Annotated in this window: 46 protein-coding genes and 7 pseudogenes (1 of these 53 running past the window's edge); 20 read left to right on the forward strand and 33 right to left on the reverse strand. The window is 69.8% G+C overall.

The window, feature by feature from the left end; genetic code table 11:
* On the reverse strand, positions 1–448 hold the 5' portion of the coding sequence (locus ACSHXC_RS41420) for a condensation domain-containing protein (protein WP_438297351.1). 1,640 nt of this gene lie to the left of the window's left edge; the window shows 448 of its 2,088 coding nt (coding positions 1–448); it begins with the start codon at positions 446–448; the stop codon falls past the left edge of the window.
* Between the two features lie 271 nt (positions 449–719).
* On the opposite strand from ACSHXC_RS41420, the pseudogene ACSHXC_RS41425 reads away from it, so the two are divergent.
* From ACSHXC_RS41425 to ACSHXC_RS41440, 4 genes and pseudogenes are all read left to right on the forward strand, one after another.
* Positions 720–1,019: pseudogene (locus ACSHXC_RS41425) on the forward strand (hypothetical protein); the annotation flags it as partial.
* Positions 1,020–1,126: 107 nt separating this feature from the next.
* Positions 1,127–1,579 (forward strand): nuclear transport factor 2 family protein, encoded by a 453-nt coding sequence (locus ACSHXC_RS41430; protein ID WP_438297352.1) that lies wholly within the window; start codon positions 1,127–1,129, stop codon positions 1,577–1,579.
* 158 nt (positions 1,580–1,737) lie between these two features.
* Entirely contained in the window at positions 1,738–2,565 is an 828-nt protein-coding gene (locus tag ACSHXC_RS41435; protein ID WP_438297354.1) for a thioesterase II family protein, read from the forward strand.
* Positions 2,562–3,551 (forward strand): AfsR/SARP family transcriptional regulator, encoded by a 990-nt coding sequence (locus ACSHXC_RS41440; protein ID WP_438297355.1) that lies wholly within the window; start codon positions 2,562–2,564, stop codon positions 3,549–3,551. Before ACSHXC_RS41435 ends, ACSHXC_RS41440 begins: the two co-directional genes overlap by 4 nt.
* 222 nt (positions 3,552–3,773) lie before the next feature.
* Here the strand turns inward: ACSHXC_RS41440 and ACSHXC_RS41445 are convergent, their stop codons facing one another.
* Complete coding sequence (locus tag ACSHXC_RS41445; RefSeq protein WP_438297357.1) at positions 3,774–4,418, reverse strand: ScbR family autoregulator-binding transcription factor; 645 nt, start codon at positions 4,416–4,418, stop codon at positions 3,774–3,776.
* A 50-nt stretch (positions 4,419–4,468) separates the two neighbouring features.
* Positions 4,469–5,302 (reverse strand): AfsR/SARP family transcriptional regulator, encoded by an 834-nt coding sequence (locus ACSHXC_RS41450; protein WP_438297359.1) that lies wholly within the window; start codon positions 5,300–5,302, stop codon positions 4,469–4,471.
* Positions 5,303–5,946: 644 nt separating this feature from the next.
* On the opposite strand from ACSHXC_RS41450, the gene ACSHXC_RS41455 reads away from it, so the two are divergent.
* Entirely contained in the window at positions 5,947–6,669 is a 723-nt protein-coding gene (locus tag ACSHXC_RS41455; protein ID WP_438297361.1) for a ScbR family autoregulator-binding transcription factor, read from the forward strand.
* A gap of 51 nt (positions 6,670–6,720) precedes the next feature.
* Here the strand turns inward: ACSHXC_RS41455 and ACSHXC_RS41460 are convergent, their stop codons facing one another.
* The 3 genes from ACSHXC_RS41460 to ACSHXC_RS41470 all read right to left on the reverse strand — a co-directional run bounded on the left by ACSHXC_RS41460 (position 6,721) and on the right by ACSHXC_RS41470 (position 9,777).
* Positions 6,721–7,341: a ScbR family autoregulator-binding transcription factor gene (locus tag ACSHXC_RS41460; protein ID WP_438297362.1), complete on the reverse strand. Its 621-nt coding sequence runs from the start codon at positions 7,339–7,341 to the stop codon at positions 6,721–6,723.
* 410 nt (positions 7,342–7,751) lie between these two features.
* A complete protein-coding gene (locus ACSHXC_RS41465) occupies positions 7,752–8,984 on the reverse strand; it encodes a cytochrome P450 family protein (RefSeq protein ID WP_438297364.1) in 1,233 nt (410 codons plus the stop codon).
* Between the two features lie 100 nt (positions 8,985–9,084).
* Positions 9,085–9,777: a ScbR family autoregulator-binding transcription factor gene (locus ACSHXC_RS41470; protein WP_438297366.1), complete on the reverse strand. Its 693-nt coding sequence runs from the start codon at positions 9,775–9,777 to the stop codon at positions 9,085–9,087.
* Positions 9,778–10,214: 437 nt separating this feature from the next.
* Here ACSHXC_RS41470 and ACSHXC_RS41475 point away from each other — a divergent pair, with 437 nt between their 5' ends.
* Positions 10,215–12,131 (forward strand): acyl-CoA dehydrogenase family protein, encoded by a 1,917-nt coding sequence (locus ACSHXC_RS41475; protein ID WP_438297368.1) that lies wholly within the window; start codon positions 10,215–10,217, stop codon positions 12,129–12,131.
* A gap of 24 nt (positions 12,132–12,155) precedes the next feature.
* Here ACSHXC_RS41475 and ACSHXC_RS41480 read toward each other — a convergent pair whose 3' ends face one another.
* Positions 12,156–12,884 (reverse strand): GtrA family protein, encoded by a 729-nt coding sequence (locus ACSHXC_RS41480; RefSeq protein ID WP_438297370.1) that lies wholly within the window; start codon positions 12,882–12,884, stop codon positions 12,156–12,158.
* A 264-nt stretch (positions 12,885–13,148) separates the two neighbouring features.
* Between ACSHXC_RS41480 and ACSHXC_RS41485 the strand changes: the two genes are divergently transcribed.
* The 4 genes from ACSHXC_RS41485 (at position 13,149) to ACSHXC_RS41500 (ending at position 17,685) form a co-directional block, all read left to right on the forward strand.
* A complete protein-coding gene (locus ACSHXC_RS41485; protein WP_438297372.1) occupies positions 13,149–13,859 on the forward strand; it encodes a TetR family transcriptional regulator in 711 nt (236 codons plus the stop codon).
* Positions 13,860–14,774: 915 nt separating this feature from the next.
* Complete coding sequence (locus ACSHXC_RS41490; RefSeq protein ID WP_438297374.1) at positions 14,775–15,776, forward strand: bifunctional DNA primase/polymerase; 1,002 nt, start codon at positions 14,775–14,777, stop codon at positions 15,774–15,776.
* 59 nt (positions 15,777–15,835) lie between these two features.
* Complete coding sequence (locus ACSHXC_RS41495) at positions 15,836–17,284, forward strand: DNA primase family protein (RefSeq protein WP_438297648.1); 1,449 nt, start codon at positions 15,836–15,838, stop codon at positions 17,282–17,284.
* Entirely contained in the window at positions 17,281–17,685 is a 405-nt protein-coding gene (locus ACSHXC_RS41500; RefSeq protein ID WP_438297376.1) for a DUF6009 family protein, read from the forward strand. The genes ACSHXC_RS41495 and ACSHXC_RS41500 overlap by 4 nt, the downstream gene beginning before the upstream one ends.
* Before the next feature lie 309 nt (positions 17,686–17,994).
* Here ACSHXC_RS41500 and ACSHXC_RS41505 read toward each other — a convergent pair whose 3' ends face one another.
* The 6 genes from ACSHXC_RS41505 to ACSHXC_RS41530 form a co-directional block, all read right to left on the reverse strand.
* Positions 17,995–18,723 (reverse strand): TetR/AcrR family transcriptional regulator, encoded by a 729-nt coding sequence (locus tag ACSHXC_RS41505; RefSeq protein ID WP_438297378.1) that lies wholly within the window; start codon positions 18,721–18,723, stop codon positions 17,995–17,997.
* A 133-nt stretch (positions 18,724–18,856) separates the two neighbouring features.
* Positions 18,857–19,414: a telomere-protecting terminal protein Tpg gene (gene tpg, locus ACSHXC_RS41510; RefSeq protein ID WP_438297379.1), complete on the reverse strand. Its 558-nt coding sequence runs from the start codon at positions 19,412–19,414 to the stop codon at positions 18,857–18,859.
* Between the two features lie 9 nt (positions 19,415–19,423).
* Positions 19,424–21,574 (reverse strand): telomere-associated protein Tap, encoded by a 2,151-nt coding sequence (gene tap / locus ACSHXC_RS41515; protein ID WP_438297381.1) that lies wholly within the window; start codon positions 21,572–21,574, stop codon positions 19,424–19,426.
* Between the two features lie 351 nt (positions 21,575–21,925).
* The gene (locus ACSHXC_RS41520) at positions 21,926–22,633 is read right to left on the reverse strand and encodes an RDD family protein (RefSeq protein WP_438297383.1); all 708 of its coding nucleotides are present in this window, start codon (positions 22,631–22,633) and stop codon (positions 21,926–21,928) included.
* A 90-nt stretch (positions 22,634–22,723) separates the two neighbouring features.
* Positions 22,724–23,395 (reverse strand): hypothetical protein, encoded by a 672-nt coding sequence (locus ACSHXC_RS41525; RefSeq protein ID WP_438297385.1) that lies wholly within the window; start codon positions 23,393–23,395, stop codon positions 22,724–22,726.
* Positions 23,396–23,873: 478 nt separating this feature from the next.
* Positions 23,874–24,947 (reverse strand): serine hydrolase domain-containing protein, encoded by a 1,074-nt coding sequence (locus tag ACSHXC_RS41530; RefSeq protein WP_438297387.1) that lies wholly within the window; start codon positions 24,945–24,947, stop codon positions 23,874–23,876.
* Positions 24,948–25,322: 375 nt separating this feature from the next.
* Here ACSHXC_RS41530 and ACSHXC_RS41535 point away from each other — a divergent pair, with 375 nt between their 5' ends.
* Entirely contained in the window at positions 25,323–26,099 is a 777-nt protein-coding gene (locus ACSHXC_RS41535; RefSeq protein ID WP_438297389.1) for a MerR family transcriptional regulator, read from the forward strand.
* A 157-nt stretch (positions 26,100–26,256) separates the two neighbouring features.
* Here ACSHXC_RS41535 and ACSHXC_RS41540 read toward each other — a convergent pair.
* The 7 genes and pseudogenes from ACSHXC_RS41540 to leuE all read right to left on the reverse strand — a co-directional run.
* Positions 26,257–26,379: pseudogene (locus ACSHXC_RS41540) on the reverse strand (site-specific integrase); the annotation flags it as partial.
* A gap of 261 nt (positions 26,380–26,640) precedes the next feature.
* Positions 26,641–27,240: a DUF998 domain-containing protein gene (locus ACSHXC_RS41545; protein WP_438297391.1), complete on the reverse strand. Its 600-nt coding sequence runs from the start codon at positions 27,238–27,240 to the stop codon at positions 26,641–26,643.
* 269 nt (positions 27,241–27,509) lie between these two features.
* Entirely contained in the window at positions 27,510–28,364 is an 855-nt protein-coding gene (locus tag ACSHXC_RS41550; RefSeq protein ID WP_438297393.1) for a carbonic anhydrase, read from the reverse strand.
* A 51-nt stretch (positions 28,365–28,415) separates the two neighbouring features.
* A complete protein-coding gene (locus tag ACSHXC_RS41555) occupies positions 28,416–29,033 on the reverse strand; it encodes a class F sortase (RefSeq protein WP_438297395.1) in 618 nt (205 codons plus the stop codon).
* Positions 29,034–29,205: 172 nt separating this feature from the next.
* A complete protein-coding gene (locus ACSHXC_RS41560) occupies positions 29,206–30,198 on the reverse strand; it encodes a hypothetical protein (protein WP_438297397.1) in 993 nt (330 codons plus the stop codon).
* 575 nt (positions 30,199–30,773) lie between these two features.
* Entirely contained in the window at positions 30,774–31,232 is a 459-nt protein-coding gene (locus tag ACSHXC_RS41565; protein WP_438297399.1) for a hypothetical protein, read from the reverse strand.
* Between the two features lie 20 nt (positions 31,233–31,252).
* The gene (gene leuE, locus ACSHXC_RS41570) at positions 31,253–31,906 is read right to left on the reverse strand and encodes a leucine efflux protein LeuE (protein WP_438297401.1); all 654 of its coding nucleotides are present in this window, start codon (positions 31,904–31,906) and stop codon (positions 31,253–31,255) included.
* A gap of 106 nt (positions 31,907–32,012) precedes the next feature.
* On the opposite strand from leuE, the pseudogene ACSHXC_RS41575 reads away from it, so the two are divergent.
* The 6 genes and pseudogenes from ACSHXC_RS41575 to ACSHXC_RS41600 form a co-directional block, all read left to right on the forward strand.
* Positions 32,013–32,932: pseudogene (locus tag ACSHXC_RS41575) on the forward strand (ATP-binding protein); the annotation flags it as partial.
* 606 nt (positions 32,933–33,538) lie between these two features.
* Positions 33,539–34,714, forward strand: a complete 1,176-nt coding sequence (gene ispG, locus ACSHXC_RS41580) for a flavodoxin-dependent (E)-4-hydroxy-3-methylbut-2-enyl-diphosphate synthase (protein ID WP_438297403.1) — start codon at positions 33,539–33,541, stop codon at positions 34,712–34,714.
* A 393-nt stretch (positions 34,715–35,107) separates the two neighbouring features.
* A pseudogene (locus ACSHXC_RS41585) lies at positions 35,108–35,173 on the forward strand (hypothetical protein); the annotation flags it as partial.
* A gap of 76 nt (positions 35,174–35,249) precedes the next feature.
* The gene (locus ACSHXC_RS41590; RefSeq protein WP_438297661.1) at positions 35,250–35,378 is read left to right on the forward strand and encodes a hypothetical protein; all 129 of its coding nucleotides are present in this window, start codon (positions 35,250–35,252) and stop codon (positions 35,376–35,378) included.
* Between the two features lie 73 nt (positions 35,379–35,451).
* Complete coding sequence (locus tag ACSHXC_RS41595; RefSeq protein ID WP_438297405.1) at positions 35,452–36,573, forward strand: alpha/beta hydrolase; 1,122 nt, start codon at positions 35,452–35,454, stop codon at positions 36,571–36,573.
* A gap of 50 nt (positions 36,574–36,623) precedes the next feature.
* The gene (locus tag ACSHXC_RS41600) at positions 36,624–37,874 is read left to right on the forward strand and encodes a heparan-alpha-glucosaminide N-acetyltransferase domain-containing protein (protein ID WP_438297407.1); all 1,251 of its coding nucleotides are present in this window, start codon (positions 36,624–36,626) and stop codon (positions 37,872–37,874) included.
* A 92-nt stretch (positions 37,875–37,966) separates the two neighbouring features.
* On the opposite strand, the gene ACSHXC_RS41605 is transcribed toward ACSHXC_RS41600, so the two are convergent.
* The 7 genes and pseudogenes from ACSHXC_RS41605 to ACSHXC_RS41635 all read right to left on the reverse strand — a co-directional run bounded on the left by ACSHXC_RS41605 (position 37,967) and on the right by ACSHXC_RS41635 (position 45,276).
* Positions 37,967–39,256, reverse strand: a complete 1,290-nt coding sequence (locus ACSHXC_RS41605) for a sensor histidine kinase (protein ID WP_438297409.1) — start codon at positions 39,254–39,256, stop codon at positions 37,967–37,969.
* Between the two features lie 6 nt (positions 39,257–39,262).
* Positions 39,263–39,989, reverse strand: a pseudogene (locus ACSHXC_RS41610) (response regulator).
* Positions 39,986–40,678, reverse strand: coding sequence for a hypothetical protein (locus ACSHXC_RS41615; protein WP_438297411.1), 693 nt, complete (start codon positions 40,676–40,678; stop codon positions 39,986–39,988). The pseudogene ACSHXC_RS41610 and the gene ACSHXC_RS41615 overlap by 4 nt, the downstream one beginning before the upstream one ends.
* A gap of 101 nt (positions 40,679–40,779) precedes the next feature.
* Entirely contained in the window at positions 40,780–41,259 is a 480-nt protein-coding gene (locus ACSHXC_RS41620) for a hypothetical protein (RefSeq protein ID WP_438297412.1), read from the reverse strand.
* A gap of 296 nt (positions 41,260–41,555) precedes the next feature.
* Positions 41,556–42,530, reverse strand: a complete 975-nt coding sequence (locus tag ACSHXC_RS41625) for a hypothetical protein (RefSeq protein WP_438297414.1) — start codon at positions 42,528–42,530, stop codon at positions 41,556–41,558.
* 842 nt (positions 42,531–43,372) lie between these two features.
* Positions 43,373–44,818: an IS701 family transposase gene (locus ACSHXC_RS41630; RefSeq protein WP_438297156.1), complete on the reverse strand. Its 1,446-nt coding sequence runs from the start codon at positions 44,816–44,818 to the stop codon at positions 43,373–43,375.
* 77 nt (positions 44,819–44,895) lie between these two features.
* Positions 44,896–45,276: a hypothetical protein gene (locus ACSHXC_RS41635; protein WP_438297416.1), complete on the reverse strand. Its 381-nt coding sequence runs from the start codon at positions 45,274–45,276 to the stop codon at positions 44,896–44,898.
* A gap of 225 nt (positions 45,277–45,501) precedes the next feature.
* Here ACSHXC_RS41635 and ACSHXC_RS41640 point away from each other — a divergent pair, with 225 nt between their 5' ends.
* Positions 45,502–46,521, forward strand: a complete 1,020-nt coding sequence (locus ACSHXC_RS41640; protein ID WP_438297418.1) for an Ig-like domain-containing protein — start codon at positions 45,502–45,504, stop codon at positions 46,519–46,521.
* A gap of 42 nt (positions 46,522–46,563) precedes the next feature.
* Here the strand turns inward: ACSHXC_RS41640 and ACSHXC_RS41645 are convergent, their stop codons facing one another.
* Both ACSHXC_RS41645 and ACSHXC_RS41650 read right to left on the reverse strand, forming a co-directional pair.
* Complete coding sequence (locus tag ACSHXC_RS41645; protein ID WP_438297420.1) at positions 46,564–46,845, reverse strand: hypothetical protein; 282 nt, start codon at positions 46,843–46,845, stop codon at positions 46,564–46,566.
* Positions 46,846–47,145: 300 nt separating this feature from the next.
* A complete protein-coding gene (locus ACSHXC_RS41650; RefSeq protein ID WP_438297422.1) occupies positions 47,146–49,164 on the reverse strand; it encodes a PIG-L family deacetylase in 2,019 nt (672 codons plus the stop codon).
* Positions 49,165–49,561: 397 nt separating this feature from the next.
* On the opposite strand from ACSHXC_RS41650, the gene ACSHXC_RS41655 reads away from it, so the two are divergent.
* Complete coding sequence (locus ACSHXC_RS41655) at positions 49,562–50,566, forward strand: TIGR03842 family LLM class F420-dependent oxidoreductase (RefSeq protein ID WP_438297424.1); 1,005 nt, start codon at positions 49,562–49,564, stop codon at positions 50,564–50,566.
* On the opposite strand, the pseudogene ACSHXC_RS41660 reads toward ACSHXC_RS41655, so the two are convergent.
* Together ACSHXC_RS41660 and ACSHXC_RS41665 are read right to left on the reverse strand one after the other, a co-directional pair.
* Positions 50,541–50,750 (reverse strand): annotated as a pseudogene (locus ACSHXC_RS41660) (ATP-binding protein); the annotation flags it as partial. The gene ACSHXC_RS41655 and the pseudogene ACSHXC_RS41660 overlap by 26 nt on opposite strands.
* A 5-nt stretch (positions 50,751–50,755) precedes the next feature.
* Positions 50,756–50,932: pseudogene (locus ACSHXC_RS41665) on the reverse strand (winged helix-turn-helix domain-containing protein); the annotation flags it as partial.
* Between the two features lie 429 nt (positions 50,933–51,361).
* Between ACSHXC_RS41665 and ACSHXC_RS41670 the strand changes: the two are divergent.
* The gene (locus tag ACSHXC_RS41670; RefSeq protein WP_438297426.1) at positions 51,362–52,687 is read left to right on the forward strand and encodes a peptide MFS transporter; all 1,326 of its coding nucleotides are present in this window, start codon (positions 51,362–51,364) and stop codon (positions 52,685–52,687) included.
* 288 nt (positions 52,688–52,975) lie between these two features.
* Here ACSHXC_RS41670 and ACSHXC_RS41675 read toward each other — a convergent pair whose 3' ends face one another.
* Together ACSHXC_RS41675 and ACSHXC_RS41680 are read right to left on the reverse strand one after the other, a co-directional pair.
* Positions 52,976–55,567, reverse strand: a complete 2,592-nt coding sequence (locus ACSHXC_RS41675; RefSeq protein ID WP_438297428.1) for an ABC transporter permease — start codon at positions 55,565–55,567, stop codon at positions 52,976–52,978.
* Between the two features lie 57 nt (positions 55,568–55,624).
* Positions 55,625–56,413 (reverse strand): ABC transporter ATP-binding protein, encoded by a 789-nt coding sequence (locus ACSHXC_RS41680; protein WP_438297430.1) that lies wholly within the window; start codon positions 56,411–56,413, stop codon positions 55,625–55,627.
* Between the last annotated feature and the right edge of the window lie 64 nt (positions 56,414–56,477).

The following is a 56,477-nucleotide window of genomic DNA, read 5'->3' on the forward strand; positions in this document are numbered from 1 at the left end:
TGAAGCGCTCCTCGTCGAACGGGCCGTCCCAGTTCCAGGCGAGTTGTCCGACCTGGCGTCCGGTGCCGGGGTGGGCGTCGGCATCGGCGAGCAGCTCGCGCTGGAGCGGCGTCGCCGCCGTGCGGCGCGCGCAGAAGGAGCCGCCGGTGCTCGGGTGCGTAAGCAGGTCGGCCAGGCGTCCGAGCGGAAAGTCGCCCGGTCGGGCTCCCGCGTCGGCGGTGAACCGCAGGGTGTGGTGCCCGGGGTGGTGGGACTGGAACACCGGACGCCAGGCCGCGGCGCCCGGGCAGTGGACCGCGATGCTGTCCAGGGCGGCCTCGACGCGGGCAGTGTCCAAGGGGCCGCGCAGGTCCAGGACGGGCAGCGTGCCGTGAGCGGCCGAACCGAGGTCCACGACAACGGCCGTCGGCTCGTCCTGCGGTATACGTGCGGGGTGGCTGCTGGTCATCGGCTGTCCGGGGTGCGCCGGAGAAGACCCCTCCCCCTCCCTCTCTGGCAAGCGCGGGAACGAGTATGTGAGGCCCCGCCCATACGGCGCTGACAAAGCCCTGAGACGTCGCTAGTGAAGCGCTGCAGTGGCCCGCGCCGGGCCGCCCGCTGCGCTTCCTCGAACCGCGTGGCACAGGCACGTTCGAGGCGCTGTCCACACCGGGTGGAGGACCGCGCCCGACCCTCCGTGCGTGAGTAGCGTGCCCGGCTCCAGAGCTGCACACGAGGACGAGGAGCTCGGCGTCGACCTCGGCGACGACCGCGCGGTCGTCGCCCGCGTCGTGGAGCGGGTCAAGGCGCGCGAGCTCCAGGGCTACACCTACGAGGCCGCCGACGCCTCCTTCGAGCTGCTCCTGCGGGGCCAGCACAACACCGCCTCCACGGCCCGCGTCCTGATCACCACCTCCGACAGCGTCGGCACCTGGACGACGGTGGGCGTCGCCGACAGCGTCGTCGCCGCATCCTGGCGAGCCGTGCAGGACTCGTACACCTACGGTCTGCTGCGCGCGGGCGTCGAACCGCCGCGGTGAGCCGTGCTGGCCGGCGGTCCTTGAGGCGTCCTCGAATTGCCCTGGATCGACGTGCCCGAGACTCGCCGTACCCCCTTGTACGTTCCTGGAAGAGGAAGGCAGATCGCATGACCACCGAGATCCGCAACGAGCCTTCGGGAAAGATGGAGTTCGCCTCGCTGTACGCGCAGGTCGAGCAGTTCTACGCGCACCAGCTGGAGCTCTTCGACGCCCACGACGCCGAGAGCTGGGCGGGGACCTTCACCGAGGACGCCGTCTTCGAGGTGCCGCCGCTGAGCGAACCGGTCCGCGGACGCGCCGGCCTGGCCGCGAACGTGCGCCGCGACCAAGCACGGCAGCAGCGCGAAGGTGCCTGTGTGCGGCGCTGGATCGGCAAGCTCGACGTACGGCCGCAGTTCGACGGGACCCTGCGCACGCGCTGCTCCGCGCTGGCGTACGCGACTCCGCCCGGCGGCGATTCGAGGGTCCTGCACGTCTGTGTCATGGAGGACGTGCTCGTCCGCTCGCGGAGCACCTGGCGCACCCGCCACCGCCGCGTGACCCGCGACGATCTCGCCTGAAGCACGCACTGACCGGGGCGCACGCGACCGGACGCCGCCCTCCACCGCACATGCAGCCTCGACCCCCTGCACCAGGCCTCCCAGCCTTTGCATGCATGCTCACGTTCCCCTCCAGACCGGGGGCTTCACTGCATTCACGCTCCCTTGAGAAGGCTTGTATGGCCGCTGGAGGCGGGCTCGCGGATCACGTCGACCCCGGCGTGCCGCAGCTATCGTCCGAAGTCCTTGCCGGAACCGTCGACGGAGTCACCATGGAGCTGCGCCTGTTCGTGTTCCACCACGCGGGTGGATCGCACCTGATGTACCGCGAGTGGCCTGAGCGGTTCCCGTCCGGCTGGGACGTACGGACACCGGACGCGCCGGGCCGCGGGCCCTGGGACGACCGTCCTCCGCTGGGTGAGGTGGGCGCGGTGGTGGACCACTTCCTGCACGAGCTGGGTGACCAACTCACGGGCCGTTTCGCCCTGTTCGGGCACAGCATGGGCGCCGCCATCGCCTACGAGCTGACCCGGAGGCTGCTCGCCGAGGGCCGCACACCGCCCTTCTGGCTGGGGCTCTCGGCCAGCTTCGCGACCCGGCCCGCCGACACGGTCCAGCGCCACCTGCTCTCTGACGCCGCGCTGCGCCGCGAGGTCGCGGCGATGGGCGGCACGCCCCCCGAGGTTCTGGAGGACCCGGGGCTGTGGGCCATGCTCGCCCCCACCATCCGGAGAGACCTGCGACTCGGGGAGACGTGGCGCCCCTCGCCCGACCCGCTGCCGCCGGCCGTGCCACTCTCGGTGTTCGGCGGCAAGCGCGACACGGCGGTGCCGCCCGACCAGCTCACCGGCTGGTCCGAGCTGTCCGAGCGGTTCCTCGGCCTCCACCTCTTCGACGGCGACCACTTCTACTTCCGGGACGACCCCACCGCCCTGATCGAGCGGATCGTCAAGGATGCGGGCCGTTCTCACGCGCTCGCCCAGGCCACCCCCGCAGTGCCGCGATGACCCTCCTCGACCTGGGCTCTCCCGTCGCGGTCGGCCCGGGTACGCAGACCGAGTTCCGGCTGCTCGGCTCCGTGGTGGTCCACGACGGTCGGACAGGCGCCTCCCTTGTGCCCTCCGGCTCCAAACAGCGCGCTCTGTTCTCCGCGTTCGTCATCCACGCCGGTGAGCTGCTCTCCACCGACCGGCTTGTCGAAGAGCTCTGGGGCAACCAGCCTCCGTCGAACGCGGCGAACGCGCTGCAGGCGCATGTGGCCCGGCTGCGGCGGCTGCTGCCCTCCCTTGCCGGGCCGGACGGTCCCGGCCAGGAGTGGATCAGCACCCTGCCCACCGGCTATCTGCTCACCCTGGGCCGGGCCACCACCGACGTGCAGCGCTTCGAGCGCCTCTCGGCGCGGAGCCGGGCAGCGGCCCCGTCCGACCCCGCGCACGCCCTGGAACTCCTGCGCGACGCCCTGTCCTTGTGGCGCGGGCCCGCGCTCCAGGACAGTCGGTACGGGCCGATCTGCACCGCAGCCGCCGACCGTCTGGAGGAGAAGCGGCTCACCACGCTGGAGACGTTGTACGACGTGAGCCTGCGCTGCGCCCAGCACAGCGAGATAACGGGCGAACTGGAGCGGCTGACGGCCGACCATCCCCTGCGCGAGCGGTTCTACGACCTGCTGATGGTCGCGCTCTACCGCAGCGGCCGACAGGCCGAGGCACTGGGCGTGTACGAGCGGGCGCGCCGCCGGTTGGCGGGCGCCCTCGGCATCGGGCCGGGCCCGGCCCTGCGCGGCCGGATGGAGGCGATCCTCAACCAGTCCCCCGGTCTGTCGGCGCCGCGGTCCGTACCCGCCCCCGCGCGGACCACCGCCTGGGCGGAGGGGCTCGACCTGGGCGGTGAGGTCGCCCGTCTGCGACAGCGCATTGACGAACTCGGCCAGGAGCAGGAGGCGTTGGTACGACGTTTCGAGGCCCTGGCGGCGCTGCTCCCGAAGGCGTCGTAGCACCCCTTGCCGCGCCGCAGGGCTGCCCGCCACCGGATCCGGGCCGGGGTTGCCGGAAACTCCGCCGCGCGGCGAGAGCCCCTTGGCACGCGGGCCGGCGACGCCGTGGGCGCGGGCCGGCCCACCCGCGCCGGCCTGGGACGGCCGGCGCACATGCGCAAGCGACCCCCGCGGTCCGTTCCACGGGGGTCCATCGGGGTCTGTGTGTCCAGGGAGCTGATGCTACGCGGCGTCGGTCAGGGCGGCGGGGACGGAAGGTGCGTCCGTGCGGTAGCGCGCCGCGTGGCCGGCCGGGACCAGCGCCGGCAGCAGGAACTCCCACAACGCGCCGACCCTGCGGCTGAGTTCGGGGAACGGCATACCGGTGCCCGCCAGTGCCACGATGCCGCACACCGCGGCGGAGAGCAGTGTCTCCGGCCCGTCGCCGGAGCCGTGGTCGGCGACCTCCCCCGCCACTCGTGCCGGCCCGGCCAGCCGCAGTACTTCGGTGATCCAGAGCTGGTGGAAGTCGGTGGCCGACGGCCGCCGCCCGGTGCGTTCGTTGGTGATGCGGAAGCCGGCCCGCACGACGGGGTCCTCGTGGAGGCCGCGCGCCAGCCAGTGCGTCATGTCGATCAGCGCCTGGACCGGCGGGACGCCGCGTTCCCACTGTTCCTGGACGAAGTCGCCGAGCATCGCGCGGCCCTGCTCCTGCACCGCGTCGGCCACCGCGTCCTTGGAACGGAAGTGGAGGTACAGCGCGCCCTTGGTCGTCCCCGCGGCCGCGGCGATCTGCAGCAGGGTCGCCTGCGCGAAGCCGTTCTCGTCAAACGTCCGCGCACCGGCGTGAACCAGCCTCCGGCGGGTCCGCTCCGACCTGGCCTGCATCCGGGACTCCTTTCCTTCCCTACGGGAATGCCGTGCTGGCAGGGGTCAGGTCAGCCGACGCGGCTGAGCCGATCCTCGCCGACGGCGGTGGGCGTCTCCAGGACGAGTTCGGGGCCGGACGTGAGGATCGACCGCTGCAGCCTGCGCAGTCCGACGGAAGGCTCCAGACCGAGGTCGCGCACCAGGGAGTTGCGCAGCCGCTGGTATACGTCGAGTGCTTCTCCGCGGCGCCCGGAACGGTGCAGCGCCAGCATGAACTGCCCGTGCAGGTTCTCGTGGGTGCGGTAGCGGCTGACCAGAACGGTCAGCTCACCCAGCAGTTCACGGTGCCGGCCCAGGCGCAGGTCCGCTTCGATGCGCTGGTAGAGGGCGCACAGCCGGGTCTCCTCAAGGCGCCGGATCTCCATCTCCAGCTGGGGTCCTGCCTGTACGTCGACCAGTGCGGAGCCGCTCCACAGCATGAGGGCCTCGCGGAGCTGGCGGCCCGCGGCCGAGAAGTCCTCGGCGTCCATGGCCCGGTATCCCATGCCGGACAGCCGCTCGAACTCGCGGACGTCACTGGTGCCGCCCGAGGTCTTGAGGAGGTAGCCGCCGGGCATGGTGACGAGTACGTCCTTGGCGGTGCGTGACTCGCCGCCCTGCGGGCCGCGCTCCAGCGCCACCGAAATCAGCTCGCGCAACTGCAGGATGTACGTCTGCAGTGTGGTCCGCGCGCTGCGCGGCGGCCGCTCGCCCCAGAGCTCCTCCATCAGCCACGCCATGGGCACCACCTGATCGGCGTGCAGCGCCAGCAGGGCCAGCACCTGCCGCGGTTTCGGCGCGGTCGGTGTCACCGAGATCCCGTTCTCCCTGACGGCCAATGCGCCCAGTACATCGATGTCCACGCCGTGTCCCCTGTTCGTGTATCGCGATGAGTCATGAGCCGCCAGTCGTCCGAGGGTTGCGGCAGAACCGGTTCTCGGCACAGCACGAGTAAAAAACAGGGCGGACGGTTTGTCAATACCAAACCGATCGCGCTGTTTTCCGGGACTCCACGACACCTCAAGCGGGCCCACAGCCGGGCCTGACGGACGCGGAGCGGCCGACCGCCACCCCAGCCGAACAACCTGCACGCCAGGGCCCGTTGCGGCACTCCGGAGAGATTCGGGCAGGGCTACGGGGCTCCAGAAATCAACCGAAATGGCGCCACCCAGACGAGGGCCGGCAGGAGCGGAAGCGACCGACCGAAGCAGCAATCCCTCGCGCAACCATAGAAACATACCGCTTCCCTGGTTTCTATCCACAGCCTCGACGCTTGTCACAGGGTCACTAGAAGCCTCACAGTACGCCGTACTTAATTGCGCACACTGTTTTACCAGGCGTACGCTGCATCCGTAGGCGCACGCTGCACACATGCCCAGATATGCCGGGAATGACCTATCAGTTATAGGACGTAGCGGGCCGACAAGCGGACGAGGGCGGGTAATCGACCTACAATCAAACCGCTAGGTTGGTTTATTATGTTCTCTCCTACCGTGAGGAGCCATCGGTGTTGAAACAGGAGCGCGCCATGCGCACCCTGCGCTCACTCATCCACTCCGCCGCGGAGACGTTCCTGCGGCACGGATACGTCCAAGCGAAGCTGTCGGAGATCAGCACCGGCGCGGGAGTCAGCACGGGCGCCCTGCACTTCCACTTCGAGACCAAAGCCGCTTTGGCGTCGGCAGTGCAGGACGCGGCGGCCGCGATCTTGCGTACGGCAGCCCGAGCGGCGGCGTCACAGCCTGGTACGAACGCCTTGCAGAAGCTGACGAACACCTCGCACGTCCTGGCGGACACACTCCGGGGCGACGTCATGGCGCGCGCCGGCTTCCAACTGAGCCGCGATGCGAGGTGCGAGACCGAGTGGGACGTATGCCAGGAGTGGCGGGAGTACGTCCGGCGGCTGCTCACACAGGCCGCGGACGAGGGCGTACTCGTCGAGGACACCGTCCCCGACGACGTGGCGGCCTCCATCGTGGCGACGACCACCGGTCTGGAACTGCTCGCCCGGGACGACGCCGGGTGGCTCTCGCACGCGACACTCACCGACATCTGGACGCTCGTCCTTCCCGCCCTGGCCACGCCGGCGGCCCTCGCTGCGCTGGAGCCGGCCGGCACGCACCCCGGCGGGCGGGACCGGACGCCTCCTGGCGGACACCGGCCAGCGAGCCGGGCCCAGCCCACAATGCGCAGGCCTGCCCTGTCCACCCGCCCGGTACCCATACGCTGACCGGGCCTGCCATACCCGTCTGTGTCCCGGCCCCGGGACACAGACGCGTGGTCAGGGAGTCCCGGCCGAGGTCCCGGAGGCCACCAGGCCGTCGAGACAGGACGACTCCGCGAGCCTCGGCAGCATGAGTCGCCAGAACCGGGTGAGCGGCGCGCGCGAGAGCCACCACTCGTCCTGGCGGCCCAGAGTCTCCAGCCCCGCTGTGACCGCCACAACAGCCGTAGCCGCGTCACGCGCCGAGGATTCCACCGCCAGCGCGCCTTCCCCCTCGGCCCGCGCCAGTGCGCCTTCCACCCACTCCTGCCACCTGCCGCGCAGGCCCGCGCCCGTGCGCACGTGCTCAAGGCTGTCGCCCAGCCCGAACCCGGCGCGCAGGACCACGTCGTGGTCAAGGGTCCTCACCAGGACATGCGTGGCGTCGATCAGCATCTGCAAAGCGCTGCCGGCCTGTTGCTGGGTGATCTGTTCGAGCCTTTGCACCGCCGCCTGACCCACCGCATCGGCCAGGGCAGCCTTGCTGGTGAAGTGGAAGTGCAGCGCACCGCTGCTCACCCCCGCCCGAGTACTGATCGTGGACAGCGACGCATGCTCGTAGCCGTCCCGGTCGAACAGCTCGGCGGCGGACTCGATCAACGCGTTGCGCGTACGTACCGCGCGATCCTGTTTGACCATCTAAAGGCTCCGGTGGTGCAGAGGGGGTAACAGCATGGACTTCGCAGCGGTACGACCCGCGCGCTCCCCCGTCCGGGCACTACCGTAACGGCCCGCATACGCACAGCGACTGTTACTGTTCTGGCGTCGTCCGCGCGAACATATTAACAAACCGCTTCAGCGGTTTCCAATGGGTTGGGTTCGGATCCCAGCCATTTACTGAATGCTTGGCTTCCAAAACGACGAACTCCGCAGCCCAATAAGGGCTGCGGAGTTCGTCTGACTGCTTCTGTGATGAAGCTCGCGATCAAAACACGGCAGGACTCAGCGCGTAGGCAGGGCTCCGTAGCCGTTTATCAAGACTGCGGAGTGCCGTCCGGTCGTATGACCGGCCTGTGTCGTACCCCGCTCGCCGCGGGGCAACGGCCGGGTCAGCGCGCGGACGGGCCAAGGAGTACGGGCAGAGCGCCGTAGCCGTTGTTGACGAAGGTCGGCAAGGGCGCAACCTCGTCGAGCGAGCAGGCCAGCGTCATGTCCGGGAAGCGCTCGAAGAGCGCCGCCAGGGCGATGCACGCCTCCATCCGCGCCAGATTGGCTCCGACGCAGAAGTGGACGCCGTGCCCGAAAGCCAGATTGTCGCGATCGGTGCGCAAGACGTCGAACACCGCAGCGTCGTCGCCGTATTGCTCAGGATCGAGCCCCGGGGAGGCGAAAGAAACCAGGATGGGATCGCCCTTCTTGAGGGTGATGCCGTCGAGTTCGATGTCTTCCACCGCGAAGCGCAGCGGTATGTAGGCCGCCGGGTTGTGAACCCGCAAGGTTTCAGCGACCACGTCGTCCCAGCTCGCCCGGCCAGCGCGAACATGCTCCAGTTGCTCCGGACGGGAGAGGAGTGCGGCAGTGGCGTTGCTGATCAAGGTGCTCGTGGTCTCCTGCCCCGCCCCGATCATGATGTTGAGGGTGCTCACCAGCTCCTGCTCGGTGAGTCCTTCACCCTGATCCCGGATGCCGAGCAGCACGGTCGTCAGGTCGTCCCCGGGCTCGTCTCGTTTGTGCGCCACCAGTTGGGCCACCGAAGCGAAGACCTGCATCTGAGCTTCGTAGATCTCCTCGCCCGACACCGAAGTACTGACTGTCCGTTCGATCGCGGAGATCAACGGACGCCGGGCGTCCTCGGGAACCCCGAAGAGCTCACAGATCACCTGCATGGGCAGTACCTTGGCGAACGTGGCACGCAAGTCGACCGGGTCTCCCGCCGGTGCGGCCGCGAGACCGTCGAGCAGTGCGGCGGTGAGCGCTTCGACCCGAGGCCGCAGATCTTCGGTGCGCCGTGCGGTGAACGCCCCCGAGATCATCCGGCGGAGTCTGGCGTGGTTCTCGCCGTAGGAGAACAGCATGTTCTCCGCCGACACCCAGTGGTAGAGCGGCCAGTCCTCTGCTATCTGTCCCTCGATCAGTGCGGGCCAGTGCAGTCGGGGAGCCCGGGAAACCCGCGCATCCATGAGCAGTTGCTTGACGTAGCGGTGGCGGGTGACGGCCCATGCGAGCACTCCGCCCGGCAACTCCACCTGCACGGCCGGCCCCTGAGCTCGGAGCTGTGCGGCTTCACCGGCCAAGTCCTGCCCCGAGACGTCCAGAGCGTACGGGCAAGCGGTCATTTCCATCGGTGCACTCCCCAGAAGTTGGTCATTGCGCGGTGATTCGCGTTCCAACTGTGCAACGGGAGGGCTCCGGGCCCTCCCACTCCGATGAATCAGCGCTGAATCATCGGATACCTGCTTCGGCCGTGGACGCTCCCGCCCCGTGGCGCAGCGCCATGGCCTCTTCATACACTTGCGCGCCCCGCTCCGGCCGGAAGTCCAGCTGAACAAGGACACCCGGAACCGCGACTGCTGTCATCAGGGTCCGGTAGAGATCGGAGACTCGCTCGGGCATGTCCTGGTGCTTGGTCATGATGTTCGACAGCACCTGGACGCCGGTGAAGCACCCTACGATCAGTTTCGCGAGGGCAGCCGGGTCGGTGTGGGGCAGGAGCTCTCCGTCAGCCTTCGCCTTCTCCAGGGCGATCACGCCCCGGTCCAGCCAGGCCTGCATCGGGACACGCCTGTCCAGCCCGTCACGGTCCGCGCCCTGGTCCACTGTGAGACGAATGCTTCCGCGCACCATCGGATCGCCCGAATTGAGCAGGTGCGCGAGCAGGAGTGCCTCGTCCGCAGCCTGCTGCAGTGTCAGCTCCCGCGGCGGGACGGCCGGCATCGCCATGACCTGGCCTGCCAGCACCTCCTGGGCGAGTTCTTCCTTGGCTGCGAAATGGAAGTAAAGGGCACCCTTGGTCACCCCGGATCGCTTGAGGATCTCAGAGATGGTGGCCGCGTCGTATCCGACCTCGTCGAAGACCTCAGCAGCCGCCGTAAGGATCTTCTCTCGAGTCCTGATAGCCCGTTCCTGCTGCGCCATAACACACCTCCGCACTCCCCCAAACGAAAAGAAACCGTAGGGTTCGTATGCTAACACATAGTTACTCTCCGTAGGCAGCTGGGAGCGCATTCCGCGCTCTACGTGTCGTACGACGTGTGCGAGGGTCCCCGGCGAGGGGTGATCGCCCGGCGGAGCCGACCGGCAGAACCCAATATAAAACCGGCGGACCGGTTTTTCAAGCCGTTCGGCAGGCAGTCTCAAGACTTGCTCTATCGCCGTCAGGTCGTAGATAGAAGCACGTCACGCTCATGATTGCCCGGCAGTTGACCCGGCTGTGACTCAATCGACAGGCGCCCGGCCCGGCGTCAGCCTGTCGTCAAGCCCTAGAGAATCCCTTGAATAAAAACCGGTTGGTACGTATCTTGTGAGGCCTGAGTTCCCATTGTTGGGTCCATTCACGGGGGAGAGTGCCGAGCATGGCTATGCTCACGTTCCAGAAGGAAACGCCCGCCGTCGTAGCAACGAAGACGGTCCCCATCACCTCAGCGCCAAGTGATCCGGCCCCGTTCGGAAGCCGGGCCCTGGCTTCGGGCGAGCTGGCTCACCTGCTCTTCGACCAGCAGGACCGGGACCGTGTCCATGAGTCGTGGCGCAAGCTCATCAGTGGCAAGGAGTTCTCCTACCGCCCCGGCCTCCCTGCCGTGGCGCGGACCGCCCTCTCGTATCACCGTCTGCGTCTGGTCAACGACGCCGTCGACAACGCCGAGGCACTCGCGTCCGACCCCCGGCGACTGGCCAGCCTGCACGAGTGGACCGGGTTCGTCGACAGCGGCCTGTGCACGTTGGCGAGCATCCACTACAACCTGTTCCTGGGCAGCGTCCTCGATCACGACGGTTACCGGCGCAATCTGTCCGAATTCACCTCGATGCAGCAGACAGGAACGTTTCTGTGCACCGAGTTGGAGCACGGCAACGACGCCGCGGCGCTGCAGACCACCGCGACCCTCGACCCGGTGACCGGCGGCTTCCTCCTGCACACCCCCACCCCGGGCGCGCGGAAGTTCATGCCGAACACCAGCATGACCGGCGGCCCCAAGAGTGCTCTGGTGGCCGCGCGCCTGGTGATCGGGGAACAGGAGCACGGGGTGTTCCTGTTCCTGGTGCCGCTGAGTGATGAGACCGGCCCCCGGCCCGGGGTCACGGTCGTCCCGCTGCCGGAGCGGATGGGAAGCCCCGTCGACCACTGCCTCACCTCGTTCGACCAGGTACGGCTGCCTCCCGAGGCCCTGCTGGAGGCCGAGCACGGGCAACTGGCTCCCGACGGAACGCTGAGCAGCAACGTGGGCAACCGGCGCAAGCGCTTCCTGCGCTCCATCAGCCGTGTCACCACAGGCAAGCTGTGCATGAGTGCGGCTGCCGTCGGCGCGTCCCGCACCGCCCTCGCGATCGCGGTGCGCTACGCCCACAGCCGTCACATCAGCGGCCCGAAAGCCGGCGAGCAGGTACCGCTGGTCGCGCACCGCAGCCACCATGCCAGGCTGCTCCATTCCCTCGCCACCGCCTACGCCATGACGTTTCTACACCGCTCGGCCGTTTCCGCGTGGTCAGAGCACACCTCTGCGGACAAGGCGGATGCCGAGCGCCTGGTGGCCGTCGCCAAGGGCTGGACCACCTGGCAGGCCCGCACCATCATGATCGAATGCCGGGAGCGGTGCGGGGCCCAGGGCCTCTTCCACGTCAATCGCCTGGCCGACCTGCAGGCCAACGTCGAAGGCACCATCACCGCCGAAGGCGACAACCTGGTCATCTGGGTGAAGGCCGCCGCAGAGATGATCTTCAGTCACCAGGCGGACCGTCACGGCTTGTCGGACCGGCCCGCCGCCGAGCGGCAGCTGACCGATCTGGACTTCCTGCGCGGCCTTCTCGCCGAGGTCGAAGCACTGTGGCAGACACGAGCCCGCATCGCGGTGCGCCAGGGCCCGTTCGGCGACCCGATCGCGCGCTGGAACGAGACGTCCGGCCCCGCCCTGGAGATGGTCTCGGCACATGCGCGCCTGAAGGCGACCGACGCCTTCCTCGCCGCGGCCGAGCAGGCGACGGACTCCACGGCCCGCTTCCTTCTTGAGAGCCTGTGCCGACTGTTCCTCCTCCAGCAGCTCCGCGAGCACACCGGTGACCTGCTCGCCGAGGGGCACCTGGCTATCGAGCACATACGCGAGCTCCCCAGGGCGGTCGAGACCGTCGTCGCCGAGCTCGCCCCGCACATGCTGACGCTCGTGGACGCCTTCGACCTGCCGGACGAGGTCCTCGCGTCGATCCCCATCGCCAGCGGCGCCGGCGTCGACCAGTACCTCGACCGGATGCCCGACGTCGCTGAACCGGTGCACGCCTGACCCCGGTTCAGCAGCACGGGGTCGTCATCGGCCGGCCCGGCCGGATCTTTCCAGCACCGGCCGGGCGGCGCCTGCGCCCGGGGCGGAGGGCCCGCCCACCAGACCGACGAACCGCATTCCGCCCCCGCACACGGACGAGGAGACGGGTCGTGCGGAGTGATGGGGCCGGTAGTGGCAGTGTGCGGCGCGCGGCGACGAGGTGGCGTGTGCGAGCGGACGACGCGCCACCCTCATCCACTGCTCCCCCTCATGTGCCGTGTGCAGGACGGAGGTTGTCACTGCTTTGTCGTCGCCCGCGACGTTTCCGGGCCGGACTCGTTCCCGGCCCGGGCCGGCGGCGAAGACGAACATCCTGAGGACGACGAAGCGTCCGATGCCGGCGAGTCCGGAGGCCAAGAGGTAGACGATGGCCTCGCCCAGCACGCCGGGCGAGGCCGCGACCAGGTGCAGAACGGCCATCGCGGCGCAGGTCACCACATAGGCGGCCACGGCCGAACCGGCCGACTGCAGATGCTGGCGCCAGTCGGCGCTACGGCGGGCTCCAAAGGTGAAGCGGGCGTTGACCTCGGTGGCCAGGAGGGTCGACGCGGCGGTGACCAGCGCGTTCGCCACCGCCCAAGGCGTCAGCAGGGCAACCAGGGCCACCGCGGCACTGGCAGCCACGCCGATGCCGCCGTCGTAGAGCGCGAATCGGGCGAACGCGGCGAACGGGCCGGGCACCGCGGGAAGTTGGTGCGTTGCTGACGTCGCCATCCGCCTCTCCCCTTCGATTCGCACGACATACGTTATGAGGAACAGCGTACGGCTTCAGGAACACCGTTCGCAAGGACGCACATCGTTCAGACTCCCCTGATCGCAGCAAGCAATAAGGAATCAAGGGGAATGGGTGCAACGTGCGCCCGCGGCCTGTTCAGGCGTGGTCGAAACTGGGCCCGGGCAGAGTGCACACTTTCAGTACCGCGGAGAGCCACCGCGCGCCCCTCACGCGTCCATCGGCGACCCCAACTCGGAGCGAGCATGACGAAGCAGCAGGGCCGGGCGGCGCGGACGCGTGCTGTCCTCGTGGAGGCCGCAGCCGCACACTTCGACCGCGAGGGATACGAGGGAACGTCCCTGGCCAAGGTGTGCGGGACTGCGGGCATTTCGCTGGGCGCCCTCACCTTCCACTTCCCGACCAAGGGGGAACTGGCCGACGCGGTGATGGACGAGGGCCGCGCGCTCACACAGGCGGCCCTGCTTCAGGTCTCGGCCCGTCCCGGTCCCGCGCTGCACAAGGTCGTCGAACTGACCCTTGAACTCACCCGTCTGCTGGAAGAGGAGACGCCCGTCCGCTGCGCGGTGCGGCTCTCCAGGGAGCGGCCGGGCGCCGAGGGCTGGCCGGAGGTCTGGCTCCCGGTCGTGAAACAACTCGTCGACCAGGCCCACGCCGAAGGGCAGTTGCGGGGCGGAGCCGGCCCGGCGGAAGTCACGGTGCTGGTCCAGTACCTGACGGCGGGCGCCGAGGCGTTCCTGCGGAGCCGCCCTGGGGCAGGAGCGGCAGCGCGGAGCGGTGTCGCCCAGCTCGAAAGCGTCTGGCGGCTGGCTCTGGCGGGGGTGGGCATGAGCGAGGAGGCCGGCCCGGCCAGTGAGACCGGGTGGTCTTCGGGCGGCGGGCGGGCGGCGGCAATCCCGCTTTCCGGGGAGGCAGGTGAGGGTTCGTCGGAAGCCGGCCCGGCCATCCGCTCCTGAGGACCGGTCCGTTGCGGCACTGGTGGTACTTCCCGGCCTTGGGAAGTACGCAGGCCTGACCGCGATCAGGCCTGAGTTGTGTACCAGGAGAACTCGCCAGTCACTCGACAAACAGACCGGTTACCCTTTATTTTGCGGAGGAAGGTTTACCCGAGCCGAGGACGGATCGCGCGCACGCCTCGGGGAACCGGCGGCCACAAAAGAAGAGCCGGTAACTGACACAGCACAGCAAGGCTCTGCGCGCCTGCAAGCCGCGGAGCGTCACTTCGCACGCCCGGGGGAAACGGCATGCACATCACCAAGGAACGTCCTCTCACGTCACAACCCGGTTCGCCAGCCACGGTAGTGCCCAGGACGAGCGTTCACCCCCCGGTGATCTCCCGTGTGTTCCTGACCGGCTGACAGAGCGGGACTTGGACGGCTGCTGGGCAGAGGCCGACTTCGCTGCGTGCCGAGCAGCTGACCCCCTCCCCCGGCGCCGCGCCGCGGGCAGCCCTCACGCGGGCGGACAGCCGCGCTCAACGGGCCCTTGGCTCCGACGGGAACGGCTGTGCTGCCGGTCAAGAAGCCCGGCCGACATGGACGCCGTAATTCCGTCGCATATTGACGACTTCATTACGCGGCGAGCGTCGCTTCGGTCGCTACCGAGGGGAGAGGCTGCTCGGGCATCGGGAGTGTCGGGCAGCCGTCCCGCCGGGGGCGCCGACTGCAGGACCGTTCGAATGCACTCCGCTAGCCTGTGCTGAAGTTTGTTCGACCTTGAGTCGCTTCGGTCGCTGAAAGGAACCATCGATGCCCCTTGGCCTGGGGATTTCTGACAGCGACTCATCCCGGTACACAGCGATCGAGCAGGATCGGCCCAGACCGGGGACGTCGTTGGACACCGCCTTATGGTGCGCTGAACAGGGCTGGCCGGTGCACCCGTTGGCCCCTGGACGCAAGACGCCGGCCGCCAACTGCGACACCTGCCGGAACCAACCGCACAGTGCTCAGGCATGCCCCTGCATCGCCGCCGGTCGTTGGTGCCACGGCTTTCACGCCGCGACGACCGACCCGTCCCGCATCGCGGCCTGGTGGACGGAGCAGCCCCGCTTCGGGGTCGGCGTGGCCTGCGGGCCCGCGAACCTCGTGGTGATCGACGTGGACGCGCACCGGGCGCCGCTGCCGGATCCCGACCGGCTCCTGCCCGGCATCCACATCCCTGCCTCGGTGTCGTTGGGGGGCCTTCAGCACGGCTTTCACAGCCTGGCCCTGCTGGCCGCCCTGCGCGGCGCCCAGGACCCGAGCCAGGACGACTCGACCTTGCGGGTGCGCACTCCTTCCGGGGGGCTGCACCTGTGGTACACGGCGCGGCCCGGCCATGTCTGGCGCTGTTCCAGCGGGTCGAGTGCCCGGCGGGCACTGGCGTGGCAGGTCGATGTCCGGGCGCACGGCGGCTACATCATCGCTCCCGGCACCACGACCGCCGCCGGCACGTACGCCGTCTGCCGGCCCGTCAGGCGCCCCGCGCCGCTGCCGGGGTGGCTCGCGGCCGAACTTGAGCGCACCGGCCACCGTCCGGCGTCGACGTCTCCGAGAGCGGCGACACCTGTACCCTCACGAGCCCGTGCAGCAGTCATCGCTGCGCGCGGCGGCCGCGACGCGGCACAGCGAAGCCTGGCCACCGTGCTGACGGCGGTGGCGGAATGCGCGGCCGTTCCCGAGGGCGCGGGCTTCAGCGAGAAGCTCAACCGCGCCGCCTTCACCGCAGGCGGGCTGGTGGGAGCCGGCCGCATGACCCTCGCCGACGCGGAGTCCGCGCTGCTGGCTGCCGCCGTACATGCACGTCCCGGCCAAGAACGCCGCTCCCTGCAGATCATCCGAAGCGGGATGAGCGCGGGCAGCCGACGGCCGCTCAATCCGGGAGACCGTACGTGAACGACGCACCACCGCCCCAGGAGGGCCTGTTCGACCCGGTCGAAGTCGCCCGCCAGATCATGCTCGGCTCCGCCGACGGCGTACCCGCACAGGCGGCATCCGATCCGCTCGCAGCACAGGCCAGTGAGCACGGTCTGCTGCCCGACAGCCTCAGCGACCGGGGCAACGCGAAGCTGTTCGTGTCCTTGTACGGGCGGGACTTCCGCCATGTCCCGGGTCTGGGCTGGTACCGCTGGTCCGGATTCCGCTGGGAGATGGACGAGGACGACAACGTGCTGTGGGCGGCCGGCGAGATGGCCGAGTCGCTCGCCGAGACCGACGCCCGTGCGCGGTACACCGATTCCGCGCTGCGCCGCCATCGGCGGCGGGCTCTGTCCACGTCGGGGATCAAGGCCATGCTGATGCAGGCGAAGGCGGCGCCGGGCATGGTCCTCAACGCCTCCCTGCTGGACGCCGATCCGTACGCCCTGTGCACGCCCGACGGCGTCATCGACCTCACCACCGGCGCGCTCGCCCCGCCCGATCCCGAGAAGCACTACCACTCGCGCGCCACGAGCGTCCCCTCCCGGACGATGGCCACACCGCGCTGGCAGCGCTTTTTGACCGACACCTTCGGCGACGGCGCCGACGGACACGAGATGATCGACTTCCTGCACGAACTGCTCGGCTACTCCATCACGGGCGATGTCGGCGCGCAGGTCATGCCGTTCCTCTACGGGCAGGGCAAGAACGGCAAGAGCGTGCTGCTGGACGTGATGGTCAAGCTGCTCGGCGACTACGCGGATGCCGCCCCGCCCGGCTTCCTCATGGCCCGCCCCTTCGAGGGACACCCCACCGACCTCGCGGAACTGCACGGCCGGCGCATCATCGTGTGCTCGGAGCTCAAGCCCGGCGACCGGTTCGACGAGGCCCGGGTCAAGCTCCTGACCGGCGGTGACCGCATCAAAGCCCGTCGGATGCGTCAGGACTTCTTCGGGTTCAACCCGACCCACAAACTCTGGCTGCTGGGCAATCACCGTCCCGAAGTGGGCACCGGGGGTTACGCGTTCTGGCGCAGGATGAAGCTCATCCCCTTCGAGCGGGTCGTCGCGGACGACCGCAAGGTGGACAACCTCGCCGACGTCCTGGTCACCGAGGAAGGTCCCGGCATCCTCAACTGGCTGGTCACCGGCGCCTGTCGTTACCTCACCGGTCCACGGGACCTCACGGGCCCGCAGCGGGTCCGTACCGCCACCACGGCCTATGCCGAGACCGAGGACCACACCGGTCGCTTCCTGGGCGAATGCTGCACGCTGGCACCCGCCAGGCGTGCCGAGCAGGCGCAGCTCTACAACAGCTACAAGGAGTGGTGCCAGCTGGAGGGCGCCAACCCCGTCTCGTCCAGAGCCTTCGCCGCCCGGGTACGGGAGACTGTCGGCATCGCCACCCCCAAAGACATGATTCTTTCGAATCAGCGGAAGTTCTACCCGGGAATCGGGCTCAACACCGAAGTGGGAGCAACCTCATGAGCGCCCTGATCGAGCCCGAGCAGCTCGCCCACGAGAGCAGGCTCGTATGGCTGGAGGACATCACCGGCCTGGACTACGTGCGCCAGAGCCTGGACCGGCTGCCCACCCGCAGCGGCAAGCCTGCCTACCACCGGGGCGGCCGCATGGTGGGCTACGCGGTGCTCGGCCCCGAGGCGCGCTCCTCCCGCGCGTCCGGCACCTTTCTCCGCCGTGTGTTCTGGCTCGCGCCGCATGACCGGGACGGTCAGCCCGCGGGGCTCTACGCGTGCGGAGCTCCGTCGGAGGCTGTCGATCCGCGCACCATCGCCCCGCGGATCAAGGGGTACAAGACCCAGCGGTCCGAGGGCGGCCCGGAGTCCGAGGCGATGCGCGAGCTCGGCATCACACTGCCCAAGGCCTGAGCCCGGGCAGCGACTGACGGCGGGCAGCTCCTCAGCGACTGAGTAGCTGCCCGCCAGTGCTTTAGAAAACACCAGGTCAGATGGGTTTTGCCAAGTCATTCAGCGACTGAAGCGACCGAGGTCTCCATTTATGAAGACATTCCCGCGCGTGTGCGCATGCGCGTGTGCGTGTCATAGATGGGAGGCGTCAGTCGCTTCAGTCGCTTTTTCAGCAGGGACAGGCTCTTGACCTGGGACTACTGACGGCTGAAGGGCAAGCGACCGAACGAATCAGAGTCGCTTGCCCTTCCGTCGCTGCGCGGCGGCCGCCTAACCGCCGGTGTGGCCGAGCCGGACCTCCAGGCCGTCCAGCACCCGTTCCAGCGCGTACGCGAAGTTGTCCTCGCGGATCTCCTGCGGGTTCTTGTCCCGGTGCGCGGCCTGGCCCTCGCGCAGCCGCGGGTAGTCCTGTGCGGCCTGTTCGGCGGCCGGCATCAGGCTTTCCAGCCACTCCTGCTCGTCCTTGCCGCTGCGGGCGATCATCGACAGATAGGCGGCCTCACTGGTCGTCATGCCGATGACGCAGGCGATGACGGTGTTCATGGCCTGGTCGGCCTCCTCGGAGGCGAAGCCCGCCGCTTCGAACACGGCCAGCATGCGGTCCGACATCCGCATCACGTTGGGCCCGAGGTGCACGAGTCCGACCTGGCCGAGGACGGAAGCGACCCAGGGGTGGCGCAGCACCATCGACCGCAGGCTGTGGGCACTGGCGCCGACAGCCTTCCGCCAGTCGGTCGCGCCTTCGGCGGCCGGCACCACGAGCTCGCCGTAGACCTCGTCCACGACCAACTCGATCAACTCGTCCTTGCTGGCCACGTGCCGGTAGAGGGACGTGGCCCCGGCTCCGAGGCGGGTGCCGAGGCGCCGCATGCTCAGGGCCTCGAGTCCCTCGGTGTCCAGCAGCTTCACGGCCTCGGACACGATCTGCTCGCGGCTCAGCTGTTCACGCTGTCGGTGCGGACGGGTCCACACCGAGGGAATCGGCGTCTCGCCAGCCATAGGTGTCCTCTTTCTCTCCCGCTCGAACAATCTTTGTACCGGCCCACCGTAGTCATGCCGTTCGCATGTTGCGTACACCGAACGCGCCGGGGCAACCGGCATTCCGTACGGGCACTACCGGGTTTCAGCCCGTCTAGTAGTCGAGCTCGACGTAGTCGATGTCGCTGAACTCGACCACGAGGCCCTGGGCGCGGCGACCACGGTCCTTGAAGTAGATCTCCTGGAGGCCCTCGGCAGCGATGTCCCGCAGCTGCTGCTCGGTGGCGCCGGTGGCCTGGGCCTCGAAGAGCCGGGACGCGTAGGCCGGTGGCAGGGCCTGCGTGATGAGGCGCAGCCGTCCGTCGTCGCTGGTGCCCGGGGCGGCGGTGTAGCCGAACCGGGCGCGGGTCTCGATGACGATGCCGCCCGTGGTGGCGGCCTGCTTCTGTGCCCTGGCGCGCACCTTCGGCTGCCACCGCTTGCGCACCTCGCCCTGGAGCCGGGCCGCGAGTTCTGTGCGGGGCTGCTTGATCTGGCCCGTGAGGTAGCGCTCGACGGTGCGCTGGGAGATGCCCAGCAGCCGAGCCACGTTCCGGGTCGAGCCTTTCTCCTGCTTCACCAGGAACTTCACCTGTGCCTGGGCGGACTTGGGGATCGGCCGGGTGAACGTGTTCGCCGCGGCCTTGTCGAGGCTGTCGCCGAGGATGCCCATCCAGGTCGCCTACTCTCCGTCGATCGCGGCGTCCGTGCCCTTGATGTGCCGGGCCGGGTTGTGGCCTTCATCGAGCATCTTCACCGCCCACAGCAGTTCTTGGGTGCCCTCGTGCTTGACCATGCCGGGGCTGACTCCGAGCCGGAACGTCCCCGGTGCCGGTTTCCCTTCCGGTGTGTGCGGCAGGAAGTCCAGCGGGCCGGGCCCGTCGGCGAAGTAGACCGCGCAGTCGGACAGCAGGGCGACGGGCAGCAGGGCGTCGTCGGCGAGGTGCAGGTGTCCGTCGGGGAGCGGTGCCCGCTGGGTGGCCAGGGCCGTTCTGAGGAGCTTGCGGTGCATGTTGACGCGGGCGGTCGAGATGACGGCGGCTCGGATGTCGGGCCGCCAGGTCGGCCGTTCCAGCGCGGGCCAGCGCTCGCCGGGCCGATAGCCCGCGCCCTGCGGTCGCTCGCGCAGCTTGCCGATGCCTCCCTTGACCGTCGACTTGATGGCGGACAGGACGGCGGCCATGCCCGGGTCACCGGTCTTGCAGGTCTCCATCGCGGTGAGGAAGTCCCGTTCGTCCATTCCGGATTCGATCCCGAGGTCGGCCATCGTCGCCTTGTACGCCTCACTCAGCTGCTTGTACCAGGGGTCGAGGTAGGACCCGCTCTCAGGACGGATCCAGGCTTCGACCGGAGTCAGGGTGACGGGCAGCCGGTAGGTGGCGATGAGTTCGTGGGCGTAGGCCACGGTGGGAGTCGCGTACCAGGCCGGGCCGTGGGGCCGTACGCCGTCCGGTGTGAAGGGGCTGGGCAGGCGCGGGTCCAGCTCGATGCCGGACAGGTCGACCAGCCAGGAGCCCGGCACCGTCTTGTCGAAGGCCGGGGCGGTGACGTGGACGGGGGCACCGAGCCCGACGACGAGACGGTTCGCGGCGGCGAGGAACGCGGTGTTCACATCGATGCCGACCGCGAACTTCCGGGTGCACTCGGCGTCGGTGAGGAGCTGCGGGTCCCGGATCCAGTCGAAGGCTTCTTCGTCGAGGACGTCGGCGGGGGTGCGTTGGTGGCCGCGCGGGTGGAGAGCGGCCACGACGGGGTGCTCGTCCGGGGCCTCGGGCGGCGCCGGATCGACCGCCTCGGCGAGGGAACCGGGCATCGGACCGGACACCCATGCCTCGGAGCGCTGGTCCTTCACCGCGCGGGTCGGCGGCCGCAGCGCGGTCATCAGCTCCAGACCCGAGACGGCGGTCGAGCCGCGCGGGGTGATGACACGGGTCGCGTAACTGCCCAGCACACGGGCGAGTTCGGCCGGCGGGAACCGGTCCGCGCTCCCCCAGGCCCGGGCGTCGAGCGCGCCCCACGGCAGGACCGCGAACTGCACGCACTGGCGCTGTCCGGAGCGCGCCGGGCGGTAGACGCGCGCCCACGGCCCGAAGCCGCGCCTCGTCAGCTTCCACTTCGCCTTGGTGATCCGTTTGACCGTCGGGTGGGCCTCCGGCAGCCGCAGGCCCCGCCGGTCCTCCAGCACGGCCGGGAGCCCGAGGCGTTCGGCGGCGGCCGCCGTGACGACGACCAGCGGGTCGGCGTCCTTGCCCGAGCGGTGCAGCCGCGAGGCACCCAACTTCGCTTCGTTCAACGCCCATTCGACCAGGGACACGATGTCGGTGGCCGGGCAGTCGAGGACCAGGCCGCCCACGCAGTAGGCGGACCCGTCGCCGTCCAGGACGGCGAGCGGACCGTGTGCGAAACGGGGATCGGTCACGGCGGGAGGGGCCGAGTTGGCGACGGCCTTCTTCGCGGCCGCCCGGCGTACCGTCGGCAACGGCCCGGCAGCCGCCGGGGCCGGGGTAGCAGCGGGGGCCGGGGCGGAGACAGGGGCTGGCTCGGGCATGAGCTGAGGTGCGGCGATCGAGGGTGCGGGATAGCGGGCGGCAAGGCCTTCGAGGAGGCGGAGGTAGGCGGCACGCTGGGGCTGCCGGGGTTCCGTGCGCCCGGCCTCCCAGGAGGTCACGGACTCCCGCCGCACGTCCAGCGCCCTGGCGACCTGCTCCTGGCTCAGGCCCGCGGCCTTCCGAAGCCGCTTGCGTTCAGCCGGTTCCGGCAGTCCGTCCTCCGCGTTGACCTGCTCCAGCAAGGCATCGACCGAAGCGAACAGCCCCTCCTGCTCGTGGGACACATCCCTCACCTCCAGCAGCGCACCCTACGTGAACCGCACGTCGAAACGCACATGAAACGTACGTCGGACGGAGGCGCTCTCGGCGGGCCTCAGCTTGCTGTTCAGGCTCGGTGGCTTCGTTTGGGGCAGCAGCGCACGCGAGCGGTGTGGCCGTCGATGCGGAGGATGCACTCGTTGAAGAACGCCATGGGCCGCCCTTCGTCCTCGGTAACCAGCGTCAGCGCGAGGTCCGCGATGGGCCGGATCACCTGTGCTGTGCGAGCGTGCGCGGCGTTCGGTGGCCCTTCCGTCAAACACCGGCCAAGGCCACGTCCCCCACACCACACAGGCGCCGGGATCGCGGACAGGCGCTTACGGAACCGGGGTGGACTGGGGCTCGTACTGGGGCATGGGGGGTGCGGCCGGGGCGTTCTGCGGAGCCTGAGGAGTCCAAGTCGTGGTCGGTGGGGCATAGTCGGGCGTCTCGGCGTGTACAACCCTCGTGCCCGCCACACGGTCGGCCACCGTGCGGCCCGAATACGCCGACAGGGCGTTGAACCAGAAGACAGCCACCGCCCCCAGCCAGGCGAAGACGGACCAGACGGGGTGTCCGGAGATCAGCAGACAGCAGGCGAAGGAGAAGCAGCCCACGTCGGCGATGGTGGTCACGGCGGCACGGGCGGCGGCACGGGCGGGAGTGCGCGGGGTGATGCGGAGGCCGACGAGCGCTTTGCCAACGGTGCGGCCGGTGACGGCGAGGGTGGACCAGTGGTAGACGAAGGTCGTGGCGGCCAGGAGCAGGAAACCCTGGATCACGGCTGTGACCACCTGGTCCCAGAGCGACGTGGCGATCTGACCCGCCTTGCTGATGGCGCTGCCGTCGCCGGTGATGATCTGCCAACTGGACAGGCCGATTTCGGGAGCGTTGCTCCACACGTCGGTGATTTGGTGGGCGGTGTAGACGCCGATGGCGTACGCCGCGACGAGGATGAGGGCGAAATCGACCGACCAGGCGATCGCCCGGCGCGCGATGGCGGGGCGGTCCTGGGGCGTTAAGGGGTCCGGCGAGCTGGTGTACATGGTCGTCTCCCACTGGGGTGAAGGGCGGTGACGGCTCCGGTCGGCCGAGGTCGCCGGTCTCGCGTATCCAGATGTGCCGGTCGTGACCGGTCAGGCCCGCTTCCGGGGCGCGCAGACAGGGCCTCGTGGTCTGCGCCGTCGGCCGACCACGCCCGGATGCGGCCGGCGTCTTCCTTGCCGCGCCCGTCCCGGCGAGGGGCCTCGCAGCGCGCTGCTCCCCGTCCGAGCGGATTCGCGGGCCCGCCGACGGACCGGCCGTGGGTGGACACCTTCCGCCGCACGGGCGTCCGCACCGTCGTGGACCGATGTGCCGGGCGGGTCTCGTCGCTGGTCGTGGTCGTGGTCGTCGGTGAAGACGAACAGCCGGAGCACGATGAACCGCCCGAGGCCCGCGAGTCCGGACGCCGAAAGGTAGACGGCCTGCTCGCCCAGCACATTCGGCGAGGCCACAAGCACATGCAGAGCGACCATCGCGAGGCAGGTCACCACGTACGCACCCGCCGCCGACCCTGCCGACTGCACATGCCGACGCCACCCCGCACGACCACCGGCCCCGAACGTGAAACGGGCGTGCAGCTCCGTGGCGAGGGCCGTCGAGACAACGGTGACCAGTGCGTTGGCCAGCGCCCAGGGCAGCAGCAGGGCGAGGAGTGCCACAGCGCTGCTGGAGGCGACCCCCACACCGCCACCGCACAGGACGAATCGAAGGAAAGCGGTGAACGGGCCGGGCGCTGCGGCGAGTTGCCGCTCTTCCACCTCCATGACCCACCCCCACCCGATTCGTACGGCGTACGTTGCAGAGAACACTGTACGTACAGAAGAACAGTGTGCGCAAGCCTGGACGCCGTACGAGGGATGGTCGGGTGGCGGCCGAACGCAGGGCCCGCGCAAGGTTGTTGGCCATCCGTCCTCCGTCGGGATCGCTGCCGATGGGTTCCTCGCCGTGCGCAGCACTCCCAGCAGCTTTCACTGCGCGGCCGGGCTCGGTGCGAGCGTTCGAGCCGTCTTCGAGCCGTTTTGCCTCCAGCCTCAAGCGCGGCGGTGCTTTCCGGTCAATCGCGTACTGGGCCCGTCAGCTTGTGCTGCACGACGAGGGAACACCGGGACGCCGCAGGGCCGGGCCCGGGCTGCTGTGCCCGGGCCCGGCCCTGCGTCTGCGCTGATTCAGTGGGTGGCGAGGACCGCGTCGGTGGCGGTGGCGCCTGCGCCCAGGTCGTCCGCGACCAGGAACACCAGTGCTCTAAGCAACGTCCTTCGGAACATCTCCCGGGCCGAACTCCGCCTCCAGTACGTCGGTGAAGACGCCGATCGGATCGTCCCAATCGCCGTGGGCCCAGTCGGCGTTGGTGTTGATCGTCAGCATGCGCCGGCCGTCGCGGGTGCCGTAGGAGTAGGACCACGATCCAAGGACAGCGCCGCCCATGCCCCAGACCGTCGTGCCGCACGGCAGTGTCAGTGAGCAGACGCCGAGTCCGTAGGCAGTGCCGGGGATCCAGCCCTTGGTGGGGACCGTGGCAAACATCGCCTGCTGCTGGACTTCCGGGAGGAGCCGTCCTTGGAGCAGGGCGCCGAAGAAGTGGTTGAGATCCTCGGCCGTGGAAATCATGCCGCCGGCGGCCCAGTAGGGGGTCGGGTCCAGCTCGGTGGTGTCGTAGATCTCGGCGTCGGGGTCGGGCAGGTACAGCTTGGTGTAGTGCCGCGAGTGCGGCCCGCTGATCGTCTGGTCATCGCCGCGCGGCAGATACGTTCCGGCCAAGCGGAGCGGATGGACGATCCGTTCTGCGATCTCGTCGGCCACCGCCCTGCCGGTCACCCGCTCCACGAGCAGCCCGGCGAGGATGTAGTTGGTGCTGGAGTACCCCCAGTCCGTGCCCGGTTCGAAGGCGGCCGGATGGGACAGGGCTATCTGGACGAGTTGCAAGGGGGCGTAACTGTCGCGGACCTGGAGCGCCGCGTAGTCCTCGGTGTAGCTGAAGATCCCGCTGGTGTTGTCGAGCAGCTGGCGGACGGTGACTCGGCAGCCGTCGTGGCCGTTGCCACGGACCACGCCCGGCAGCCACTTCTCGACGGTGTCGTCGAGGCTCAGCGCGTGTTCGGCGGCGAGCTGCAGCACCACGGTCGCCACGAACGTCTTGGTGATGCTGCCGATACGGAACCGGTCCTGGGGGCCGCGTTCGCGGCCGGTTTCCGTATCGCCCATCCCGGCCGAGCCGAACCAGCGTCTCTCGCCGTCGCGATACTCGGCGAGGATTCCGGGAACACCGCCTTCGTCCACGGCCCGCTCCAGCATGCGTTGGACCTTGCTCGTAGTCATCGCCCCGTCCTTCATCTGCCTCGCGCCTCGCGACGACGTAAGCCGGCATTCCGGGCTGCGCGGGAATGCCCGGGGCCAACTGCCCCCGTTCGGAAGTCAAACGGTCAACCTCGGTCCATCACCGTATTCTCTGCGAACGGCCGTGCAGCTGTGGCTCGTTGGAAGCGCGGTCAAGACCAGTTGGAGAAGCCCGCCGTCATGAACCGGCCGGGGCCCCAACGCGTCCCACGGGGAAGGCGGGTCGGTGGCCCAGAGCGGGGGCAGGACGCGGCCCGCGGCCGGGTCGACCTTGCTCGGATCGTCCGGACTTCCCAGCCGTCGCCGACGCGGTTCGCGAGACCGCAACTGTCCACGATCTGGGGGTGCGCTGAGCCGATGGCAGACGGGCTCACGATCGGTCAGGCGGCGGCGTTCGTTGGTGTCACGATCAAGACCGTGCGGCACTATCACCGGCTCGGCCTGGTCGCCGAGCCGGATCGCGACGGTTCCGGCTACCGCCGTTACCGATCGGGCGAGCTGTTCCGGCTGGTCCAGGTCCGGAACCTGGCCGCGGCCGGCGTGCCGCTGGCCGAGATCGGTGACCTGCTCGACGCCGATCCCAAGACGTTCGCCGCCACCCTGGACGACGTCCATCACCAGCTCACCGAACGGATCGAAGACCTGATCGCGCGCCGCGACAGGCTGCACCGTCTCGACCACGGCGACCGGGCCCTGCTGCCCGACCGGGCCTGCGCGGTCTTGGACCGACTCGCCGAACTCGGCTTCAGCCCCGACTACGTGGCTGGTCAACGGGAGGCTCTGGTGCTGGCCCGGGCGCTGGTCCCGGAGATCTTCGACAGCTTCCTGACCCGGCTTGAACATTCGCTTGACGATCCCGAGTCCGTCGAGCTGACCAAGCGCGGTTGGGATGCGAGGGCTTGGGATCCGGACGACCCGCGGATCGAGGAGCTGGCGTCCGCGCTGGCCGACAAGCTGCTGACCAACCGCGCGCTGCTGGCGATGCCGACCGGGTTTCGGAACCAGTCCGACGCCGCCTCCCGGTACGGACTGGTCAACCACCACCGGGAGGACCAGTCACCGTCCATCGCCCGGCTGAACACGCTGGTCGAGGCGAGCCTGCGCGCAGCCGGCATCGCCGTTCCGAGTCAGTGACGGCTGCCCAGCAGACCCGGCACTACGGCGAGACGCCCGCCTCATCCCGCCGGGTCCGAGCCGGGATCTGCCCGGCGGACGGCCACGCGTACAACCAGTGACCTGCACGGCCGTCACAGATGACGTCGTATGGCATTCCCCGCACCAGTCCTCCGCCTCAGCCCGGCGCGAGCGGGCCGGTGACTTCGGCGATCGCCTCCGGGGAAGGGTGGAAGTACTTCCGTACGTTCTCCGCCTTCTTGTGCCGGGACTTCGCCATCAGCATGAGCAGACTCGCCCCGCCGCCGAGCCACACCCCGTACCTTCCCCGTCGGCCCTCACGCCGTCGCGTCGTACGCGGCCCGCAACCGGACGCAGCCGCCGGACTGGAACCCGATGCCCCGGCGCACCGGTGACGCTGCTCATGAAGGACTCGCACGTCCCGCAGACCAGCCGCCTGGGGGAAGGCCGTGGCAAAGATCCTCAGCGCTCATGGTCGTCGCCGTCGTTGAACGAGAAAGTGGCTTGGGCGATTCCGTGCCAGCCGCTCCAGGCGAAGTGATCAGCGTCGACCGGTGCGCCAGACACTCCGTGCGAGCAGCGTGAGTTGGGCGGCGATGAGCAGGACCTGAAGGCGCTGTCCGTACCCGAGCGCCCAGTTGCCGACGCCTGCTACGAAGGCAGCGGCGGATGTCAGTGTCCAGGTAGTGGCGACCAGTTGAGCCCGCAACAACACCGTTCCGGCCCGGCCGCGCAACGGCCTTTGCCGACGATCGTGTGCGGGAGCGGCCAGCAGCACCAGAGCGGTCAACGCCGACGTTACGGCCAGAGCGCTGCTGACGGTATGGGCCGCGTGAGCCGCGGGCAGGAGGCCGGCGGCTTCGGCGTATGCACAGGCCGGATCGCTGGTCGGGGCGCAGCTCATGGGCAGCCAGGAGTCGATCGCAGTGGCCAAACCGAAGACAGCGAGTGCGCCCCAGCCCGCCGCATGGCGGCGGCCCGACAGGCGCAGGGTTCGCGTTGTCAGCGCACCCGTCAGGATCAGCAGCCCGGCTGCCAGGTCGGTGGCCCGGAAGATGTGGCCGAAGGGCTGGTCCACGGCCGCGAGCTCGCTGACGTAACTGCACGCGGGACGAAGGCCTGTGGGTATGAGCAGCTCCACTGTCCAGGCCGTGTAGGCAACAGCACCGAGCAGCAGAGCTCCTGCCGATACGGCCGCTGTCCAGTGACCCGTTCGTCGGGCGACGCGGGGCACACCAAAACCGGTTGCCCGACGCGATGCCGAGGGGGGATCGGTGCTGGTCATGTGTTCCGGATTGGCTGAGTCGAACGGCCGCGCTCGGTTTCCAAGGCACTGTGCGGGGTGGCAGCCGCGACTCTCATGGATTCCCCCCGGCACCAACAGCTAGACGTCCGCGTCACGAATCCGTGTCAGCGCTCCGTGGTGGTCAGTTCGCGGTCGTTGTGCGGCTGGACCGGCCGGTTGGTCTTGGGGAAGAGCTTGCGGTACGCGGCGGCTTCCTCGGGGGAGACGGTGACGGTCTCCTTGAGCACGGTCCACTTGACGCCCTCACTGCACGGCGGGGTGGTCAGCGAGCCCGCGTACTGATAGCTGCCGCGCCCGGCGGGCAGCAGCTTGTTCAGGTCGACGGGCTCAGAGATCTGGGTGGTCTTGCCCTGCCGGTCCGGGAGTGCCTTCCACAGGGGAGCGAAGGCGGAGGCTCCGGGCTGTTCCTTCATCAGGACGCCGAGCACGGCGAGCTTGCCCTCGGCATTCTTGTGGACGAAGTGCAGTTCCATCGCGGTGCCCTGGCCCTTGACGGTGTGCTCGCTGGGCAGGTGGAAGTGGAACTGCTGCAGCTCGTATGGAGCCCCGTCAACGGTGATCTTGCTGCCGGCGGGCACCGTGGCCTGAATGGTGTGCCCGTTGTTCTCCAGCTTCAGCGGCACGGGCTTGTAGTCGACGGACAGGGACGCTGGCTTTCCGCCCGCCTTGCCCGCCGTGAGGTCGACCGGCGACTGCTCGCGCCCGGTCTTGCACGTGGCGAACTCCCCACCCATGTCACCCCACTTGTCGGGACCATGTGCGCCTTCGTAGGACCAGTGGACGGCGGACTTGCCGTTCTTACCGTCCTTGTCGTTCTCGCTCGCGTCCGGACTCGCCGAGGTGCTGGGCGGCGGCTTCGGCTTGTCACCGCCGCTGGAACAGGCAGCGAGGGCAAGGGTGGAGGCCAGGGCGACAGCGGCGAGGGACGCGCGGCGTACGGAGCGGGCGGAGAGGTTCATGAGGGGGGTGCTTTCGCGTAGTGGGAACGGCGGGGGCGGGCGTCCGGGTGGCTACTTGACGAGGTTGGCGTAGAGGATGATGTTGTCGGCGCGGTGGCCGTCGACGAGGGGGCCGCCGCAGGTGAGTATGCGCAGTTCGGGGCCGCTGGTGTCGCCGTAGACCTTGTCGGTGGGGAACTTCTTCTTGTCGGCCTGCTCGATCTCGCGGATCTTGAAGGTGGCGGTGGTGCCGTCCTCGCGGCCTACCGTGATGGTGTCGCCGACCTTCACCTTCTTGATGTTCTTCATCAGGGCGGGGCCCTTGGCGGTGTCGTAGTGGGCGACCAGCACGGCCGGGCCCTTTTCGCCGGGGGTGACGCCCGCTGTGTGCCAGCCGGCCTTGTCCGCCTGGTCGGCCGGGGGCACGCCGAGCTCGCCGGAGCTGTCCACGCTCAGCGGAAGCACCGAGCCGGTGTCCACGTCGGCGGAGGGGATCTGGAGGCGGGTGGGCTTGGACGCCTTCATTGCCCCGCCTGACTTCTCGGCCAGGGCGGAGGCGGTGTTCGAGACCGTCACGTCGGGGGCGGGCTCGCTGCCGCCGCCGCAGGCCACCAAACCGCCACTCAGAGCAAGACCAAGAACACTGGCGGCCGCCAACTGGCCGAGACGAGGCAGGGCGGACAGACTCACGGTGACTCCAAGGACTAATAAGAGGTGCCGGGAAGAAAGGGTGCAGCGACCGGAGGGACAGCCCGGCGCCGGGACCGGCCCGGGCGCCGGAAGTGGGGGGCGCCTAATTCAGCAGGACGAGTGTGGGGGGACCTGGGTAGAGGGTCGGGCGCGCGGGGTGCCTGACGCAGGGTCAGTTGTCTGCGGCGGTCTTGCGGTGGCGCAGCATCGTGAAGCCCAGGCCCGCGGCGGCCGCGGCGGCACCGCCACCCGCCAGCAGCATCGTGTCGTCGTTGTGCTGGACGCCCTCGGCGCCGGCTTTCACGCCGCCCTTCGGGATGACCTTGCCCTTGCTGGCCTTGTCCTTGTCGCCCTTGCCTGAGGCGGACTGCGCCGGGAACTCCAGCTGGACGCTGTCCTTGCCCTTCGTGGCCTCCACCCGCGGCTGCTCCTTGCCGGTGGCCGGGATGAACAGGAAGAACGTCACGCCGGTCTTCGACACGAGTTCCTTCTCCCCGCCGGGGAAGCTCAGATGGCCCTCGGCGCCGCCGCCCGTCAGCCTGGCGCTGGGGCTGCCGTCGACCCAGGACAGCTCGGCCTTGTCCCCCGAGCTCAGCGTGTACGTGATGCTGTTCCTGCCGACGTCCTTCTTCGTGACCTTCAGCGCCTCCGCGGTCCTGCCCGGCTTGCTCTCCGGCTTGCCGGTCTGCCCGGCGGGCGGGAAGTTCAGGTCGACGGCCCGGCCGCCGAAGGCGGCCGTGACCTTCGCCGCGGTCGGGGTGGCCGCGGCGTGGAACTCGAACGTCACGCCGTCGGGGGTGGTGTAGGTCTTGTCGCCCCTGGTGCCGAGGTTCCCTTCGCCCTTGCCGTGCTTTCCGTCCCCAAGGACATGAGCGGAGAGCTCGTTCCTGTCCGTGGTCATCTCCACCGTGTGGCCGGTGCTCAGGGCGTAGACGGCATGGCCCTTCTCCACGCTCTTCTTGGTGACCTTCAGGTCCCCCGGGTAGGAAGGCGCATCCGAGCCGGGCTTGTCCGCCGGGTAGGAGGGTGCACCCGAACCGGGTGCACCCGTGACCGGCGCCGGACCGTCGGCGAATGCCGCGGCCACGGGCATCAGCAGCGCGGAGCCGGCCACGGCGGCTATGGCGGAGGCACGGATGAGGGTACGGCGGCGGGAGGCAGTCATCAGCAGATCCTTTGCAGCGTTCCGGATTCGTAGCCGCAGACCGGCCAGGCCGCCTGCGACACGAGAAAGGTAGGAACGCGACATCTCGGTGATTCACCAGATATGTAACAGAACCCGCTCAGCCGCCTCCCGAAAACCGATCAGCCCCACCGGCTCCCGAGCTGGAGCCCGTCGCCACACGCGGACCTGCCCGTGCAGTAGCAGCGCGGCACCTCACCGTCCAGGACAGTGGGCCGAACCGGACGGTGAGGTGCCGTGGTTGAGGGTGCGGACCGGGATGTTGCGCGCCCGACCGCCGAGTAGCAGGCGGCCCGAAGCTGTTCGAGACCGGTGCACCCGAGCAGCCGCCTCAGGACGGACCCAGGCGGCACCTCGGTCTGCTGAAGTGCCGCCTCCGGGGTCGCGGGAGGACCTGCTCGTTCCGGACGACCTGGCCCTGGCGGCGTCGCGGGGCCCCCGTGGCTGACCATCTGGGCAACGAGGAAGAGCCCGTGTCCCCCCTCTTCCGTGGTGGCCGCGTATCGCAGGTGCGGGAGGTGCTGTTGGCGTCGGAAACTTCGCAGACGAGGCTGCGGTCACGCAGCACGCGAAGCCGGATCGGACAGATGGCGCAGCGGATGGCGTTGGTGATCAGCTCGCTGTGGTTTCAGCTCGGTGTTGAACGCCGTTTCTTCGAGTCCCGCGGCAGCCGGCTTCCGTGCAGCGGCGTTGCGTACGTCCGCCATGGCGGCGGGGTCGATCGGAACGTCCCAGTCGGCGATCCGGTCGGGCTCCAGCAGGTGGGTAGGGGCCGCCAACAGGGCGATGTCATCGCCTTGACGGGCCAGGCGCCGGGCCGTCGGGCCAGGCGCCGGGCCGTCGGGCCAGGCGCCGGGCCGTCGGGCCAGGCGCCGGGCCGTCGGGCCAGGCGCCGGGCCGTCGGGCCAGGCGCCGGGCCGTCGGGCCAGGCGCCGGGCCGTCGGGGTGGACGACGGCTGGCGGCGGATGGCTCCACTCGCGGCGTCACAGCCCCAGCCGACACGGACCTCGCCCACCACCGACCGTGGCTCCAGGATCAACCCGAGCTCGCCAGCGACAGCTTCGCAGCGAAGCCCAGGAACAACGCACCGGCAGCGGAAGTCGCTCCCGCGGCCAGACGCTTGCGGCGGCGGAAGGTCTCAGCCAGGCGAACGCCGGAGAAGATCAGCACTGAGAGATAGAGCACGGACGCCATCTGGGCGAAGGCGCCGAGCACGACGAAGGAGAGCGCGGGGTAGGCGTAGCCCGGGTCCACAAACTGTACGAAAAAAGCGATGAAGAACAAGATCGCCTTCGGGTTGAGCAGACTGACGACGAACGCCCTGCGGAACGGCCTCTCGACCACGGGCTCCGCGCCCGCATCCGCGCCCGCAGTGCGCCCACGCCGGGTTCGCCACATCGACCAGGCGGCCCGCAGCATCCCAATCGCCAGCCAGGTCAGATAGCCGGCACCTGCGAACTTCACGATGCCGAAGAGCACCGCGTTGGCCTGCAGCAGGGACGCCACACCTGCCGCAGAGAGGGTCATCAGCACGGTGTCGCCGCACCACACACCCGCCGCAGCCGTGTAGCCCATGCGCACACCCCGACGGGCCCCGACGGACAGGACATACAGCGAATTCGGGCCCGGCAGCAGGATCACCAGGACGAGGCCCGCAAGGTAGGTCGGAAGATCTATGACACCCAGCATGGGCGGATATTCACATGAAGGCGGGATAAGCCGACCAGCTATCTCACATTCCGGAACTATCGGGGCCATCGGTGGTCACCTCGGAACCGCCACTGGCAAGCGCGACAGGCCAGGGCATCAACGGCGCGGTACCGAGATGGTCGTCCCCCCGCTGACCCCGGCGGAGGTGGCCGTCATGCTCGATCTGCCGCCGGCTGACGCCTTCGACGCCTACCTCGTCAGCGGCGGACTTCCCCTCGTCCTGGAGGAGTGGCCGCTGGGCGCAGACCTCCGGGGTTATCTGCAGCACGCCCTGCAGCGGCCCACTTCGGCGCTGCTGGTGAGCGGGGAGCGCACTCTGGCCGCCGAGTTCCCCACCGAAGTACAGGCCCGGACCGTCCTGGGCGCGATCGGCCGCGGCGAGCGCACTTTCACCCTGATCGGCCGGGCCGCAGGCGGCTTCAACCCCGGCTCGCTGACCCGTTCCCTGGAACTCCTCATCTCCCGTCGGATGGTGGCCGCCGACCTTCTCCTGTCGGCCCGCCCCAGCCGGGAGACCCGCTACCGGATCGACGATCCCTACCTGCGTTTCCGGCTCCCCTTCATCGGCCCCGGCATCCCGGCCGTCGAACGCGGCCGCGGCGACCGGGTCCTCGACACCATCCGGGTCGGCTGGACGTCCTGGCGCGGCCGGGCCGTCGAACCGATCATCCGCGAGAGCCTGCGGCGCCTGGCCGACGACCACCTCCCCGAGGGCACCAACACCGTCGGTGGCTACTGGACCCGCACCAACGCCCCGGAAATCGACATCATCGGCGCCGACCGCGCCCCCCATCGCCAAGAACATCACCCTCGTCGGCTCCCAAATGGCTTGAGAACAAACCCTTCGACCACCGCGACCTCGCCCGCCTCATCACCCACCGCTCCCAGCTGCCCGGCGCCGACGACGACACGCCCCTGCTGGCCGTCGCCCGCAGCGGCTGCACCGCCGACGGCGTCACCCACCTCAGCCCCGCCGACCTCATCCAGGCCTGGCCCACGCTCTGACATCGCGACATAGCCCCGGCTCTATCGGCGGCTTCGCGGACGCACGCACGGGGAAACACAAAGCCAAGCAGGCCCAGGACGCGTCGCACGACGCAGCGGGGAGCTGTAGCGGCCTCCGGGGCGGCCGCTGAGCGGGTTCTGGGTGGCTGTTGAGCGGGTTCTGTTACACATTTGCCGAATCACCGAAATGTCCCGTGCGTACGTTTTCTGTCATGCCGCCTGCGGGCAGGTCAGCAGCCGGGCAGGTCAGCAGGCGGCCGCCGTCGGATCCTTGTATCCGGGAGCATCGGATGACCGTAAAGGATCTCCGCTTGCCGCTCTGCCCGCATCACCTGCCTTTGGTGTGCAAGCCAATCCGTTGCGGCTGCTTCGGCGCGCTTCTGCGGCCCGCGCGGACGCGTTCGCCTACAACCCGATCACGACCAGAGTGATGGGCATCGCGAAGCCGTGCCTACGAGCGGCTGGTGCCCATCCGCCCCTCAAGGACAGAACGTGTAGGCCTCGCGTGATGGCCGGGGCTCTCAAGCGCCGGACGCCGGTGGAGCGGTCGGCCCGGCTGTCCGGACGCGTGCCCGCGATGTCCATGGCGACAGAAAGCAGACGATCATGAGCAAGGTTTCTCTCGGTATTCCGTCCGTTCCTGTCAGGCTGGCCGAGCGGCGGGTGAGCCGCAAGATCCGGGTGGGGTCGGTGGCGGTCGGCGGGGACGCACCCGTCTCGGTGCAGTCCATGACCACGACGAGGACGTCGGACATCGGCGCCACGCTGCAGCAGATCGCCGAGCTGACGGCGTCGGGCTGTCAGATCGTGCGGGTGGCGTGTCCGACGCAGGACGACGCGGACGCGCTGGCGGTGATCGCGCGGAAGTCGCAGATCCCGGTGATCGCGGACATCCACTTCCAACCGAAGTACGTGTTCGCCGCGATCGACGCAGGGTGCGCGGCGGTCCGGGTGAACCCGGGCAACATCAAGCAGTTCGACGACAAGGTCAAGGAGATCGCCAAGGCGGCCGCCGACGCCGGGACCTCCCTGCGGATCGGCGTCAACGCGGGCTCGCTCGACAAGCGGCTGCTCGCCAAGTACGGCAAGGCCACCCCCGAAGCACTCGTCGAGTCCGCTCTGTGGGAGGCCTCCCTCTTCGAGGAGCACGGCTTCGGCGACTTCAAGATCGCGGTGAAGCACAACGACCCGGTCGTCATGGTCAACGCCTACCGGCAACTCGCCGCCCGCTGCGACTACCCCCTCCACCTCGGCGTCACCGAGGCCGGCCCCGCCTTCCAGGGCACCATCAAATCGGCCGTCGCCTTCGGCGCCCTGCTGGCCGAGGGCATCGGCGACACCCTCCGTGTCTCCCTGTCGGCCCCGCCGGCCGAGGAGGTCAAGGTCGGCATCCAGATCCTGGAATCCCTCAACCTGCGCCAGCGCCGCCTGGAGATCGTCTCCTGCCCGTCCTGCGGACGCGCCCAGGTCGACGTCTACAAGCTCGCCGACCAGGTCACCGCCGGCCTGAAGGGCATCGAAGTGCCGCTGCGGGTGGCCGTCATGGGCTGCGTCGTCAACGGGCCCGGCGAGGCCCGCGAAGCCGACCTCGGCGTCGCCTCCGGCAACGGCAAAGGCCAGATCTTCGTCAAGGGCGACGTCATCAAGACCGTCCCCGAATCACAGATCGTCACCACCCTCATCGACGAAGCCCTCAAACTCGCCCAACAGATGGAGGAAGACGGCACCCCCACCGGCAAACCGCAGGTGATCGGCGTGGGGGCTGCCCCGACCGCGGCCTGATGCCCTTCCGCCCCGCCGCTGCGGTGACGGACCCGCCCTGAAGTACAGCAATCCGATGCAGAACAACCCCCTGGAGAAACTGAGATGACACTGTGAGCGTCCGCGGAAGTTCCACCACGGGTTTCACCATCTACTGCGACTTCCGGAATGAGGACGAGCGTTGCGTGAATGCGCGCGTATATCCGCCCGGGCTCGACATCCAGGGAGCGGACATCGAAGTGTCCCCGCAAGAACTGCCGCCGCTCAAGCCCGGTACTCCCAAAGACCTGTGTGCTCGCCACAGCATGTCCTGACGGAAAGCAACAGATGCCTCTACCCGAGCTTCGCGTGGCTTCGGAGCCTCGCGGACATCATGAACTCCGCTCGGCGATCGGTCACCGGATCGGTTGCGCCATGTTCCTCAGCCGATGGCTCCAGGTGCCGTTGTACGCGGGCCTGATCGTCGCGCAGCTGGTGTACGTCTGGGTGTTCGTCAAGGAACTGTTCCATCTGGTTGCCAACACTTTTGCGGGGAGCGGGAAGGACCATGTGGCAGGTGATCGTGCACTTGGGCTTCATCGTCTCCGCCGTTGCCCTGGCAATGATCGACAAGCTGATGCCGGGCCACGCCCTGGACAGCGACTCCGAGCCCCACCCGGGCGGCGAGTGCATTTCGGCCCCCTGACTGCCAGCCGGCGCAGGGCTGAAAAAGTCAACCAATTCTGCTGCAAGAGGCAGCGCATCCCGGAGCAACTTCTATGACGCAGTACCCGCCGCACTCCGACGGCCAGGCCCATCGAGCCGAGCGGCAGCCCTACGGCGAGCCCCAGGTCTACCGCAGCCGCGCCCGCAGGAACCAGCGCAGGCGCAGGAGGCGGGTACTGGTCAGCGGCGTTGCCGCGGTCGCGCTCGCGGCCGGTGGCGTGACGGCCTGGCGGCTCGACTTCTTTTCCGGCGACGGCGAGTCGATGACCTTCGCCAGCGATGGCAACCCTGCCCGGCCCGCGCAGGGGACCGGTGGTGACCCGGGCGTTCAGTCGCCCACCGGACCTGCCGCCGATTTCAAGCGCGCCGCCCGGCTGGGGGACGGCACCGAGATAGGCAAGACCACGCTCGCCGGAGCGAAGTCCGGTTTCACGGGCGACGTATGGGTGTGGACGCCCAAGGAGTACAAGGATCCCGCGTACGCCAAGAGCGCCTTCCCGGTGCTCATCGCGCTGCCCGGGGGCAGCGGCTATCCGGTCAACTACTGGATGGGCACCGACCTCGGCCTCCAGAAAGCCGTCAGCGAGGGAGCCGCGGCCAAGAAGAGCCACCCCTTCATCGTGGTGATGCCGGTGCTCAATCCCGACAAGAAACGCCTCTACGACGGCAGTGACATCCCGGGCCAGCCGAAGATGGGCACCTGGATGTCCGACGACGTCCCCGACTTCGTCCGGGCCAACTTCCGCACCTACAAGTCGCGCGACGGCTGGGCCTTCATGGGGTCCTCCACTGGCGCCTTCGTCGGCCTCAAACACGTGCTGAAATACCCCGACCGTTTCAAGGCGGTGATCGCCAGCGGCGGCGAGACCAGGCCGGACTCGCCGCTGTGGCGGGGCCACCAGAAGGAGATGGACGAGAACAATCCCGAACAGCTCGCGGAGCAGCTCATCGCGCGCCAGGGGCCGGACGTCCACCTGAACTTCCAGATCGGCAGCAAGGAGGACCCGGCCGGCCTGAACGAATTCATCAGCAAATACCGCAGGGGCCCGGTCCACGCCACGCTGCGCACCATCGACAACGGCGCCCACAACGGCCGGGACTACGTCCGCGGGATGCGCGAGGGATCCCTGGAGTGGATCAGCAAGGTGCTGCTGGGCCCCGTCCCCTCCCCCTGAACGGCGGATTCAACGTGCCTGCGGAACCGAAGAGTTCACGGGAACAAACCATGACGGACAACCGGCTCCAGGCACTCGACGCGGCCCGCGGACTCGCTGTCCTTGGCATGTTTGCCGTACACGTGGGACCTCGCCCCGAGCCCAGCGGCGCCGGCTACCTCCTGATCGCCGCAGACGGGCGGGCCCCCGCCGTATTCACCCTGATCGCGGGCTTCTCCCTCGCCCTCGCCCGCGGCGGGACCCGGCCCCGGCCCGGGCAGCCGCCGCTGCGTGCCACGTTGATCCGCTGCGCGGTCCTTGCGCTGCTGGGCCTGACGCTGGCCTGGCTGCACACCGGCATCCTGGTGATCCTTGCGTTCTACGCCGTCTACTTCCTGGCCGCCGAACCCTTCACCCGGCTCGGCGCCAAGGTGCTGATCGCCGTCGCATCCTGCAGTGTCGTCCTGGGGCCCGTGCTGTCGTACACCCTGGGTCCGCTCTTCGGACACCGCCTGGGCGGACGCGGGGCCACCCCCGCCATCAGGGACCTGGCCGGCTGGACGGGGCTGGCGGAAGCGGTCGAGGCACTGCTGCTGTCCGGTGCGTACCCCTTGCTCACCTACTTCCCGTACCTCCTGGTCGGGATGGCCCTGGGCAGGATCGCCGACCTGCGCCGCCCCGGCCCCGCCCGGCTCCTCGTCGGCTGGGGCGCAGCCGGCGCGGTGGCCGGATACGGGCTGTCCTGGCTGGCTGTCACCGGTCCGGGGAACGGCTACGGGGCGTTGCTGCGCGCCGTAGCCGACCACCACCCCGCAGCCCTCGCTGCCGACGACCCCGTCCGCGCGGTTCTCGGCCAGCAGTACGGGGCGATCCCCAGCACCTCCTGGCACTGGCTGCTCGTCGCCGACCCCTACAGCCAGACCCCGCTCGAAACCCTCGGCAACGCCGGGGTCGGCGCCGCCCTCATCGGCCTCGCCGTCGGCGCCGCGCGCAGTCGCCTGCTCGCCGGGCCGATGCGGCCGCTCGCCGCCGTCGGAGCGATGGCACTGTCCGTGTACGTTGCCCATGCCCTGGCGCTGGCGGGCTTCGCCCACCGGGCCTCCGGCTGGCAGGTGCTGGCCGCCTTCTGCGCGGCCGCGCTGCTCGGCTGCCTGCTCTGGCAGCGCCTGTGGCGGGGTACCGAGGTACGGCGCGGGCCACTGGAATGGGCCCTGCGGACGATCACATCACGGCCCGTCGGCCCCCGCCGGAAGGCTCGGGTCGCCCGAAGTCAAGGGGTCCAGCAGGGCACCGTCGGGGCAACGACACGTGACATCTGGTGAGGGGTGTTGTCAAGTTGCTGGAGGTGCAGGTGAGTTGAGGGTGTTGGGGTGGTGGCCGTACCTGAGCCGCCGGCCGCGCACGCAGCCCCCTGTCATTCTGTGGCGTCCGGGTCCAACGGCAGCGTGAGCATCGCCCGGGCGCCTCCGCCCGGCGGGTTGGCGAACTCCAGCCGCGCGCCGATGAGATCGGCATGGCCGGCCGCGATGGTCAGGCCCAGGCCGCTGCCCTTGCCCCGTTCCGGAGTGCCGGTGCGGAAGGGACGCGGCCCCTCCGCCAGTAGCTCGGCGGGGAAGCCGGGGCCGCTGTCGCACACCGCAACGGTGCCGTGGTGCAAGGTCAGGGTGACCGGCGCGGCGCCGTGGCGATGGGCATTGACCAGGAGGTTGGCCACGATGCGGTCCAGGCGACGGGGGTCGGTGAGCACCGCCGCGTCGTCGAGCACGTCGACGGTGGTGGGCAGGCCGGTGGAGGCCACCACGCGGTGCAGCTGCTCGGCGGGGTGGTGGGGTTCGAGGTCGGGGCTGTCGACCTGCGCGTCGAGGCGCGAGACTTCGAGGATTTCCTCGATCAGGTCGCACAGGGCCTCGGCCCGGCCCCGTATGAGATGGGCTTCGTACGATTCGGGCAGGATCTCGGCGGCGGCCAGCAACCCGGCGGCCGGGGTGCGCAGTTCGTGTGCGACGTCGGCGGCGAAGCGCTGCTCGGCGCGGAGCCGCGCCTGAAGGGAGTTGGCCATCTGGTCGACGGAGGCGGCGAGTTCGGTGACCTCCCGTGCCCCCTCCACATGGCCGATGCGGGCGTCCAGGCGACCGTCGGCGATCTCCCGGGCGGTTTGCGAGACACGCCGGAGCCGGGCGCTGAGCGGGATGGCGAGGGGCAGGCCGGCCGTCGAGATGGCAGCCGCGCCGCCCACCACGAGGATGGCGACGCTCCGGTTGAAGCGGGCGTCGGCCTTCTTCTCCAGGCGGTAGTCACTGCGTACCGAGAGCGTGTGCGGGCCGATGCCGGCCGCGGCCCACAGGACGGGTCCTGACGGCTCGTCGGTCAGCTGGGTGGCGAAACGCTCGCCGGTCACACCCCGCGCCAGCTCGGGCGGCACGCCGGGGGCGTCGAGCGCCACGTTGTCGCCGGTGACGGCCGAGGTCGCCGCGTAGTTCTTCAGGGCGGCCTCAAGCCGTCCGAGGACGATGGCCCGGTTGAGGTCGAGCCGCTGGTGGGAGGCGGTGACGGCGACCAGGGCGCCGAGCCCGCTCGCGAGGACGCAGGCGACCCCCGCGATCAGAGCGGCGATCCGCAGCTGCAGGCTGCGGCGGGGGAACGGATGGGGGCGGCGGCGCGGCCGGGGAGCCGTGCCGGACGCAATGGACAGCGAGTCGGACACGGCGCGCTAGCCCGTGATCTTGTACCCGAAGCCACGGACCGTGACGATGCGTTCCGCACCGATCTTGGCGCGCAGCCGCTGGACGTGGACGTCCACCACCCGGGTGTCGCCGCCCCACGCGTAGTCCCACACCTCCTTGAGCAGGCTCTCGCGGCTGAAGACCACGCCCGGTGCCGAGGTGAGCTCGATCAGGAGGCGCAGCTCGGTGGGGGTGGCCGACAGCAGCTCGCCCGCGATCCGCACCTCCATGGTGTCGGTGTCCAGCTCCAGATCGCCGGCTTTGCGTATGTTGTCCGGCACCGGGGCCGGCTCAGCCTCTGGCTCGGGGTCCCGCACGGTGTGGAAGGCTTCGCGGCGCATGACCGCACGCACCCGGGCAGCCAGCACATTGGCCCGGAACGGCTTGGTGATGTAGTCGTCGGCACCGGCTTCCAGGCCCGCGATCACGTCAATGTCGTCCCCTCGCGCGGAGATCATGGACGGGTACGGTGCTCTGCTCGCGGATCGAGCGGGTCAGGCTCACGCCGTCCAGCTCCGGCAGCATCACATCCGTGATCACGGCGTCGGGCAGCTTCGCGTGGAAACAGGCCAGGGCGGAGGCCCCGTCGGCAACCGCTCTCACCCGGAACCCGAACCTCGTCAGGGACACCGTGGTGGCTTCCCGGATCACGTCGTCGTCCTCGACCACCAGGACGAGGGGGTCGTCGCGGTCGGGGGCAGGCGCTGTTGTCATGGCTTCTTTCCGGTGCTGGGAACGGGACCCGTGACGGTGGAGATCATCTCCATGTACCCCCGTCCGGAGTCCCACTGGTAGCGGTCGGTCGTGACCTGGTCGAGACCGCCCTTGGCGCCCCCGGCGAGGGTCTGGCGCACGATGAGGTCCCGTCCCTGCAGATCGATGCGGGAGTCCTCCTGGACGCCGCGGCCCAGGACTTGGTAGACGTGCCCCCCGTCCACCCGGTACACGTACAGCTCGGTCTGCAGCCCTTCCGGGTAGTCCTTGGCCGAGCGCCGGTCCGGGTCGATGAGCAGGATCAGCTCCCGCCTGCCGTCCCCCGTCACATCTCGCAGTACGGGGGTGCGCAGCCCGCATCCGCTGGGGCAGCGGGCTGCGCTCTGCCGGGAGTCCTCGGTCATCCCCGGGTCCTTGGCCACCACCGTCCGCGGGTCCAAGGCGCTCGCGTCGGCGGCGGCCGGAAGCGTGATGTCCGGTACGGGCTCGGGACGCTCCGACGGAGAGGGCGGTGGCAAGCTGTTGCCCGACGGCCTGCTGATGGGGCCGACGCTCCACAGCGGCTCGGGTATCGGCGGCGCGCTGCGGGACTGGCCGCCGTAGACCACGCCCGATGTGCTGCCGCATCCTGCCAGGAACAGGGCACCGGGTATCGCGACGAGCGACACCGCGTACCGGAGCCTCCTCATGGACTCACCTCGTCTTCATCCGTCTACGGCCATGACCGGGCACCCGTCCATGGTCTTGGCCGGGCCGACGCCGGGGCACGGCAGCTGATCACCGAGGGATCTCACAGCTCGCCTCCGGTGCTGTTGGCACGCTGTACCGCCGCTTCGCCCTTCGCGGTCCAACCCCCGCTGCGCGCGATGTAACCCTTGTCGAGCCACCGCTTGAACTGCTGGAGGGAGATGACCGGATCGTCCGAGTACTCGATCTTGTTCGGGTTGTACCAACCGGTTTTCTGCAGCCGGGACAGCTCCCGGCCAGCCGCCTCCGGGTCCTTGGACAGCGTCACCGTCGGCTTGTCGCCCTCGGGCTCCTTGGACGGTGCCGCGGGCTTCGACGGCCTGGCGGGCTGGGACGGCTGAGCCGTCGGGGTCCGTGGCGGTGCGGATCGGTCGGCGGCGGCCGGGGAGGAGGGTGAGGCCGCAGACGTCGACGGCGTGGCCTGCTGCTTGTCGCCCCCGCTCTGGCCGCACCCGACCAGGCCCACGGCGGCGAGCCCCACGGTCACGGTGACGAGTGCCGACGTGAAGAGTGACGTACGCATCGCGATGCTTCCCCTGGTGTGTGTGACTGACATGTACCGAATAGGTCGGCTTACTTTCGCCGCCTCACGCGGCATCGGCATCGCGCCGCCATCACACCAGACCGGCATTTCCGTATCACTGATGTAACAGCAGTCGCGATCAGCACAGCCATTTACCGCTCTGCGGCCGGCACCGAAAACAGGATCGCGCGGCCACCCGGCCGATGGCCCCCGCACACGCCGAGCAGGCCCGGAGCATAGGGCAGGGACGGTTCCCGGCCCGCTGCTCCGGCCCTGCGGGCATGGGGGACGGTCGGTCAGTCGTCGGCGGGGCGGCGGCGCAGGGCGGCGAAGCCGAGCCCAGCGGCGGCCACGGCGGCACCGCCGCCAGCCAGCAGCACGGTGCTGTTGTCCGTCCCGGAGAGCTCGGCGCCGGCCCGCACGCCACCCCTGGGCGTGACCTTGGTCTGCTGGGCACCCTTGCTCGCCATGGCGGGCTTGTCCGGGAAGTCCAGGGTGAGGCTGTCCTTGCCCTTCTTGGCGAACACGCGCGGCAGCTCCGTATTGTCGCTGGCCTTCAGGGTGCTGAGGACGGACAGTTCGAAGTTCACGCCGGTGGGCGAGGCCAGGGCCTTCTCCCCGTCTGCGCTCAGGAAGCCCTCGGCTCCGGTGCCGGTGAGGTGCGCGCCAGGCCTGCCCCGGTCGCCCCAGAAGAGCCTGGCCTTGTCGCCGGAGCTCAGGGTGTAGGTGATCTCGCCCATGCCGACGGCCTTCTTCGTAACCCTCAGCCGCTCTGCGGGCTTGCCCGGGTTGCCGGGCTTTTCCTGCTGCTTGTCGACCGGGAAGGCAAGGGTGACGCTCTTGCCGCCCAGGGTGGCCCTCACCTCGTAGCGCGAGTCACCTCCGGGCTTGAGCATGTCCAGATCAAACGTGGCTCCGGTGGGCGAAGCCAGCGACTGCTCGCCGTCATCACTCAGGTGGCCCTCGGCGCCGCCGCCGGTGATATGGGCACGGTACGGGCCCTGCCCGGCCAAGAGCACGGCGGTGTCACCGGAACTCAGCGTGTAGGTGATCTTCCCTTTGGCGGCCGTCTTGTTCGTGATCTTCAGGTCCGTCGCTGGTTTCTCCGGCTCCTCCCCCGGCTTGTCGTCCTGCGCGGGGAGGGTGCCCACCCCGCTGATCATGCCCGGCTCATCAGCGAACGCGGCTGCGGCCGGCATCAGCAACGCGGATGACGCCACGGCGGCTACCGCAGTCGTACGAACGAGATCGCGGCGGCGGGAGAGGGCCATCAGGGGATCCTTCTCAGATCGGGGTGCGGCCGACCTGCCCGGCCGCGACACCCAGAACCTAGGCATCCCGCATCGCAGTGGTTCAGCGGATTTGTAACAGAACCCGCTCATCAACCGCCCAAAACCGGCTCGGAGAGCGTTACTGATCTCGGCTCGTCAGGGGTGGTGCCGGTGTGTCGAGGGGCAGGCCGGTTCCAGCGACGAAGCCGTTCAGGGGTGTCGGACCGGTGCTGCAGGCGATTCCTCGGCTCGGCTGCGGGCCGGCCCGTGGCGATGGAAGGCTGCTGGCCATCCACACCGGCTCCCCGCGGCTCGACGGCAAGCACCTGCTCCCCGGAGCACACGCGGGCGGTGTACCAGGAGTGTCAGCAACGCCCGTTCATCGTCTGCAGGGAACGGCCGCACCCATGCGGCCAGTTGCGCAGCACCGACGCCGACGGAACGGACGTGATCCGCTTCGTCACGAGCGCCAAGGGCGCCCCGATCGCCGACCTGGGGCTGCTACTCTCCTCCGCGGCCCGCACGCTCCGGCGCCGACGCCGACGCCGTACCGCAGGCGGCTTGGCGCTGCTGAAGGGCGTTCCAACCAAGCCCCGCCAGTGCCCCGCCCAGGAGCGGGAAGACGATGACGCCCCAGAGCTGACTCAGCGCCCAGCCGTGCTGGAACACTGCCGTGGCCAGCGAAGTCCAGGAACCTTTGATGGTCCCCAGCCGAGGGGTTCCGGGCCCACGCACAACAGGAAGCCGCCGCCCGGTATCCGCGGGCGAGTTCGCTGAGCGCACTACGGGTCTTGCGGAGTTCGGCCAGGCGCCGGTTGATGTCGTTGAGGTGCTGCTGGATCCTAGCGGTGGTTTGTTAGACGGGGCGGTAGAGGCCGAGAGGTCTGCCGGTGGCGACGGTGTTGAGGAGGGCTTGGAGTTCGGCGGGCGGGGGCTTCGTCGACCATGCCCGCCAGTAGCGTTGCAGCGTGGCCCAGGGCGTCAGCCAGCCACGGACGGCCCGGACGGCTCGGGGCCAGCAGGCCGGCTGGGGCTGCTGGGACTCGGGTCCGCCCCCTCTCTGCCGCTCCTGATGGTGTGTCAGGCCCGGGTGCCGGGGCGGCGGGTGTAGGTGTGAGTGGGGCGAACCAGGTGTTCCAGCAGAAGCTGAACGCGCAGTTCACGAGGGTCTGGTGGCGGCGGATGGCGGTGTCGGAGCGGACCTGGAAGTCGGCCCATCCGAGTTCGTCCTTGACCTGTTTGTAGCTCTGCTCGACCCAGTGCCGCAGTCCGTAGAGTCTGACTACTTCGGTCAGGTCGGCGGTCGCATGCCGGCTGAGCTGTTCGCGTGGTGAGCTGGGCCGGGGCAGGTTGGTGGCCAGGTACCAGGTGGACGTCTCGGGCAGGGTTGCGGGGTCGGTGGTGGCCACCACCAGCCGGACCATGCCGTCGGGTCCCCACCAGCCGAGCCTGGCATCGGCGGCCCACCAGGTGGCGGAGCGTCCGCCGCGGAAGGTGCGGGTGACCGGCTGCCAGTCGCCCGGCTCTTCGGGGCCGTGCCAGGCCAGTTCACGGGCGGCGTCCACGGGCCGGAAGGCGTCCTTGTACTGCCAGGTGCCGTGGCCGCGCTTGAGGGCCATCACGAACGGCAGGTGAGCGTCCCACAGTTCAGCGCGGAAGCAGGTGTGATCGCCGTAGGCACAGTCGGCGACAACCGCCCGGAAGGACACCCCCACCTCCGCGGCATGACAGGCCAGTGCGGCCCCGATCTGCAGCTTCGTGCGGAAACCCGGGTCGTTCCTCCCGCCGGGGAAGTGGTGCGCGGGGGTATAGGGCACCGCGTGCAGTGGGTAGTAGACGCGCTCGTCGGCCCAGCAGGTGGTCACCGTGACCACCCCGCGGTCGATCTTCCCGACCGAGCCCAGGTACTGCTTGCCCACATGCGCGGTCGCCGACCCGTCCTTGCGGTCCCCGGAATCGTCGACCACCAGCACCCCCATCCCATGCGGCGCGGTCGCCGGATCCGTCAGCAGCAGCTCCAGACGGCGCGCGTTGACCTGCTCGTGGTCCCAGGTCGACTCCGAGAGGAAGAACTGCAGCCGCTGCACCGCCGCATGCTGGGCACCCACCACCGGTTCGGCCCCGGCCAGGCAGGTCAGGGTCTTGTTCCGGTCCCGCGGCAGCAGCAGGCCGGCCAGATACTCACGGAACCCACGCCGCTGGGCCAGCGTCCCGAAGAGCCCATCGAAGCAGGCGGCATAGCCTTCCAATGGACCGGGTGCGGGCGGGCACGGCAGCCGCTTCGTCATCTCAAGCTCCATTGAGGCGAGTTGAGGCTCTCACTCCCGGCGTACTACCGCCACGACCCGCCGTCAACAAACCACCGCTAGGCTCCGCGCACCCGGCCGATCGCCTGGCGCCACGAGGTGAACCCGGCCTCCGCGAGGACAAATTCGAGTTCCGCCAGGACGCGTGGCGGCGCCGAGGCATCGTTGAAGATCGTGGTTCCCACGGCGATGGCCGAGTTGACGGCGAGGGCGAACTCGAAGGCGTCGCGGCCCGATGCGATGCCGTCCATCCCGAGGGTCGGTACCTCGCGCACGGACCCCACGCGCATGGCCGCGTACACCTGGTACACGCAGCGAACCGCGACGGGCGGTGATCCGGACGGGCCGGGACACGGCACTCCGTTCCGGGCGGCGGCGCGCCCTGAGTACGCGGCCCCGGCGCGGGCACCCCGGAGCAGACGGATCCCCCGGCCTCCCATCGTCCTCCGGGGCGGCGGCCGGGGTGAGAGTCGTAATCCCCGTACGCGTCGGCCGAAAGCCCCGACTCCACGACGGCCCCGCCACGGCACACCCGTGGCACGTCTGCCCCACGGCCATAGATCAGCAAAAAGGCCATTATTAGGGATTTTGGAGAACCATTTGAGGCGACTGAGCCTCTTTGTCTGGGTACGCAGCCCGCGCACCGCACACGAGAAGAGGCACCCATGTCCGCCCCGCGCACCGCCGTTGCATCCGTACGCCGCCGTTCGGGCACGCTCATACGCCTGTCGGCCGCGGGCGGTGCGGGCGCGCTGTTGCTCACCGCGTGTTCGGGCGGCGGGCCGACGGCGGGCTCAGCCGCGGCCGACGCGAAGGGGCAGCAGGCGACGCCGGCCGTCGCTCCGGCCACGCCCACGCCCACCGGACCGGCCAAGGTCACCAGTGGTCCCGAGCTCGACTTCGACCTGACCCCGGGCAACGACAAGACGGTGGGCACCGGCCAGCCGGTCGCGCTGGAGTTCAGCAAGCCGGTCAAGAACAAGGCCGCCGTGGAGAAGGCCCTGACGGTGACCACCTCCAACCACACCGAGGGGGCCTGGGGTTGGGTCACCACGCCGACCGGTTACGACCGGCTCGACTGGCGGCCCAAGGACCCGTGGAAGACCGGCACCAAGGTCCAGGTCAAGGGAGACCTGACCGTCGTGGACCCGGGCGGCGCCCACTTCACCCGCGCCCTCGACCGCACCTTCACCATCGGCCGCGACCAGCGCCTCGTCGCCGACCTGGACACCCACACCCTGACCGTCAGGCTCGACGGCAGGACCACCCGCACGATCCCCATGTCCGGCGGCGAACCCGTCAAGGACCGCGCTTCACGGCCCGGCACCTTCGCGATCAAGACGAAGGAGCAGAAGGTCCGCATGAACTCCAAGTCGGTGGGCGGCCCCAAGGCGTACGACAAGGACGTGTTCTGGGCCATGCGGTTCAGCGACTCCGGCGGCTATCTGCACGCCGCGCCCTGGGCCGACGAGAACGGCGACCTCGGTCACCGCAACGGCAGCGCGGGATGCATCGGCATGTCCGACGCCGACGCCACCTGGCTGTTCAAGAACTCCCTCCTGGGCGACCTGGTCACCGTCAAGGGCAAGGAAGCCACCGCCGATCTCGGCGGCCCCGGCAACGGCTACGCCGACTGGACCCTGACCTGGGCGCAGTGGCAGGCCAAGAGCGCACTGCACAACTGACCTTCGTACGGGATGCCGTGGCGCGCAGCGGCCGCCCGGTAGTTACGTCTGCGGGGGTGTCTTGGTGCGGCGGCGGGTTGCGGCCCAGGCTGTGGCCAGGGTGGCGAGGGCGGTGAAGGCGGCCAGGCCGAGGGGGAGGGGCGAGTTCGTGGCGTCGTCGGCCGCGGGGGCGGCTACGGGGACGCCGCCGCCCAGGCCTTCGGCTGCGTAGGCGGTACCCGGCATCTTGTCCTGGTAGCGGCTGTTCACGAGGGCCTGGTATTCGGCGAGGGACACGCTTGGGGCGCCCAGGAGCTGTCCGGCCGCGGTGTCGAGCGGTTCCACCGTGTCGTCGTGCCAGGCGTACCAGGCGTTGGCCTGGGGTTCCAGGAAGGCGGTGCGGTGAGGGCCGGCCGCGCGGGTGTGGCGGGACTCGTCGTCGCCGGAGGAGATGGCTCCGCGTCACGTTCACACGCGGCGAGGAGGCCTCGTCCCTCTTCTGCACCTGGAACGGTCACCCGCCCTCGGTGCAGATCGACGACGGCCCGCACCGCTGAGGAGGGTCACCGCCCGCCTCCCACCCGTTGCCCGCCGAGGCTCGGGCGCGGCCAACGCACCTATTTCATAAGGGAGTTCGCGCATCTGCTACGCGACAGCCACCCGCCATGAGCCGTCGGGGGCGCTCGCCTCCGACGTTCGGGTCCAGTACAGCCTGCTGTCCAGGCCCAGCGCGGCGAGTACGCCGTCGGCTCCCGCCGGGGCGCCCGCGATGAGCAGTTCGGCGGTGGTCCACTGCGGGCGGCCCCCGCCGACCTGGGCGGTGCCGAGCGTGCCGTCGGGGCCGCGGCCGGCGATGGCCGGGCCGCAGAGGCCGACCGCGCCGTAGCCGCCGACTCCGCCCAGGTCGGTGACGACGGGCCGGGCGGAGCCGTCGAGCACGGCCGTCTGCACGGCGCCGGAGTCGGGCTTGCGGAAGAACACCCTGATCCCGTCGCCGTCGGCGCACGCGGAGAGCCCGGCGGCCGTGGTCGCGGGCAGCCCGCTCTTCGCGGGCCGGGCCGGGACGTCGGTTCCCGGCTTCGGCTGGGACCAGGCCAGTACGGACGACCGGGTGACGGCGACGACATGGACGCGTCCGGCGCGGTCGGTCGTGGCGACCGGGTCGCCGTGCAGGCCGCTGCCGCCCAGGTCGCGCCATGCGGACCACTGTCCGGGCGGGCTCTGCTCGCTCGCGTACAGCCGGGTGTCTCCGCCGCGTACGAACACGGTGAGCCGGCCCGAGCCGTCCACGGCGGGCGCCGGGGCCGACAGGTCGGACAGGGCCGTGGTGCCGCTGCGGGCCGGCGAGCCGAGCGGCTGGAACGGGCCGAAGTCGCCTCCGGGACGCTGCTGGAAGGCCGCCACCACGTCACGTCGGTAGTCGGCGCCCTTGCCGAGGCGGCTGCGGGTGGCGAACACGGCGATGCGTCCGTCGGGCAGGGGCGCCGAGGTGAGTCCGGTGTCCAGCGGCCCATCCGCCGCGAGGAGCTTCGGCCCGGCCCACGTGCCTTTCGCGCCGGGTGTCTTGTGCCAGACGGCGAGCTTCTGGTCGAGTACGCCGAACGCCCACAGCCCGCCGTCCTTGTCCCTCTGGAGCCAACTGGTCGAATTGGCGCGGGAGTAGCGCACCGACTGGGCCCAGTTGTTTCCGTAGGGGCGGTTGGAGACCTTGCGGTCGCCGCAGCCGGCCGGGCTGTTGCAGTAGTTGTCCTTCGGGTCCATCCAGGCGTACGTCTTGACCGTTTCCGCCTTGGCGTCGGCGGCCTTCTTGCCGAAGGTGTGCGGCAGGTAGCTGGTGTTGTAGCCGAGGTAGGTCTGCACGGTGAAGCTCGGGCGGTCCGGGGCGGTGGCGTACCGCTGGAGCGCGGCCTGGGCGAAGCGGGCGCTGAAGACGTGGTCCTGGTGGTCGATGATCTTGTTGTTCTCCCGGGCCGGGGTGGGGTCCAGGGTGCGCACGTGGGTGGGTCGGAAGTGCCGCAGCAGACCCGCGAGCGCCTCGACGAGCTGATCCCTGGTGTAACTGGCCTGCTTTGCAGGGGTGTTGGAGGCGAGTAGCAGCTCCAACGAGGGCGTCTTGCCGTCCCACAGGCCGCGCAGGCTGTGCGGCACGTCCTTGTACATCTCCCGGGCCTCGCGCAGCTGCATCCAGACCAGACTGATCTGCGGGTGGGCCCGGAGGGTGTTCAGCTCGGCGGTGGCACCGCCGACGGTGGGTATCGAGGTGCGGTCCCAGGGGCTGGTCTTGTCGCCGGTCGCCATCTGCGCGTACGCCGCGCGTATGCCGTTCTGCCGGGCCTCGGCGTAGCGCGCGTGGTCGGCGGGCGGCATGGGGTGGCCCGGCCCCCCACGCCCGGGGGCGTTGACGCCGTCGGCCTCCCCCGACGTCACGTACACCGAGGTCATCGGCCGGCCGGAGCGTATCGAGTGGCCGGTGTCGGGGTTCATGAAGAAGAGGTCGTCGTCAGGGTGCGCGACGACCTGGAGTACGGACTCGTGGCTCTCGGCCCGCGCGGCCGGTACGCCGTCGGCCCCCACTGTGCCGTCCGCCCCGTCCGTGCCGCCCAGCCGGGAAGCGGCCACGTATCCGGCTCCGCCGACCAGCGCCACGGCCGCGGATCCGATCATGAAGTTCCTGCGGGACGGCGCGGATCGGTGCTGCCTGGGCGTCATGTACGTGTTCTTTCGGTACGGCAGCCCGTCAGGGCCGTGCGGACGTGCAGCACCGCCTCGCCGTGCCCGGTCGCGGTGCTCGGACCGGGACTGGTCGGAACCCGATCCCATAGGGAGACGAGGAGATGAGGAATTGGGTTTATCGATGCTTGTGCGCACCTTGTTGCGATTTGGTCGCGTCCTTGATCGTGACGCACGCGGAGGCGGTACGGAGGCGTGCTGCCGCGGGGCCATGAATGCGCCAGGCCACGGGCCGCACCAGGTGCTGGTTCGGCGCGATTCGATCTTCCTGCGCAACCGGGCCCTGACGGAGGCTGAGCGGACGGGATGATCGAGCAAGGAGTGTGTGCGCATGGATTTCGGAGTCGTCCTGCAGACCGATCCGCCCGCCTCGGCCGTCGTCGATCTGATGCGGCGCGCGGAGGACAACGGCTTCCGCTACGGCTGGACCTTCGACTCGTCGGTGCTCTGGCAGGAGCCGTTCGTCATCTACAGCCGCATCCTGGAACACACCGAACGCCTCGTGGTGGGCCCGATGGTGACGGCTCCGGGGCCGAGGTCACTGGAAACCACAGCGTCGACGTTCGCCACCCTGAACGACATGTACGGCAACCGCACGGTCTGCGGCATCGGGCGTGGCGACTCCGCGATGCGGGTGGCGGGCCGCAAGCCCAACACGCTGGCCCGCCTTGGCGAGGCGATGGGTGTCATCCGTGACCTCGCCGAGGGCCGCGAGGCCGACGTCGACGGGCAGCGCCTGCGACTGCCCTGGGTGAAGAACGGCAAGCTGCCCATCTGGATGGCGGCGTACGGCCCCAAGGCCCTCGCGCTCGCCGGCGAGAAGGCCGACGGCTTCATCCTCCAGCTCGCCGACCCCTTCCTCACCGAGTGGATGGTCAAGGCGGTCCGCACGGCCGCCGCCGACGCGGGCCGCGACCCCGCCGCGATCACGATCTGCGTCGCCGCCCCCGCCTACATCGGCGACGACCTCGCCCACGCCCGCCAGCAGTGCCGCTGGTTCGGCGGCATGGTCGGCAACCACGTCGCCGACCTCGTCGCCCGCTACGGCGAACACTCCGGCCTCGTCCCCGAAGCGCTCACCGAGTACATCAAGGCGCGCGAGGGCTACGACTACAGCCACCACGGCCGCACCGACAACCCCGACACCGCCTTCGTACCCGACGACATCGTCGACCGCTTCTGCCTGCTCGGCCCGCCCCAGGCCCACATCGACAAACTCCAGACCCTGCGCGACCTCGGCGTCGACCAGTTCGCCCTGTACGCCATGCACGACGCCCGCGAGGAAGCCATCGACGCCTACGGACAGCAGGTCATCCCCGCCCTCGCCCAGGACTGATCCCGGGTTCTCGCCGGGGACGGACCCGCACCGTCTGGCCTCCCGAAGGGTTGGCCGAGGCGTCCACGGGCCAGCCGTGGGCGCGGGCGATCGAGGCCACGATGGACAGGCCGAGCCCCGCGCCCTCGCCGGGTTTGTGCTCGCGTTACGCGACGCGGTGGAACGGTTCGAAGAGGTGCGGAACCGGTCACCCAGCATGCCGCGCGGTCTGCTGACGGCGCTCCCGACCGCGTCGGTCTGGTAGCTGCTGCCCTCTTCCCAGACCTGCTCGATCAGGTCCTCGCTGCTCACCGCGTCGCCGCCCGCGCGCACGAGGGTCTCCAGGATTGCGAACTCCTTGTGGGACAGCTCCAGTTGGCGTCCGTCCCAGGGGCGCCGTCCGGTCGTCTGGATCGCCGGGCCCTCCTCCACCGCCGACATCGAGCCGGCACCGTGCGAGGGTGCCCACGGCCCTCGCTCTTTCGACGTGGTGCTGGTCACGGGGACCGGCTCCGAGCAGGGCGTACGCCCCGCGGACTCGTGACCAAAGGCCCGTGGCCATCACGCCGAGAGCCCCTGGGGAGCGCTGCACTCACGCACCTAACGTGGACCATATTTCCGTTTTTGTACCGGCTGGGCGGTTCAGCCGTCCCGTTCCGGACCACCCCGAGGAGCGCCCGACCATGTCCCCCACGGCCACCCCCTCCCGTACCGGATCGGAGGTGATCGCAGAGAACCGCGCCCCGGTCAGGGGTCTGCTGCCGTTGTGCTTGAGTGAGGCAGCCGAGCGGTTCTCCTTAGCGGTCCTTCTACGGCATGAGGGCCGTGCTCGCCCTCTTCCTCGTCGACACCGCGAACGGGCTCGGCATGAGCCCGGCCATGGCGACCGCGCTCGTCGGCGCCTACCTGTCGGCGTGCTACTTCACCGCGCTGCCCGGCGGCTGGCTCGCCGACCGGGTGCTCGGCGCCCGGCGGGCCGCGCTGATCGGCGGCGTCGTCATCCTGCTCGGCCATGTGGCGCTCGCCCTGGACCTCGGCGCGTGGACCGTCTACACCGGCCTCGTGCTGATCGCGCTCGGTACCGGTCTACAGAAGCCCAACATGACCGCCCTGGTGGGCAAGCTCTTCGGCCACCGCAGTGACCAGGAACGCGACGCGGCGTACAGCAAGTTCTACGCCAGCATCAACATGGGCGGGCTGCTCGCGACGCTGCTGGTCGGCTGGCTCGGCGTGCACTTCGGCTGGCCGGTGGCGTTCGGGGCGGCCGCCGTCGGCATGGCCGTCAGCCTCGTCGTGTTCCTCGCCTCGGGCGGGCTGCGCGAGGCGGACGACCGGCCCGGCAACCCGCTCTCGCCCGCCGAGCGCGTCAAGGTCCTCAAGAACACCGGCATCGCCGTGGCCGCGGTGACCGTGCTCGGCGCCGCCGCGTGGCTCACCGGCGGGCTGACGCTCTCCCACTGCCTGACCGCCTTCTCGGTGCTCGCGGTCCTCGCACCGGTCTGGTACTTCACGAGGCTCCTGCGCACCCGGGACATCGACGCCCGGGGCCGGGCCGGCATCCGCGCGTACGTGTGGCTGTTCGCCTCGGCGGTCGTCTTCTGGGCGATCTTCGACCTGGCGGCGTCCAACGTCCAGCTGTTCGCCAACGACCACGTCGACATGCTCGGGCTGCCCTCCACCTGGCAGGCAGCCCTCAACCCGATCATGATCGTGCTGTTCGCGGGGGTGCTCGCCGCGGTGTGGAAGCGGGTCAGCGTCTCGGCCCCGGCCAAGTTCTCCACCGGCCTGGTGCTGTGCGGCATCTCGTTCCTGCTGCTCGCGATCGCCGCCACGCAGGCCACCGGCACCGTGCGGATCTCCATCATGTGGCTGGTCGGCCTGTACTTCCTGCAGACGCTGGGCGAGTTGTTCCTCAGCCCGACCGGCCTGTCCATCAGCCACAAGCTGGCCCCGGCCGGCATGGGCTCCCAACTCGCGGGCTTGTTCTTCCTGTCGGCCTCGACCGGCGACGCCATCGGCAGCCAGGTAGCGAGCCACCTCACCGGCACCACGCTGTACCTGGCGCTCGGCTCGATCGCGGTATTCGCCGGTGTCGCCATGGCGATGGCGACACCCCGGATCAGGGCGCTCGTCCAGGAGTGACGGCGGGGGGCGGCAACGGCAGCGGCGCATGCCGTGTCCTCGTTGTTGCCGGATCAGGGCGCCGCAGTGGGCGAGGGGGTCGGGTACAGGCCGTGTCATACGTGGCTGATCCGTCCCCCACCCGGACCGCTTGGCCGAGCCGAGACAGGCCCCCGCGCTGCCCGCCGGGGGCCTGGCGCCATCATGCCCCGGGCGGGCAGCGCTACTGCTGGAAGGTCCCTCGGTGGGGGCCGATGTCCGGGTCCTCTCCGGGCAACGGTCGAGCCGCCTCCCCCGTTCGAGGATCACTCACGCCGCCTGGATCGACTCCAGCACGTTCAGGCGGGCGGCCCGCCGGGCCGGCCAGATCGCCGCCAGTACGCCGATCACCAGGGCGAGCAGCAGGAACAGCCCGAGCCTGCCCCACGGCAGGACCATCTCGTACGTCTTCATCGCACCGCCGGTGAGGCTGCCGCCCGCCCAGGCCAGGAAGATGCCCGTGCCGATGCCGAGGAGCGCACCGAAGAGCGAGATGACGACGGATTCGAGGCGGACCATCTGCTTGACGCCGGCCCGGTCGAGGCCGATCGCGCGCAGCATGCCGATCTCTCGGGCCCGCTCGAAGACCGACATCGCGAGGGTGTTGATGACGCCGAGCACCGCGATCACGACGGCCATGGCGAGCAGTCCGTAGATCATGTTCAGCATGAGGTCGATGGTGCCGGCCCCGGCCTTGGTCAGCTGATCCTGGCTCTGCACCTTGAGCAGCGGGCTGTTGCCGAGCGCGTCCCGCAGGCTCTTCTCCAGGCCGTCCGCCTTGCCGGGCTCGGCCTTGACCAGGATGCTGTCGACCTTCTTCGGGGTGTACGAGTAGGGCTGGACGTCGCCCGTCGTGCCGAGTACGTCGCTGACGGTCGGGTTGGCCTCGTAGATGCCGGCGACGCGCAGCTTGCGCGCGGGGCCCCCGGCGTCTCCGCCGCCGAAGGTGTACTTGGCGTCCACGGTGTCGCCGACGCGGATGCCGTGCTTGGCCGCGAAGTCGTCCGCGACGGCGACCCGGCCCGGGCCGAGGTCGCCGAGTGAGCCGCCGGTGAGGCGGAGGTCAGTGACCTTGCCGAGTTGCGCCGGGTCGGAGCCGGTGATGGTGGCGTACGTGCCGTTCAGGTCGACCGGGGCCGAGGTCATCGGGGTCGCGGCGGCGACGCCGGGGAGCTTGGCCAGCTTCTGGGCGGCGTCCGTGTCGAGGCCGTTGTAACTGGTGTTGTCGACGCGGTAGTCGGCGGCCATGCCCTGGGTGGTCATCTTGGCGGAGGCCTCCTGGGTGGAGACTCCGGCCACGGTAATGCCGGTGATGAGGGTGAGGCCGATCATCAGGGCCGAGGCGGTGGCGGCGGTGCGCCGCGGGTTGCGCAGCGCGTTCTCCTTGGCGAGCTTGCCGCTCACCCCGAACAGCCGGAGCGTGACCCTGCCCGCCAGCGAGACCAGGGGCCGGGAGAGCAGCGGGGCCAGGACGATCACGCCGATCAGGGTGAGCGTGGAACCGAGCATGGCGATCTGGAGGTTGTTGTCGGCGGCGTCCTTGAGCGTGGAGACGTACAGCATGGTCACGACGCCGAGGCCGCCGATCAGCAGGCCGATGACGTTGCGGATCAGCAGGCCGCGCGGCGCCGGGGGCAGCTCGGCGGTGCTCATCGCCTCGACCGGTGCGACCTTCGCGGCTTTGCGGGACGGCAGCCACGCCGACAGGACGGTCACACCGACGCCGACCGCGAGCGCCGAGATCACCGCGCCCGGGCCGATCACCAGCGGCCCGTCGGGCAGGCCCGCGCCGCCCGCGTTGAGCAGCGGCCGCATGACCGAGGCGATGCCGAGGCCGAGCGCGAAACCGACGACCGAAGCGCCGAGCCCGAGCAGCGCCGCCTCGATGAGGACCGAGCGCACGACCTGACGGCGGGAGGCACCGACCGCGCGCAGCAGGGCGATCTCCCGAGTGCGCTGGACGATCAGCATGGTGAAGGTGTTGGCGATGATGAACACGCCCACGAACAGGGTGATGCCGGCGAACACCAGAAGCATCTTGGTCAGTGACTTGGTGTTCTCGGCAATCCTCCGCGACTGCTCGGCGGCGAGCTGGGCGCCGCTGGTGGCCGTCGCCCTGTCCTTGGGGAGCAGCGCCTGCACCTCGTTGGTCAGGGCCTGGTCGTTGGTGCCGGGCTTGGCGCGGACCACGAGCTCGTCGTACTGGCCGGGCCGCAGATACAGGTTCTGGGCCGTCTTGGTGTCGAAGAGGGCGAGGCTGCCGCCCGCCGTCACGCGCGGGTCGTCGGTGGAGACGGTGCCGACCAGCTTCTTGGTGAACGCGGGGCCGTCGATGGCGAACCGTACGGTGTCGCCGATGGCGTACCCGGCCTTCTCGGCGGTCTTGGCGTCGAGCACGATCTCGTCGGCCAAGGCCGGGCCACGGCCGGCCTTCAGGGGGTACCGGGCGTCCTTGCCGTCCTGGCCGGGGACGTAGTTCGCCGCCAGGTTCTGCCAGCTGTTGTCCGCGTTGACGGGCCGGCCGTCCTTGCCGGCCAGGGTCGCACGGCCGTTGACGGTGGGGCGTACGGATTCGACACCGGCCAACTTGCCTATTTTCCAGGCGAGTTGGTCGTCGAGAGCGGTGGACCGCTTCGCGTCGTCGTGCTGTTTCGGGGCCCGGCCGGTCGAGGCGTCATGAGCCTGTACGGAGACCGCGACGCCGTCGAGGCTCTTGGCGGAGGCGCCCCGGAAGGCGGCCGTGGTGGTGTCGCCGAAGACCAGGGTTCCGGCGACGAAGGCGACGCCGAGCATGACGGCAAGAGCCGTCATGATCAATCGGGCTTTGTGCGCAAGGAGATTGCGCAGGGCTGTACGCAGCATGGTGTGTGTCTCGGTCCTGAGGTGCGGGAGGGGGACGGCGGGCGGCTCTGCGCTACGTCAGCTCGTACGCCCCTTGGCCTCGAAGAGCCGCATCCGGTCCAGGACGCCCTCGGCGGTCGGCTCGGTCAGTTCGTCGGTGAGGCGGCCGTCGGCGAGGAACACCACGCGGTCCGCGTGGGCGGCGGCCACCGGATCGTGCGTGACCATGACGACGGTCTGGCCCAACTCCCGTACGGAGCCGCGCAGGAAGCCCAGGATTTCGGCGCCGGAGCGGGAGTCGAGGTTGCCGGTGGGCTCGTCCGCGAAGATGATCTCGGGGCGGGACGCGAGGGCGCGGGCCACGGCGACGCGCTGCTGCTGGCCGCCGGAGAGCTGGCTGGGGCGGTGGGCGAGGCGGCCGGAGAGGCCGACCGTGTTCACGACCGTGTCGAGCCACTGCCGGTCGGGCACGCGGCCCGCGATCGCCATCGGGAGAGTGATGTTCTCGTACGCAGTGAGGGTGGGCAGCAGGTTGAAGGCTTGGAAGACGAAGCCGACCTTGTCGCGCCGAAGCCGGGTCATCTGACGGTCATTCAGGCCGGTCAGCTCGGTGTCGCCGATCCGCGTTGAGCCCGACGAGACGGAGTCGAGGCCCGCCATGCAGTGCATCAGCGTCGACTTGCCCGAACCCGAGGGCCCCATGATCGCGGTGAAGCTGCCTCGCGCGAAGTCGACCGAGACCGAGTCCAGGGCGACCACGCGGGTCTCGCCCTGGCCGTAGACCTTGCTCAGGCCGACGGCGCGAGCGGCGGCGCCGGTGGAGGTGGGGGTGGGGGTGTGCAGTGGGGCGGGCGCGGCCTGCGGCATGAAGGCTCCGGGGCTTGCTGAAAGGGGGACGGCCAACTCCTCTCCATGCTCCGTGCCGGGTGCC

This window comes from Streptomyces sp. HUAS TT7 (assembly GCF_051550175.1).
Lineage (GTDB): Bacteria > Actinomycetota > Actinomycetes > Streptomycetales > Streptomycetaceae > Streptomyces.

Bases quoted from the DNA above. Each gene is read 5' to 3' on its own strand.
- ACSHXC_RS41485 (WP_438297372.1), top strand. From the start codon at position 13,149: ATGACGAAGCAGCAGGGCCGGGCGGCGCGGACGCGTGCTGTCCTCGTG.
- ACSHXC_RS41470 (WP_438297366.1), bottom strand. From the start codon at position 9,777: ATGGCGCAGCAGGAACGGGCTATCAGGACTCGAGAGAAGATCCTTACG.
- ACSHXC_RS41535 (WP_438297389.1), top strand. From the start codon at position 25,323: ATGGCAGACGGGCTCACGATCGGTCAGGCGGCGGCGTTCGTTGGTGTC.
- ACSHXC_RS41550 (WP_438297393.1), bottom strand. From the start codon at position 28,364: ATGAACCTCTCCGCCCGCTCCGTACGCCGCGCGTCCCTCGCCGCTGTC.
- ACSHXC_RS41600 (WP_438297407.1), top strand. From the start codon at position 36,624: ATGACGGACAACCGGCTCCAGGCACTCGACGCGGCCCGCGGACTCGCT.
- ispG (WP_438297403.1), top strand. From the start codon at position 33,539: ATGAGCAAGGTTTCTCTCGGTATTCCGTCCGTTCCTGTCAGGCTGGCC.
- ACSHXC_RS41675 (WP_438297428.1), bottom strand. From the start codon at position 55,567: ATGCTGCGTACAGCCCTGCGCAATCTCCTTGCGCACAAAGCCCGATTG.
- tpg (WP_438297379.1), bottom strand. From the start codon at position 19,414: ATGGGCATCCTCGGCGACAGCCTCGACAAGGCCGCGGCGAACACGTTC.
- ACSHXC_RS41475 (WP_438297368.1), top strand. From the start codon at position 10,215: ATGGCTATGCTCACGTTCCAGAAGGAAACGCCCGCCGTCGTAGCAACG.
- ACSHXC_RS41530 (WP_438297387.1), bottom strand. From the start codon at position 24,947: ATGACTACGAGCAAGGTCCAACGCATGCTGGAGCGGGCCGTGGACGAA.
- ACSHXC_RS41635 (WP_438297416.1), bottom strand. From the start codon at position 45,276: ATGGGAGGCCGGGGGATCCGTCTGCTCCGGGGTGCCCGCGCCGGGGCC.
- ACSHXC_RS41440 (WP_438297355.1), top strand. From the start codon at position 2,562: ATGACCCTCCTCGACCTGGGCTCTCCCGTCGCGGTCGGCCCGGGTACG.
- ACSHXC_RS41430 (WP_438297352.1), top strand. From the start codon at position 1,127: ATGACCACCGAGATCCGCAACGAGCCTTCGGGAAAGATGGAGTTCGCC.
- ACSHXC_RS41520 (WP_438297383.1), bottom strand. From the start codon at position 22,633: ATGTACACCAGCTCGCCGGACCCCTTAACGCCCCAGGACCGCCCCGCC.
- ACSHXC_RS41650 (WP_438297422.1), bottom strand. From the start codon at position 49,164: ATGATCGGATCCGCGGCCGTGGCGCTGGTCGGCGGAGCCGGATACGTG.
- ACSHXC_RS41625 (WP_438297414.1), bottom strand. From the start codon at position 42,530: ATGGCCCTCTCCCGCCGCCGCGATCTCGTTCGTACGACTGCGGTAGCC.
- ACSHXC_RS41640 (WP_438297418.1), top strand. From the start codon at position 45,502: ATGTCCGCCCCGCGCACCGCCGTTGCATCCGTACGCCGCCGTTCGGGC.
- ACSHXC_RS41620 (WP_438297412.1), bottom strand. From the start codon at position 41,259: ATGCGTACGTCACTCTTCACGTCGGCACTCGTCACCGTGACCGTGGGG.
- ACSHXC_RS41495 (WP_438297648.1), top strand. From the start codon at position 15,836: ATGCTCGGCTCCGCCGACGGCGTACCCGCACAGGCGGCATCCGATCCG.
- ACSHXC_RS41670 (WP_438297426.1), top strand. From the start codon at position 51,362: ATGAGGGCCGTGCTCGCCCTCTTCCTCGTCGACACCGCGAACGGGCTC.
- ACSHXC_RS41480 (WP_438297370.1), bottom strand. From the start codon at position 12,884: ATGGCGACGTCAGCAACGCACCAACTTCCCGCGGTGCCCGGCCCGTTC.
- ACSHXC_RS41505 (WP_438297378.1), bottom strand. From the start codon at position 18,723: ATGGCTGGCGAGACGCCGATTCCCTCGGTGTGGACCCGTCCGCACCGA.
- ACSHXC_RS41445 (WP_438297357.1), bottom strand. From the start codon at position 4,418: ATGCAGGCCAGGTCGGAGCGGACCCGCCGGAGGCTGGTTCACGCCGGT.
- ACSHXC_RS41655 (WP_438297424.1), top strand. From the start codon at position 49,562: ATGGATTTCGGAGTCGTCCTGCAGACCGATCCGCCCGCCTCGGCCGTC.
- ACSHXC_RS41460 (WP_438297362.1), bottom strand. From the start codon at position 7,341: ATGGTCAAACAGGATCGCGCGGTACGTACGCGCAACGCGTTGATCGAG.
- ACSHXC_RS41630 (WP_438297156.1), bottom strand. From the start codon at position 44,818: ATGACGAAGCGGCTGCCGTGCCCGCCCGCACCCGGTCCATTGGAAGGC.
- ACSHXC_RS41615 (WP_438297411.1), bottom strand. From the start codon at position 40,678: ATGAGGAGGCTCCGGTACGCGGTGTCGCTCGTCGCGATACCCGGTGCC.
- leuE (WP_438297401.1), bottom strand. From the start codon at position 31,906: ATGCTGGGTGTCATAGATCTTCCGACCTACCTTGCGGGCCTCGTCCTG.
- ACSHXC_RS41500 (WP_438297376.1), top strand. From the start codon at position 17,281: ATGAGCGCCCTGATCGAGCCCGAGCAGCTCGCCCACGAGAGCAGGCTC.
- ACSHXC_RS41465 (WP_438297364.1), bottom strand. From the start codon at position 8,984: ATGGAAATGACCGCTTGCCCGTACGCTCTGGACGTCTCGGGGCAGGAC.
- ACSHXC_RS41525 (WP_438297385.1), bottom strand. From the start codon at position 23,395: ATGGAGGTGGAAGAGCGGCAACTCGCCGCAGCGCCCGGCCCGTTCACC.
- ACSHXC_RS41595 (WP_438297405.1), top strand. From the start codon at position 35,452: ATGACGCAGTACCCGCCGCACTCCGACGGCCAGGCCCATCGAGCCGAG.
- ACSHXC_RS41560 (WP_438297397.1), bottom strand. From the start codon at position 30,198: ATGACTGCCTCCCGCCGCCGTACCCTCATCCGTGCCTCCGCCATAGCC.
- ACSHXC_RS41680 (WP_438297430.1), bottom strand. From the start codon at position 56,413: ATGCCGCAGGCCGCGCCCGCCCCACTGCACACCCCCACCCCCACCTCC.
- ACSHXC_RS41435 (WP_438297354.1), top strand. From the start codon at position 1,738: ATGGCCGCTGGAGGCGGGCTCGCGGATCACGTCGACCCCGGCGTGCCG.